Below are 57,671 nucleotides of genomic sequence, written 5' to 3' on the forward strand. Positions count from 1 at the left end.
GGTATGATCGAGATGAGTAGAGTTTGAGCAGTAATGCAGGTCGTGGGAGAAATCTCCGACCACAATTTAATGTTCAACCAGATAGAGATGTTCCCAGGCTGCCTGTTTTCAGGCAGCCTTTTTTTGTGGGAGCGAAAGGACGTCTGATTCCTCGATTTCCGAATCTTCGTCCAGTGAGTTGACCGCGATTCGCTCTGAGAGCAGAGTCATTTCGGCTCGAATTGCTTCCACTTCATGCTCTTTTTCGATGAGCAGTTCTTCCAGACGGGCGATCCGTTTTTCCGGGTTGCGATGCAGGAACCGGTTCACGATTTCCAGTATCAGCAGGGCCCGGTAGAGTTTTATCACCAGGCTTTTCAGGCGGAAGATCCGTGCAGAGCGTGCGAGTTGCTGAAGTCGCAGCAGTTTACTGGTGGTCGTGAAAAATCGCAGAAACGCGACCATGGGCAGGCAGATGACTGCCAGATCGATCCAGTGTTTACGGCAATAATCCAGTCTTTTCTGCTCGATGGAAATCATGATAATGAATTCGAGTGTGAAGGCGAACCAGATGAATCCGGTTGCGATCGCGGTCAGGTCGGCCAGCATGGGGCTGGCCTGAATCTGTTCCGACCAGTAGTGTTCGGCGGCAAACAGAGGTAAGACGAGCAGCGCGATCAACAGCATGGGGGCGGAAAAAGTTTTGCGAACTCGTTTACAGAACTGTTTATCAACTTCTCTCCAGGCGAGTAGCGGAAACCAGATCGCACGACCGCTCATCTGGTCGCGGGCTGTAATGCGGAGAGGAGGAACCAGGCAGTAGAGCAGATTCAGTTTCCAGCGGGGACTTCCCAGTGCGAGGTGCACCATGGCTTCAATTACGAAGCAGGGATAGAGCAGGAACAGACTCCACTCGCAGATTAAGAGTGGGATTCCCTCTGACTCCAGATTCTTCAGGTGCAGAAAGCCGGCGAAAAAGGCCAGGAACAGAATTGAAACCGTAAACATGGGGGCGGTTGCAAACTGATCGACTTTTTTGGTGTACCGGTTCATCGTTTAAATCGCTCTGACAGATAGAACAATGGCTGGTGAATTTCGTGAGGGGAAGCGGCTTTATATTGGATATCGGCAGAAGCGCCTATTCAGAATAATCCGAACAGGCCTCATCCTGATTTGAAGTGCAAAATCAAAATGATAACATTCGATTCAAGTTTCGGTTCGAATATATACTGGTCAGGTAGATTAGATTGCATCTGATGCCGTTAAAGTTTGCGCAGTTGAAGAATGGATCTGGTGTGTCAGTCTGATTTGTAGTTATTGTATCGTAATTGTTACATTTCAGGACGGCTCTGTGATGCGTAAATGATACTTCCCTTTTGTGGGTAAATGTTGTAAGTGTCTGTTATTATTGTTGATATATGTTGTTGTGTCTGTTGGTGTAGGGGGAATGGCACGGCGAATGCATTAGTGGAAAGTTACCACGAGGTGGTTTAAATGACATCAGTTTAATGACTTTCACGAATGTGGAGAAATCGCAATGAAACGTTTATTTCCAACGCTTGCAGTTTGCCTGGCAGCCATGGTTATGGTCTCTGAAAAATCTGAAGCAGCCGAGTTCAGCAACACCAGTCTGATTCAGCCGGTACAGACCGCTTACAATCCTTCTCAGCCAGGCAGTGGTGTGGTCGATGTTCTGACTTTTCCGTTCCGAGCTCTGTCAGCACCATTTCAGTCACAGCCACGCCGGGTAGCTTACCAGCCTTACTACGGTTCGGCTAACTACGGTAGCACCAACTGCGCCAACGGCCGATGCTACACAGGCTCAGGTTACAGCAGCTCTTGTACGACCGGTAACTGTCCGACCGGAAGTTGTGCGACCGGGAATTGTGGAACTGGTTTTAACAACTGCCCTGGTGGTAACTGTGGGATTTCACAGTATCGTTACCCTGTGCAGAGTTACCCCAGCTATAACGCTCCCAGCTATAACACTCCCAACTGGAATAGCCGTCCCCAGTACCAGACCTACCGTCCGGTAGCTCAGCCCGTCTATCGTAGTGCGGTACCTGTGTCGACCAATTCAATCCGAAATGATCCGTTTTTCCCTTAAGCGGCTGGCGTGATTGATACAAACCAGGTTCCTAACTACAGGATAGACAATGTGGTTAAGTAAAAACTGAGCTGCGGGGTACTCCCGCAGCTCAGTTCTCTTTTGTGAAACAGGTTCCACTGAAAATATTCTGGGGAAACCTGTTTTGACTGTTAAAATGACTGCAACTGACAAACAATTTATATGTAAACTGAGTATTAATGGAACAGGAGATAAAACTTCTGTTATTTCGAAGTTAATCTGAAGATGTGATGGATTCCCCGGTTCACAGCAGGAATTGCAAAAAGGGATGATCATTCTCCTGGATGACGTCGAAAGTATATTAAGTGAAGATATTCTGGTTAGGTATTTCAGCAGGGACTCGTATTCACAATCTGGTTTCTGCTGTTAAGATAGAGACAAATAACTGTGTTGGACTGAGAGCAATGATTGCTGTTCTGGCACTCGGGAGAGCAATTCAAAGCTTTCAGACATCGGAATCAACACAGTGCAAGTGAGGATCAGATAATAAATGGGTCGCGAATTGGTACACTCACTCAGTTCCCCGATACATTCGATGCATACGTTTTCCTACGGAGCGATTCCGCAGGATAATGGGGTTCTGTTTTCTGTCTATAGCCGTTCAGCCACTGCCATGTGGCTGCTGTTGTACAACCATGTCGATGACACGGAGCCCTCCGAAGTCATCCGCTTCAATCAGGAATATGGGCGACTGGGAGATATCTGGACTGCGTTCATTTCCGGAATCGGTCCGGGTCAGCTGTATCACTTCCAGGCCGACGGTCCCTATCAGCCGGAAATCGGACAGCGCTTTGATAAGCGGGCTCGTCTGATTGATCCTTATGCCAAGGCGCTGGCCGGTAATTTCCAGCCTTCACCCGATGGCATTGTGCGGCCTCCGAAATGTGTGGTCGTCGATGATCAGTTCGACTGGCAGGGAGACCGTCATGTACGGCACCATCTGGCGGACACGGTCGTATATGAAATGCACGTCCGCGGCTTCACTAATTCCGAGACCAGTGAAGTGGATCATCCTGGTTCTTACCTGGGTGTGATTGAGAAAATTCCTTATCTGATTGATCTTGGTGTGACGGCCGTCGAACTGATGCCGATCCACGAATTCCCGATGAATGAAGCCGACGGCACTTTCACCGATCATCAGAACTACTGGGGCTACGAGACGCTGGCCTTCTTTGCACCGCATCGCGGGTACGCCACCAGTCGAGAACCGGGCGCGCAGGTCCGTGAGTTCAAGGAGATGGTACGGGCACTGCATGAGGCGGGGATCGAGGTTATTCTGGACGTGGTATTCAACCATACTGCGGAAGGAAATGAGAACGGCCCGACTCTGTCTTTCCGCGGACTGGAAAACCAGGTGTATTACCATCTGGAGCAGGGCGGGAAGTACTACTCTAACTACTCTGGTTGTGGAAACGCGATCAACGGGAATCATCCCGTGGTCCGCGAGATGATCTTCCACTGCCTGCGTTACTGGACCTGTAATTATCACATCGATGGATTCCGGTTCGACCTCGCTTCCATTCTAAGCCGGGACCGCAGCGGTCATCTGGTTCCGAATCCCCCGTTGGTTGAGGCGATCGCCGAAGATCCATTGCTGGCAGATACCAAGCTGATCGCGGAAGCCTGGGACGCCGCTGGCGCTTACCAAGTCGGTTCATTCTCGCATATCCGCTGGGCGGAGTGGAATGGCCGTTATCGTGATGACATCCGACGCTTCTGGCGGGGCGATGTGCCTTCACTGGGCGACTATGCAACCCGTATTTCCGGATCGAGCGATCTGTATCAGAAAACAGGACGCGAGCCGTTTCATGGCGTGAATTTCATCACAGCGCACGACGGTTTCACGCTGAATGATTTGGTGAGCTACGAGCATAAGCACAACTATGCGAACCGCGAAGATAATCGTGATGGTGAAAACAACAACATCAGCATGAACTTCGGCGTGGAAGGTCCGACGGATGATCCTGCGATCAACGCGATGCGGGAACGCCAGATCAAGAACTTCCTCGCGACTCTCTTTCTGAGTCAGGGCGTGCCCATGCTGCTTTCCGGCGATGAATGTCGTCGAACACAGCGGGGGAATAACAACACTTACTGTCAGGATAACGAAATTTCCTGGTTCGACTGGACACTGGTCGATAAGCATAGTGGCCTGTATCGTTTCTGTAAGGAGTTGATCCACTTCCGCCTGAATGAGCCTACGCTCCGCCAGCGGAACTTCCTGACCGGTCAATCCGATGGTGTCGAGAAGTTGCCGGATGTCAGCTGGTACAACGTAATGGGAGAGCCAGTCAAATGGGAGCACGACAAGAATTGCCTGATGTGTATTCTGGGGGCGAAGCACTCCTCACGGCGTATCAAGGATGGCTCGGATCTGATGATCATGGTCAATACATCGCCCGATCCTCAGGCCTTTGAGCTTCCGGATGGCATCAAGCCGAAGGCCTGGAGCCTGGTCATCGACACTTCGGCCCGGTCTCCACTGGATATCTTCCCGAAGCGGGATGGAACGACGCTCTTCCCGCGCGTGGCCGTACTGCCGCCTCGCTCGCTGAAGTGCTATACGCGTAAAGTGGGACGCAGGTAAGATTCTCGTACTTCTCCTGACTACTGTTGCATGAGCTGGATAATCACAATGATAATTCCCAGCGGGATGCACCAGTAGGCGAAGTAGTGCAGCTTGCCTTTCTCCAGCCAGCGTACGAGCAGCCAGAGCGCGACGATTCCAACCACTGCTGAAATGACGGCCCCTGCAGCCAGCAGGCTCAGGGGAGTGGTCAGGTCCTTGTTGGAGATAATCTCCGCAGTTTCCAGGATGGTCGCTCCCGAAATAGCCGGGATCGCCAGCAGGAAAGAAAAGGTTGCCGCCGACTGTCGCGACAGTCCCATCAGCAGCCCTGCCACAATGGTGCTGCCGCTGCGTGAGATCCCGGGAAGTATCGCAAATGCCTGTGCGAAACCGATCAGCAGCGCCTGTTTGTAGGTGATCTCGGTGTAGCTCTTATCGGTCTGTGGGATGCGGGGAATCATCAATAGAAACAGGCCAGTGATGGGCAGCATGCAGCCCGCCAGCAGTGAGCTTTCCAGGTAATGCTCGGCGAATTTTTTCGCAGCCAGGCCAATTACAACGACCGGCAGCGTGCCAACGATCAGCAGAGGGATGACGCGCATGTCCTGGCTGAGCAGTCGAAAGATCGTCCGTCGGTAGAAAATCAGGATCGATAGTAGCGTGCCTGCATGCAGGACGATGTTTACGTCAGTCTGGTCTGACTGGATTTCCAGAAAGCTTTCAACGATGACCAGGTGTCCAGAGGAGCTGACGGGCAGGAATTCGGTGATTCCCTGAATGATCGACAGCAGGAACATTTTCAACCAGGTCATGAGTGTGTCTTTTCAATCGAGTAAGAGGCTGGAGTAGTGCAGGCAGCGTATTGGAACCGATTTACGTTGTTTTATCCAAGACCAATCTATGGCGAGAAATCGTCTGTTTGGTCGGGTGTGTAAGTTATTTATCTGTTGAGTCTTAGGGTGTTGTGCTGGAAGGCAGCGTAAGTAGGGATCTCTATAAAGAGTCAAAAAAACTCTATAACCGGGAATCGGAATCTTGTCAATTTGAGTCGACTTTAACGGTTGAACCGGTTAGTTCGACCCGCTATTGTGGTCGGCTATTGTTAATGACGTTTCGAAATGACTCTTTTCAAATTGTAACGGATCACAATGAATACGCTTATTCCAGCAACTATGGTGCTGTCGCTTTCTCTGGCACCAATGCAGGCCGTGGAAGTGCCTGCCATTCCTGAAAACGTAGTCAAGTTATTTCAAGTAGAAGAAGATGTTTCCAATCATCAGATTCTTCTGTTTACTGCCAGCTGGTGTCCAGCCTGTGTGCAGATGAAGAATAACGAATTTCCCGCGCTGCGAGACAAGAACTGGGAAATCGGCGAAGGTCAATCCAGCCACATTCGTGTGATTGACGTGGATCAACATCCGGGACTCACAGATAAGTACAATGTGCAGTCCCTGCCCACACTCATTCTGGTTGTCGATGGCAAAGAAGTCAGCCGCTCCGGTTCACTGAATGCCTACAGCATCGCTGAGATGTTCTACAATCGCAAATAAGCTCACTGTGAGCTGAGATGTGACGCTCCCGAGCCGGCTTTTCCGGTCGGCTCATTCACTTTCCAGGCACCCAGGATCCGGGAAGAAGCGATTTCCGTCCGCAGGTGATGGACCTCCCCCCCCATGCGTACCAGGGAGTGTTGCAGGCTGTGAACCTGGCGGCATTCCTGCTCGAGATGCGGAAACAGTCCGTGTGACAGTTTCGCCTGGGCAAGTTCATCCGAAAGCTGGTTGATCTCCTGTTCCAGCCCGCGTTTGAGTTTGCGCGTGAACATCATCACCAGGAAGCCGGTCCAGATCAGGAAAATGACGCCAGCGGTCACGTAGAAATCAATGGGCAGAATCCGGGATTCATTGAAAAAGGAATCCATGAAGAAGTTTCTGCCGATGCGGACCAGGGCATAAATCACGAATGTCAGAAACAGGCTTTCGTAAACCAGACGCGTGAACCATCCCGAATTCTTGCGCGCCAGTTTACCAATGATACCATCAATTTTCGTGCCGGCGTCACTGAGAAATTCTTCTTCGACGTGGGCGGCTTCGGTCTGCAGTCGTTCCAGCGAGTCGGTCAACTGCGGCTGGTTCTCCAGGCCGGCTGCCTGGGTGTAGCCATCAATCAGCAGCTGAGATTCGCGTAAGGTATTGTCATCCAGACCAAAGGAGCCGATGCGTTTCAGTCGATCTTCGGCGGCCTGTTCTTTGTGACGGTCCCCGAGCCAGCGTGCTCCCTGCAGGGCACCAATCAGCGCGACCTGAGCTGAGTTACGGGCGCGGAACAGGCTGGCGGATGCGATCAGATTTCCCAGGCCGTTATAAAGCCGGAGCATCATCGCAAAGGGGCTCGCCCCCCAGGAATCAGAAATGCTGGAGAGCAGTCTGCGTTCCCACAGATTGCGGCTGATCAGGAGTTCCGAACGAAGTTCCTGCGACATCCGGGTTGTGAGCGTCACGTGCTGCTGTTTTAAAAACGATTCCAGTTCGCGAAGTTCCGGGAGGTTTTGCTCAAACTTCTGCGCACAGTGATCGATGGCATGTTGAATCAGTTCCAGCAGATTGGCTCGACGAACCTGCAGGCGTTCGGACTTGCCGAGTTGCGTACTGAGAATATTCTGCAGGCTGGCAAATTCCGGATCGACGGGACGGTCTGCGAGCTGGTCTTCCAGGGCACGAACCGAATCAACAAAGTAGATTTCGGGAACTTCAAACTGTTGCGAGAGCTGTTCGCGCCAGTCGTCACGTATATCCTCATCCAGGCCAGCGTGGGTCTGGACGAAAATCAGGCGACGTCCAACAGCTGCCTCGCGTAACTCTTCCGAAACGCGTGCAGAACGGTATTTCTGCTGCGTCGAGGCATATAGCAGAATGTCACAGAGCGGAATGATGTGCTGCAACCGGGTGAGATTGTTTTCTCCCTCGCTCTCTTCTGAGGTGTCCGGGTCCGGGCAATCGATCAGAATGATGTTTCGCAATTGATCCAGGGGTTTCTGCTCCACCTGAAACTGACTTAGATCAAGTCCCAGGCGGTCCAGGTCGGTGTCGGGGTGTGCGATCAGAACCGGTTGAGTGGTGGTCGGACGCTGACGACCAGAAGTTGTGCAGTAAGAGCCGACCAGGGCGTTGACCAGGCTGCTTTTTCCGGTTCCGGTCCCACCAAATGTGGCAATCACCAGCGGGGATTCCAGTCGGACCCGGAGCATGTCCAGTCGGGGAAGCAGCTGTTGGATAACGGCCTGGCACTGCTGTGCGGTCCTCCAGCCGGTGGGCTTCCGGCTCCAGTTCGTGAGTTGCTGGATCAATCCATCCACGGCTGCCAGCATTTCAATCTGTGCAATTTCCGACGTAGGCATAAGTCACGAAGTCCTGTGTCAAATTCACTTTCACGAGGTCAGGGTCAGAGGGAGGCCTGCAGTTGTTTCAGTTCCGTTTCCAGTTGGGCTGTCAGTTTCTGGACCGCCTGGTAAGCTTCACTCTCAGGCAGCGAGACAGCCGATTTTAACTCTTCAGGTAATGTCTTCAGCAAGTGTTCGCGAATCGCGGTCGCCAGCCATTCCGTCCGTTTCTGAGCAAAGACTGCATGGAATCTGCGAAACTTGGCTTCCAGGTAGCCCATGCCTGTCGCTGCGGTACTGCTGACTGCGGTCTCTCCGAACGTGGTCGTTGCTGCACCGCCGGCAACATCGCCGGTGACGTTGACCACGGATTGAATCATGGTATCAGTCACAAGTTGTGTGCCCACATCACCCACTGCGCCGAAACCGACAAAGAACAGACCGACGCTTAGAGCGGGACGACCAACGGCCGCCACGCGATCCAGTTGCTTGAGGAATGTGTAGTACTGGGGGCTCTCGTCTTTGAAGAACGTCATTTCCCGGTCGACGAGTTCCTCGAGCTGACCATTGAAATCAAAGGCCGCGTGTTCCTGGTGTAGAATTTTGAGCAGCTCTTCACGGGAGGTTCCTCGGAGCAGCGACTTCAGGCGGCTGGTGAGTAGTTCATTTCCCAGCTCACTGACCAGGGTCAGTCGGTCGTAAATGCCCTCCACTGTCTGCAGGACCACCGACCACTCCTGCTCGCGGTACAGTTCCATGGGAGGACGTTTCTCCTCGGTGGTCAACGAATGCAGGTAGCGGACAGGCCAGAGAACCCCTTTGCCAATCGCGTTGTAGAAGCCGTGCACATGAGCGGACCAGCCTTCCCGCTGTTCCTGCCACCACTTGCGAATGGAATGCACGATGACGGTGTTGGGAACCAGCGGCCAGTTGTCTATCTCGGCCAGTTCATGTTCTGAGAGCAACTGGGAAGCCGCGAGAAATTCCTGACTCCGCGTTTTGATTTCCCGCAGATATGCAGGCACGCCGGTCTCCTGGTTACTCAGGTAATACAGAGCCCCCTTGAGAGTGCGGACTTTGATTTCATCGAAATGCAGTTCTGAGAGGACCTGCATCAGGTTGAGGGCGGAATCGGTATCAGGCGTTTCCGCTGTTAATGAGTCGCCGCTGTTTTCTGGTGTCGGCTCGAACACGCGGCGATAGAAGGGGAGCTGCAGATTGTTGGCAGCCTGTCGGTCATTGGGGGCGATGAAGACCAGCTCAGGATTCACGCCTGTTTCCTGGCAGAAGGTGTTCAACCAGAGCGGCCAGTATTCCTCGTCTTCGGGTAGCTGGCATTGGTTGAATACCGTAATGATGACTTTCTCTTCCCGCGCGGCTTCGCGGAAGAACTGTTTGACGGCAGCGTCATTGTATTTCTGTTGCGTGAGGACAGCGACCAGAACGTCGGCTGACTGGCGGATCCGTTCGGCCCGTTCCCAGTTGACTTCGGCGTCGCTGTCGATGTCCGGCGTGTCCAGCACCAGCAGATTGGGGGCCAGGCTCCCGCATTCCTGCCAGAATAGAAGGTGCTGTTCATCAGTTCTCAGCGGGTCCTCTGCTGACGACCATGGGATCAGCTCAAACCCCTGAAAGACTTTTGACAGATTATGCCGGTCTTCAAACCCAGTGGGGACCAGGCAGACCGGGTGTTTCGTCTGAGAGGCCAGGGGGCTGATGGCACTGGACTGCTGGTTCACCAGATGGTTGAAGATCACACTTTTACCGATATTGGTGCCGCCAACAACAGCCGCTACCAGGTAAATCTGGTCAGACAGCTGGGGAATCAGTTTCCGCTCCAGGATTTCAAACCATTCACGACCTTCCAGGCCGGGGAGCTCCAGTTGAGCGGACTGCTGTTCCAGGGCGCGTAAAGAGTCCCTGAGTTCCTGGGTTGTGGTGGAAAATGTATGCAGGGTAGATGACATGTTTGCTTTTCAATCGAGTCGCTGTGGAATGCCTGAATCCTGTATCGAGATACATTCGCAACAGTTGACAGATTCTTAACTTAAACCGGCTTTTCTGGAGTATATCGACTCGAGGCATTCAGGATGAGCCCAACTTCTTAGAACGCCAGCTTCAAATTCGATTCAATTCACTGAATTAACGGTCGCATGGTTTGACGGGCGCGAATAACTCAGATAGGATCCATCCATTCGCACTCAGCGGTGTTGTCAGCTCAGAGTGCGCTTAATGATCTGGAATGCCATGACAGACGCCTTCATTAGATAAGTCTAATGATTGTATTCATTTAAGAACGTGACCCCTGGCAGGTCATGTGCCCTTTACATTAGGAGTTCAAAGATGTCGGAATTAGTCGTTAAAGATATTCTCGAAGCGGGTGTTCACTATGGTCACAAGACCAGCCGGTGGAACCCCAAAATGCGTCCTTACATTTACGGACGTCGTAACCAGATTCACATCATCGACCTGAAAGAGACTGTCCGCGGCATTCTGCGTGGTAAAAAGTATCTGGAACGGGTCGCTTCACAGGGCAGCCTGATTCTGTTCGTCGGAACCAAGAAGCAGGCGCAGGGCCCGATTCGCGATGCAGCCAACGCTTGTGGCATGCCTTATGTGACCGAACGCTGGCTGGGTGGTGCTCTGACCAACTTCCGCACCGTTCGTAATCGTCTGAAGCGTCTGGAAGAACTGGAATCACTGGAAGAAACCGGTGAAATTAATTCCTACTCCAAGAAGATGCAGTCGACCCTGATGCGGGAAAAACGCAAGGTTTACCGTAACCTGAATGGTATCCGTACCATGAACCGCCTTCCCGAAGCACTGGTGGTTGTCGACCCAACCAAGGAAAAGAATGCCGTTCACGAAGCCCACATCCTGGGAATCAAAGTTGTTGGCCTGATTGACACCGATTCCGATCCGGATGAAGTCGATCTGCCGATTCCAGGTAATGACGACAGCATTCGTTCCATCCGTCTGGTCATGAATCAGCTGGCTGCAGCCGTGGTTTCTGGTAAAGGCAATCTGCCGGATACCGGAAAAAAAGATGAAGATGAAGGCGGCGAAGAAGAACTGAAGCCGGTACCTTCTCTGTAATTTCGTGTCATTAAGAGACAGTAAGCGTGACTGCTGCTGTTCCGGTTGGTTGACCGGTCGGCAGCAGCACAGTGAATATCAACAATTACATCGGATTAGTATTAAGAGCAATTTCCCAGTGAATTGCTTTCGAAGGAGATGACTGACAATGGCTGAAATTACAGCTGCAGCCGTGAAAGCCTTACGCGAAATGACCGACCTGCCAATGATGGCATGCAAAAAAGCACTGCAGGAAGCTGGTGGCGATCAGGATAAAGCCATCGAAATTCTGCGTGAAGAAGCCGGTAAAATTCAGCTGAAGCGAAGTGATAATGCCACCAGTGAAGGCCGGATTACAGTCCTCTCCAGCGATGATGGTTCTAACACTGTCATGCTGGAAATCGTCTGTGAATCAGCGCCGGTTGCCGGTGGAGAAGACCTGACCAACTTCGCCAACGCCTGTGCCGCACAGCTGCTGGCTAACCCGGAAGTCAACACCGTTGAAGACCTGCTGAAACTCGACTCCGAAAAGACAGCTGGCAAAACTCTCAACGACGACTTCATGGATATGCTGAATAAGATCCGCGAAAAGATCGTCGTTTCTAAAATCGCACGAGCTAAAGCTCCCAGCGGCAGCTATGTGCACCATGATGGTAAGACCGGCGTTCTGTTCCAGGCTGCTGGTGAGACTGCAGACGCAGATCTGCTGCGTGGCGTTGCAATGCACATCGCCGCTTTGAAGCCGACAGTTGTTAAAGAAGACGAACTGGATTCTGCTGTTGTTGCAGAAGAGCGGACCCGTCTGGTCGACGAAGCAAAAGCGACAGGCAAGCCGGATAACATCATCGAGAAAATCGTTGATGGCCGGATGAAGACTTTCTTTGTTGAACAGGGCGTTCTGGTTTATCAGCCGTTTGCCGTTGATGATTCCAAGACCGTCAGCCAGGCTCTGGCAGAAAAAGGACTGGAAGCTGTTTCATTCACCCGTTGGGCGATTGGCGGCTAATAACATAAACTGAAAGACGCATGCGTGCCCCGGGCGCGCGTGCGTCTTTTTCTACACTGACTGAACTCAATACCCACTTTCTGCAACCTCTCTGACATCGAGGAATCCAAGGATGAACGATTCTCCTGCTCCCCTGTTGAAACCTGCCTACCAGCGTGTTCTGCTTAAATTGAGCGGTGAAGTTTTCTGCCGCGATGGAGAAGGGGGCATCAGCATGTCGGAGCTGGAATCCATTTCCGCTCAGATCAAACGGCTGGTTGACTCTGGAGTGCAGCTGGCGATCGTCTGTGGTGGGGGAAACATTCTGCGGGGTAAGCAGTTCTCCTCTTCCAGCGGTTCGATCAACCCGGCCACTGCTCATTACATGGGGATGCTGGCAACCGTTATCAACGGTCTGGCACTGCAGGATGCTTTGGAGATGGCTGGAGTGGCAACTCGCCTGCAGACCGCCATCCGCATGGAAGGGGTTGCCGAACCGTTCATCCGAAGACGCTGCATCCGTCACCTGGAAAAAGGGCGCGTCGTAATTCTGGCTGCTGGAACAGGAAGTCCCTTTGTGACGACCGACACGGCTGCTGCACTGCGTTCGCGTGAAATTGACGCTGATATCCTGCTCAAAGCCACCAAGGTTGATGGTATCTATTCGGACGATCCTGAAAAGAACCCGCATGCTGTTCGCTTCTCGGAAATCAGTTACCAGGACGTGTTGCACAAAAACCTGCAGGTCATGGATGCCCAGGCTCTGCATCACTGCATGGAACACGGCATTCCAATTCTGGTATTCAACTTCCGTAAGACCGGGAACATCGAGAAGGCTGTCGCGGGTGAGAATATCGGTACCCGCGTCATTCCGAACGCAGAAGCCAGCGAAGGTTAATCGCTGCTTGAGCTGAGTTGTGAATGTCGACTATTTCTTTCTCAGAATAAAAACGACATCTTCGGTACGAGCATCGATTTCGATGGTGAAATCCATCTCATACATGAAGTCGTAGAGCTCGACCACTTCCAGCTCCGGAACTTTGGACAGCAGCTTTTTGAACTGCGGTGCGGTGTAGGTGCGGTAGTCCATCGTATCAAACAACTGAAACTGGCGCGACGGCGTGTAAACGTCGAACGTCATTTCGAGGTGTTCGTTCCGCTTTTTCAGATCCGTCCAGATCGACTGCATATGTGAGTTGATCTGCAGATTGCCTCTCCGCGCTGACCAGCTCTCGCTCTGCATGGGTTCCCCTTTGGTGGGGGTCAGATGCAGTCCCAGGATATACAGGCCTCCGGGTTTCAGGGCCTCGGTCACGCATTTCAGATGATTTTCAGCTGTGGCTTCACTGGGCAGATGACGGAAGCTGTTAATCGTGTTGAATGCAGCGTCCACGGGGCGTTTGAGTTTGAAGTCAGACATGTCCCCCAGTTCTGCAGAACGGGGAAAACCGCCGCGTTCCAGACGATCATTGCAGTATTTGATCGCATGCTGGTTGAGATCATTGCCGGCGACTTTGTAACCAGCCTGGGCCAGTTTAATCAACAGTCGCCCGGTCCCGCAGGCAGGCTCGAACAGGCTTTTGACTTTGCGTGTGGCATGTTTTTTAAAACAGTTCTGCAGAAAGTCAAATTCCGCTTTCCAGTCATCACCAAAGATCAGATCGTAGTATTTCGGATAGTCATAGAGATGGCCTTCGATGCGTTCCATGATTCTTTCTTGCTGTTCTGAGTCGTAGCCGATGTGTGAGCAATCGCAGTGTCTGCATAATTTGATCAATAAAAAAAGCCTTGAGCAGTCGTTATAGTCTGCTCAAGGCTGATGTTCAACCAGTGCCGGTTTAAATCAGATTTTTAATTTTCTAATCTGAGGAGCACGTGGTCTCTTTTTCGCTTCGACCACGTCGCCGGGGCCATGCACGAAGTCGATCGATGGGTTTTCACCCAGACCAACATAGAGCGACAGAGTGTAGGTTTTGAAGAACCCGTTCCAGGTATATTGCTTCATTTCCTTGCACATGTGAGTGTAGCGGTCAGCAGGCAGAGTGCTGATGCTGGGAGAACCTGAAATGAACGGAGTGATATCAGACATTCTCAGGTCTTTGTTGAGATCGAGCTTAGCAGCCTGGGCTTTCTGCAAAGCAATCTCGGTCTCATGTGCGTAAGTCTGGGCATAAAAATCAAACATCGCCAGACAGAATAAAATCACACCAGCAGACCAGATAATGGTTTTAAAAATCGACTGAAATTGTGTCTGGTGGTGAGCAGTTGTGGATGGATACAGTGGGCGCGCTTCAGGCGCATCAATAGTGATTGTAGACATTTTCGTGAGCCTTTCTAACTGTCCTACATAAGGTGGGTGTAGGTTAAAGGTGGGAAATCAAAGGCATTTCTCAAGTGGTTTTAGGCGGGAACGTGTAACAAAGCTGGGCGGATAGTACCTCCTGAATGTTAATGAGACATAGTCGATGCGTTAAATTCTCAAGAAACTTTCCAGTTTACTGATCAGTTGCGCCTGATCATGCGATAAGTACAGCTTCGATATGATTATATTAGGTAATCAGGCTGGTCTTTGACAAGTGATAATCAGAAAACCGGGCAAATATATGGTCTGATGTTTACAGGTTTTTGTTCAGGTCGAGATCATCAAATTTCTTGTCTTTGACCATGAACTGTTTCAAATCGAATTTCCCTTTGAGCTCTGCGTCGATCAGTTGCAGACGCATTTCAATTTTGTGCAGCCTTGCTTCTAAGGCGGGATGAAATACAGGTTTATCCGGTTTGGCCAGGCTGCGGGGAACCTTGGGGTAGCCCAGTTGGCGCTGCAAAGCCGCGAACATATACAGGGGATCACGGTTGCGGTTTGCCTTGGCAATCCGTCCGTCCTGCACACTGAACAGAATTGGGTACGAAGGCTCAAAGTCTGCGTTCCCCGGGATGCGTTTCTGTTCATCGACAAAATGCTGGGATCTTAAATAGAGTAGATCTGCAAAATCGACCGAGCCCAGCTGGATCTTGAGTTTGCGAATCCATTCCGCCCAGTCGGCGTTGTACTGTGTGTCCTGTGAGATTGCTTCCAGGCCGAGATGATAGCCCAGCCGGTTTCGCGAGATGCATTCAAACTGGTAGATAAACAGTCCGGCACTGCTGGAGTTTTCTGAGCGATACTCGGCCTCACGTTCCAGAACCATCAGTGCCGTCTTCTGATCAAACTTGGATTTCTCTTCTTCGGCACTTTTGAGAATGAACGCCTGAAAAGGAGTGAAGTAATGCGAAAGCTTCTGCATTCCGTCGGAGATACGACCGGTGAGCAGCAATTCCCCTTTCAGAAAATCAATCGCCATCGGCAATTTCGTCGTTGCCAGAATCTCTTCGTAGATCGTCGCCAGGATTACTTGTGAAGGGACCGCGTCTTCCAGCCGCTCACGATAGTTACGGAAGAAGTAGACCTGTTCGATGTATTCTTCACGATCCAGGGGCTGGTGTTTCATTAATGACCGTTCGTGTTTCTGATCTGACATGCTTCTGTACCCAAAGAGGTTTCGTCCATTATAGGGAAACAGCGTCGGTGGGAGTCAAAAAGATTCCGGTTTTTGATCGCGATTCGGACTGTCTAGAAACGACTGCAGGATGATCTGAGCGGCCAGTTTATCGAGGTAGGCTTTTCGTTTGTTCCGACTGATGTTCATATTCATCAGGAATTCCTCGGCAGTGGCGGATGAATAACGCTCATCCCAGTAGCGTACCGGAATCCCGGCAAACTGACTGATCCAGTCGCCAAATCGGCGGGCCTCTTTGGCTTTCTGGCCCTCATCTCCGCTCATGTGCACGGGCAGCCCGACTACCAGTCCCTTGCACTGGTACTCCGAAATGATTTTCTGCAGGTGCTTCTGGTCCTGCTCGACAGACTGCCGCGTATAATTATCCAGCGGGCTCGAAATATTCTGTTCTGCCGTCGAGATCGCAATGCCAACCCGTTTGGTACCGTAGTCCAGGCCCAGCAATCGGCCCTTCGTGGGGAACTCCGATTCGCCCGTTCCCTCTGTCTCAGAGGTATTGTTCATAACCTCGCTCCTTCAAGGCGTTCACCAGATCTTTGATAGCTGCTTCATCATCTCGCGGGGCGATTAGTGTCGCGTCAGGCGTATGCACAATCAGGGAATTGCTCACACCGAAAGTCGCCACCAGATGATCGTCTGTCGTGCGAATGATGCAGTTCGATGTTTCAATGCCGCAGTGCAGACCCACTACCGTATTTCCCTGCTCATCTGAGGGGAAATACTTCTGCAGCGTACTCCAGTTGCCGACATCGTCCCATTCAAATTCAGCCGGCACGACTGCCAGCGTTGTTTTCGAGTGTTCCAGAACTGCATAGTCGATTGATATGGAGTTCATCGCACTAAACTCTGCTGTGAGAACCGATTCATATTCAGCAGAACCAATGGCGTCGGCAATACGATTCAATGCCTCGTACATTTCCGGTTCCCGATGTTTCAGGGATTCCAGAATCGTCTGTGCTTTCCAGACGAAGATACCACAGTTCCAGAGATATTCACCACTGTCGAGATACTGCTGTGCGGTTTCCAGATCTGGTTTTTCTTTGAAAGCGGCGACCTGCATCGCCGGTCCTGCTTCCTCTTTGATTCTCGTACCCGTCTGAATATATCCGTACCCGGTTGCAGGTGCATTCGGGGGGACTCCAATCAGAACCAGACGCTCAGGCTCCGCATTTACCAGATTGACTGCATGCTGGACTGTCTGTTGAAAGCCGGACGCGGGCTGAATCACATGATCCGAGGAAACCACCAGCATGATCGCTTCGGGATCCTGTTTCAGTAGATGAATGGCAGCCAGCCCGATACAGGGTGCTGTGTTTCGAGGGGCTGGCTCGACCAGAATATGATCCGCCGTCAACTGGGGAAGCTGTTGCTGGATTTCCGGTGCCAGTGTCGCATTGGTGGCGATCCAGGTCTGCTCAGCTTCCGACAGCGGACGACAGCGACCGACGGTCTCCTGGATCATCGTCTCCTCGCCTATCAGTCTGAGCAGTTGCTTGGGCATCGCTTTGCGACTCTGAGGCCAGAAACGCGTACCGCTTCCCCCCGCCATGACCACCGTATGCAGCATTTTCGTTTCTCCAGATGCGAGTCCCTGCCAGCTCAGGCTGGCTCCGGGCTGTTATTCTCCGAGGTAGAGGGGGCCATTGATCATCAGGTCCGCGGAAACTTTTGATTTGAGATCATCTTCATCGAGGGCGAGCAGTGGGCTGATTTCAACCGGACAGTCCCCGGGAACCTCAACTCCGCAGGCAGTGAGCCATTCCCTGGCGATCCGATTCAGGGCGGCATGGACCGTTGCGGGCGAATCCTGGCCTTCGGCGTTTTTCAGAGGATTGAATTCTCGTTCTCGATCGATTTCATAGACCAGAACGGTATCCGCGACCGGCAGTACATCGAAAATGAATCGTTCAAATTTGATAGCATTCGGCTCCTCAGGTGTAATCTGTGAACCGGAAACATCAATATGCGGAACTTTCTTATTGGCCCGGTGGAACGGGAACTGATCGTCGTTGTCCGCTATCTGTTCCAGGAAATCACGATTGAAGACATGGATCGCAGTGCTCCCGGCCCAGTGCAGTAACTGTCCCGCTTCATCCGTTCGCTCCGCGATGTGGGATGGCAGGTCACTGTATTCAATGATCTGTGTCTTCTGATCCACATCACAGACCACGCCCATTTTCTCATCAGCAGAGCGTTTCGAAACCACTTTCACCGAGACTTCCGCATTCCGCTGGAGATGATAACCCAGAAACGCGGGGTCGCAGACGATGGCGGTCGGGTTATCCACCTGATGGTAGTACAGGGTATCGATTCCCTGCTCACGCATCACATCAAACATGCCGGAGTTCTTGAGCGCGGCCAGCATCCCACCATGTCCGTCCGGACTGACGGCGATGTGGTGTTTACTTTCCAGCAGAATTTTGCCGGTCTCTGCATCAACGGCTGGCATTGTGCCCTGCTTGAAGAAATACAGGTTCTCATCTGCAAGTCCAAAATTCTGATTCTGCTGAAAGTAGGCAACGGTATCGTCGTGGGTCGCATCGCTGGTCATGATGAAATAGCTGATTGGCTGACCTGCCTGCTTCGCACGGGTCCGTAACTGTTCGACCAGAATCTGAAACAGCGATGTCTGTCGGACGGGACCAACCGGATACATACCTTTGGGATGGGGGAAGCCGAGACGAGAGCCCTGACCGCCAGCCACCAGGATGGCTCCCACTTTTCCCTCAGACAGACACTGTTTACCTGTCGCAGTGGCCTTTGACAATTCCGCTGAATCTGATTCGCGGTCTGCCAGCCGGACCACCGTGGCAGGACGAGTGGCCCGTTCGGCTTTCTCTGCAGGAGACTCTTCTGAACTGGCGCTGCTCGGAGAATAGAGTCGCTGGATTTGCGCGAAATTGATTTCACGAATCTGTTTCACCAGTTCCGCCTGTTGTGCGGGCTCAAGTTCGCTCCACCAGGTCAGCAGATGTGTCTGTTGGTATTCTTCCAGTGTCTGGAGCAGGTCCTCAGGGAAAGCTGCGGAATTATTCATACTGTTAGGTTTTCCTCCTGTTATGATTTCGTCTCAGAGTTCCGTTCATTCGCAGTCGGGGAGCAGCGCCTTGCTCACGCAACCGTGGTGTGCCTGAGAAGTAGTGGCTGAAAAATCGGCCAGATAACCTCGGGTATGCTGAACTGGTTTGATGGTTAAAGCAGCTTCTCGCTTTTGAAATTCTTCATCACTGATTCCCAGCTGAATCGTTCCTGCCAGCAGATCAAACGAGATTTCATCGCCATCCTGTACCAGACCGATTGGACCGCCGACAGCAGCTTCGGGGGAACAGTGTACGCCGATCGCGCCATGCGAGACTCCCGAGACACGCGTGTCTGAGATGAAGGCAACTTTTCCATCAAGTTCAGGGACGGTCAGAGCGGCAGTCGCAACCAGCACTTCAGGCATCCCCGAGGCAACCGGACCCAGGTTGCGGAGTACGATCACGCTCCCTGGTTTAATCTGACCGGCTTCGACGGCATCAACAACGCCTTTGGCTTCATCAAAACAGCAGGCAACGCCGGTAAAATGCGATTCCTGCATGCTGGAAACCTTAAACACGATTCCCCCCGGTGCCAGATTGCCGAAGCAGATCTGCATGTCGGCGTACTCTTTATAAGGCTGATCGAGGGGGGCAATCAGATCCTGATCTGCGGGGACATCGCCGATCTCTGCCAGGTTTTCGGCCAGTGTTTTACCGGTAACGGTCAGGCAATTGCCATCGATGATGCCTGCCTTTAAAAGGTGTTTGAGCAGTAGCGGAGTCCCACCCAGGTGATGCAGGTCTACCATCGTTTTTTTGCCGCGGGGGGCGAAGCTGCAGTACACGGGGGTCTTTTTGAGGATCTGCTGAATGTCCTGCAGCTGGAAGTCCACTCCCGCTTCACGGGCCAGCGCCAGCAGGTGGAGAATACCGTTGGTTGAGCCACCAATGGCCGCAATGGTAGCGGCAGCGTTCTCAAAAGCTTTACGAGTCAGAATATCACGCGGCCGAATATTTTCTGCCAGCAGGTGTTTGACAGCAGCTGCCACATTCAGGCATTCGTCTTTTTTGGCGTTGTCGATGGCGGGAGTCGAACTGCTGAAGGGGAGCATGAGTCCGATGGCTTCCAACGCAATTCCCCAGGTATTGAAAGAGGCAGCGATACCACAGCCTCCCGGTCCGGGGCAGGCCGTCCGCAGGATTTCGTCTGCTTCCGATTTCTCGATGGCCCCAACGGAAGCAGCTGCCTGAGAGTCATAGACGTCGAGAATGGAAATATCCTGTCCTTTGTGGCAGCCCGGCATAATACTTCCGCCACTGACGATCAGGCCGGGGTAGTTCATCCGGGCGAGAGCCATCGCAAAACCAGGCCCGTTTTTATCGCAGTTATGCAGGCCGATCAGGGCGTCATAGGAGTGGGCACTGACAACGCATTCGGCTGCATTGGCAATCATATTCCGCGAAGGCAGACTCGCATTGCCCCCTTCCTGTCCCTGAGTGATGTTGTCACTGACAGCCGGCGTTCCGAAAGGAAGGCCGATCATATCTGCGGACTGACATCCTTCGGCGATCGTTTTTGCCAGTGAATAAGCGTGAACATTACAGAGGTTGCCATCCAGCAGGGGAACACCAATCCCGATCTGCGCCTTGTCAAAATCTGCATCAGAGAAGCCAAGTCCGTAGTAGAATGCGGTGACGCCCCGCTGCCAGCCGTGTGTCAGATTCTGACTGTTCCAGTTCAACGCCTGTGTCATCTTTGGTGTTCCTGCAGGAGAAATGAGAAAGAGGAGCTATCGCTCAAAAACTTCCTTAACTCTAAACGCTCAGCTGCAGCAGGCCAAGTTACTTAACATTTGAATTTCAAAACAGATAGAGAGTTATCTCACTTCAGGAATCCCTCGTGAACAGAATTGAACAGCCAGGATATGCTGAGAGGTGATTGAACGTGCTGGGTTAACTGCTTATCAGGCGAATCTCGACTCATTGGTTAAAAATCTGAAAAAATGACCGGAATCAGTCGAGAATTACCGGTTGGATATGATGTAACATTATGTTATGTAACAGATTATGTGAATTTGGCTGATGGGGCCTTTGCGCTTGCTCATTAGACTGGCGGAACGTAAACTGTGTTGTTTCGTAAAGCGAGAATTCTATAAGCCGTTTTGTTTCCAGATTTTAGGAATCCGAGTCTGCAGACGTGAAGTCTACTGGAACAGACTTGTGAAACAGAACGAGGTCTTGTCCGGTCCTGATGAAGGAGTAGACAGGCCGGGACAGTTGTGGATTCAAAGTGCCCCCACGTCGGATTGTCAGCAGTCAGTCCGTAAGATTGAACAGGTTATTAGGTAACAAAGAAACTGAGAAAATGAAAAAAGACATTCATCCCGATTATCATCCGGTCGTATTTAAGGATACTTCGACTGGTGATGCATTTATGATTCAGTCTACCGCGACCTCAAAGTCCACCATCGAATGGGAAGATGGCAATACTTACCCGGTCGTTGCAGTTGAAATCAGCTCCAAGTCGCACCCTTTCTACACCGGTAAGATGAAGTTCGTCGACAGTGCCGGTCGGGTTGAAAAGTTCCAGAAAAAATACAACTGGGACAAGCGCAACGCATCCGAAGGGGAAGACAAGAAAGAAGCCGAGTAGCGGCCTGACTCATCGATTTCAAACTGAGGCTCTGCGGATTGTCCGTATGAGCCTCGTTTAATACATGGTCGTCTCAAATACTTCTTTTAGTCTGATTCACTCGCGACTGTGGTCACATGGATGACCAGGTCACTCATAATCAGGCGGTCTTAATCGTGGATTCGGGGTCATGAAGTTTCCCACTCTGCAGGCCAAACTGGAACGTTTCGAAGAGCTGGAAAAACAGCTGCAGGATCCAGAGGTACTGACAAACACCACCAAGCTGGTCGAAGTTCAACGCGAGTATGGCGGTCTGGCCAAAGTCGCTCAGGAAGTCCGTGCGTTCAATACCCGTGAAGAGGATATTGAAGTCGCGCAGGAAATGCTCGAGGAAGAAACCGACCCGGACGCCAAAGCCTACGCACAGAAAGAACTGGATCAACTGTGCGAAGAACATGAAAAGCACACCAAAGATCTGGAAGACCTGGTTGTTGCCGGCGATTCGATTACGCGTGGCGGTCTGATTATGGAAATCCGCGCTGGTGCCGGCGGGGATGAAGCCGCGCTGTTTGCCAGTGAGCTGTTCCAGATGTACCAGCACTTCGTCGAAGCCCAGAAGGGCTGGAAGACAGAAGTACTGAACCTGAGTGCGACCGAACTTGGGGGCGTCAAGGAAGTCACATTCTCCATTTCCGGAGAGGGCGCTTACCACCGTCTGCAGTTTGAGAGTGGCGGTCATCGGGTGCAGCGTGTTCCGGAAACAGAAACACAGGGGCGTGTCCACACGAGTGCCGCGACTGTCGCTGTGCTGCCCGAAGCCAGTGAAGTGGAAGTGGAAATCAAACCGGACGATATCCGCCTGGATACTTTCCACGCCAGTGGCCCGGGGGGACAGAAAGTCAACAAGACTGAAAGTGCCGTCCGCATTACGCACTTGCCGACAGGCACGGTCGTGCAGTGTCAGGATGAAAAAAGCCAACACAAGAACAAAGCCAAAGCGATGCGCGTGCTCCGCAGTCGGGTGCTCGAACAGATGCAGCAGCAGGCCGCTGCAGAGCGTGCTGATCAGCGACGGACGTTGATTGGTTCAGGTGACCGCAGCCAGCGTATCCGGACTTACAACTTTCCGCAGGGACGAGTGACGGATCACCGGATCAACCTTTCTCTGTACAAGCTGGATCAGATCATGCAGGGTGATCTGGATGAGCTGATCAACGCACTGTTACAGTTTGACCGCGAAGAGCGTCTGCTGGGTGACAGCGCCAAAAAATAATTAAAGCGTGGCTGCTTCAGTTTCTGACTGACAGGCAGTTCGATGGATCGTGACGTGACAGATAACTCCCCATCTCAGGAAGTCGGTTCGAATGCATCTGCAGAACCGTGGACCGTGCGTCGCATCCTGGACTGGACCACAAGCCATCTGGCGAAGCATGGCAGTGATTCTCCCCGTCTGGATGCGGAGGTCCTGCTGGCGTTTGCACGTAATTGTGAGCGGATTCGGCTCTACACCAATTACGAAGATATCGTGACCGAAGAGCAGCGGGCAACAATGCGTTCGCTGGTTCAACGTCGCTCTCATGCCGAACCGGTGGCATACCTGGTAGGCAAGCGGGAATTCTTCGGGCTCGATTTTTATGTCGATCAGAATGTGCTGATCCCGCGTCCGGACACCGAAACCCTGGTCATGGAACTGGTCGAAGAAGCACAGAAACTGACTTCTCCCCGGATCCTCGATTTATGTACCGGAAGTGGATGTGTCGCGATCGCAGCTGCAGCAAACTGTCCTGCCGCTTCCTTTCTGGCGACGGACATCAGCGAGCCGGCTCTGGCTATCGCGCAGAAGAATGCTGAGAGTAATGGCCTGCTGGGGCAAATTCAGTTTCTGTTAAGCGACTGTTTCGAACAGCTTCCCGCTGAGGGGCAGTTTGATCTGATTGCCAGCAACCCCCCCTATATTCCCGATGCCGAAATCGAAACACTGGATGCCGATGTGCGTCAACACGAACCGCGACTGGCTCTCGCGGGGGGAGCGGACGGCCTCGACTTTTATCGGAAGATCATTCAATCAGCGATTCCTTATCTGAAAGAAGGGGGATTCCTGTTGCTGGAATTTTCGCCTGAGCAGGAAACCTCTTTGAGAGAAATACTTACGACATTCGGAAATTATCGGAATATCAGAGTGAAAGCAGATCTGGCAAATCGATCCCGGGTGATCGTTGCGCAAAAATGCCTATCTTAAAATAAAGGCTTTACCTATACTGTCCTGACCCCAATTTCATCCAGTCAACTCCAGGAGATCCAGGGATGGATATGTTTATCGTTCGCGGAGGCGAACGGCTTTCCGGCAGTGTTACAGTCAGCGGTGCGAAAAACTCAGCATTGCCATTAATGGCGGCTGCACTGGCCTGCGAGGGGGAAACGACTTTAAGCTCCATTCCCAATCTGGTTGATGTGACGACACAGTCCCGGGTATTAGGCTCTTTAGGGATGGACGTGCAGCGCGATGAGTCTGGTCTGCTGCATCTGAAGACCGTCGATGAAAGTGCCTGCATTGCCGACTATGATCTGGTCCGGCGTATGCGGGCCAGTGTCTGCGTGCTCGGCCCTTTACTCGCGAAACGACGGATGGCATGTGTCTCTCTGCCGGGCGGCTGTAACATCGGTGATCGCCCGATTGACTTGCATCTCAAAGGGCTGGCTGCTCTGGGAGCACAAATTCGTGTCGATCGCGGATACGTGATCGCTCGTGCCGACCGCTTACGTGGCGCCAATATTTTTCTGGGGGGAGCATTCGGAAGCACCGTTACCGGTACCTGTAACGTGATGATCGCCGCTACCCTGGCTGAGGGAACGACAACCATTGAGTCGGCTGCCTGTGAGCCGGAAGTTGTCGATGTGGGTAACTTCCTCAATGCTTGCGGGGCGCGTATCGAGGGGTTGGGTACTCCCTTCCTGAAGATCGAGGGAGTGGAGCGTCTGCAGGCAGTCGAGCACGAAGTCATACCGGACCGTATTGAAGCTGCCACGCTGATGATTGCAGCTGCGATGACCGGCGGTGATGTGCAGTTAAACGAAGTTCGCCCGGATCATATTACCGCAGTCATGGAAAAACTGCGTGAAATTGGAGTGACGATTCAACTGGAGTACCCCCAGCAGCCGGAACGCAGACAGTCCGTCTGGGTGAAGGTTACTCAACCCCTGAAATCGGTGGATTGTATCGCCTTGCCCTACCCGGGAATTCCCACGGACGTCCAGGCACAGCTGATGTCACTTTTGGCCTGTGTGCCGGGGATCAGTATTGTGACTGATAAAGTTTTTCCCGATCGTTTTATGCATGCTTCGGAGCTGGCCCGCATGGGAGCGAAAATCCGACGGGAGTCGGCCAGTGCGATTCTGAATGGTGTTTCCCGTCTGAGTGGTGCCTGTGTGATGGCATCCGATTTAAGAGCGAGTGCGGCCCTGGTCCTGGCAGGACTGGCGGCTGAAGGCGAGACCGTCATTCGCCGGATTTATCATCTCGATCGGGGCTATGAATGTCTCGAAGAGAAGCTGATAGCACTGGGCGCGAACGTGCAGCGGGTTAAAGACGAACCCGAAAACATGCCCGAGAGCCTGAAGCTGACCGACGGGGAAGAACGCCCCACCTATTCCGAGCTGTTGGATGCTCTGACAGGGCCGCATTGGAACCTGAATTCCAGTGAGAAACCAACCCCGTCCGCTGAAGGCTGATCTGAGCCTCTGAATCACCTGTGTTGTTGTCCGCGAGAGCTATTTTACTTTTTCGCAAAGTCCAGACAGATCAGGTGTGATTCACTTCTCAGGTAAAGTTTCTTGTGAGCCAGTACCGGTGCTGCCCACGCGGGGTAGGTGATCTGAGGGAACGAGGTCCGGCAGACTTCACTGAATTTTTCCGGGTCTACCTTTACGATGGCCAGAGTGCCGCGTTCACCCAGCACGATGAATTTATTATCAGCCAGGATTGCTGAACCACGTCCGTAAAAAGGCCAGGGGGCCGGCTTGCCGGTATCGATCCATTGAAATTTTCCGGTGATCTGATTCGGTTTGACCTTGTCTGCCACCGGTGAGGTCCCATCGGTTTCCCACATGACTTTTCCGTCAGAGAGCTTCACACACCGCATGGTCGCCCCGCGTTCGTGACGACCGCTGAAACCATAGAAATATCCGTCGTGAAAAATACTGGTCGACCAGTGCGTCATCATGTTGGTGGGATCACGCCACAGTTCTTTGTAGCTCTTCCCATTCGGATTCACTTCGAGCAGCGCCGATCCCACCTGGTAGGCTGCTGACAAAAAGATCTTGTCATCAACGACCACGGGCCGGGCAGCATTCACAGAGTCTCGCAGCAGCGAACGGAACCAGTATTTGAAATTGATGGAACCATCGTCGGGGTTGAGTGAAACCAGTCCCTGACGCATCAGGCACAGCAGGTGTCGCTTACCGTGAATCGTCGCTGCAATTGGTGAGGAGTAGCTGGAAAGCTTTTCATTTCCCCGCCACTTATATACGGGAAGTCGTTCCCAGCCGGTGGAAGTTCCATCCCACACATCCTTGCCGACGTTCTGCCAGAGTGTTTTTCCCGTTTCAGGATCGAAGGCGACCATTCCGGAATTCGGTTTTCCACCAACCATTACAATCAGTTTATCACCTTCCATGATGGGGGTGGCGCCAACGCCGAAGAAGCCGGGAGGCACGTCGAAATCTTTCAGGCAATCACGATGCCAGACTTCTTTGCCCTTGTCGAGTGTCAGGCAATACAGTTTGCCTTGTGCCCCAAATGTGTAGCAGTACTTCGATGTCAACAGGGGAGAGCAGCGAGGGCCGTTATTGTAACCATATGGATCACGGAAGTCAGAGGGGTACTCGTACTTCCAAAGCGGCTTTCCTGATTCGGCATCGACGCATTCGATGACTTCCTTGCCGGGCCCATCATCGTCTGGCCGATGATGAATCACGAGTCGATTTCCCAGAACCGAAGGAGCACTGTAACCCGTTCCGATTTTTTTCTCCCAGAGCAGGGGGGGGCCTTGTCGGGGGAATTCATCGATCAGGCCGGTTTCCGCAGAGATACCTGTTTGCTCTGGTCCAAGAAAATAGGGCCAGTCTCCCGTTTTAACCGACGGTGGCTGAGCCTGCAGCGATGAGTCAAATGGTTTTAGAGCGGTAGACAGGACGAACAACAGGACGGTTGAGCACAGTGTCATTTTCCAGGAGCGGCGTAGGACAGCGGGATCTTGTGTGTGCATGAGTGAAACCATTAAGTGGAAGGATTCAGGGAAGTTGATAGATCTTATAGGTTGGATTCTGATAAACAGGTTCGATGGTTTTAAATGGGCCGAGGCGTTTCACCAGCAAATGAGTGATTCCGGTCTCCCGTTTCAGCACCTGCAGGCCTTCATCGTCAAAGCCTTCATTATAGTAATTCTGTCCCCATTTTCGAAGGTATTTCAGCCTTCGATTCCATTCCACGATGCCTGGCGCGTCCTGGGGACAGTCTTTATAGGTTACATATTCGGGGCGTTGTGCGTACCACTTAAAATCAGACTGGTGGATTGGAGTCAGAAACAGGGCTGATTCGGGGGTATTTTCTTCGATCCAGTGGCAGGCATCCAGCCAGTCTGACCGTTGTTGCGCTGTCATCTTGTGGACCGGGGGTTTGGCCCATGCCGAATAGAAAACTCCTCCAAACAGAGCCAGGCTCAGCAGGCTGACTGTCACGACAGCAAGTCGGGAACTTCCCTGTTGACTTCCCGCAGCATTCTCTGTGGGAGCGAAACAACGCTGGTAGATCCCATTAATAACTGTAACCGTCACCGCCAGGGGGAGCAGTGAATCAAACAGGCGAAAGGGATAAAACTTCAATAGCGACATTCGGAAAGCGTAATACGGCATATCAGTCGCTGGGCGTGGTCCTGCTCCCAGTAGAAGTCCAACACAGGCCAGACCTAGAGTCCCCGCGATAAAATACTGGAAGAAACGAAACTGAAAGTCTGAGCTTTCCTTTCGACGTAATATAAACCAGACCACGAGCAGCAATCCATACAGAAGATAACTGAAGGTGTCGAAGTCCATGGGATCCAGGTGGTGTTTGAGCCGGTAAAAGACCTGGATGAAGTTCGCCGAAAATTCTTCCCGGGGAGTCCCCCCCTGAAGCAGACTCAATGCAGGGATCAATCCCGGCAGAGAACATAGAATGAGCCAGCCGATGGCCGGAATGGCCTGGCTGGTGGTCAGTCCCAGCGAAGTTCGATTGAGTGACTTTCGCTGTACGACCGCGTAGCATAATAACGCAAAGAGAGCACAAAGCAGCCCCCAGACTCCCACAATGGGATGCCAGCAGATCGTCAGCCCCAGATAAACTCCGGCACGATTCCAGTGCTGTTCACAGGCATTGGCCAGAGCTAAAAACAGAAAACCATAAGCGAACACCTTGGATTCAATGCCGCCAACAATCCATTCCCCTGAAAAGTTGCCGAAGGCGGCGATGCCAAGATAGAGCGCAGCGGCGATCAGGGGAGACCAGGTTCCTGGGGTCAATACGCGCAGCAGCCGAAACCAGCCGATCGCCAGCAGCAGACAACCCGTCAGTCGCGCAATGACGACTGTCTGTGTCAGTGTGAGCCACTGCGTGAAGAATCCAATCACCTGATAAAAGAACCGGTGTGCGTTGGAAGATTCAAGAAAGAAATCTCCTTCGCACCATTGGGGATTCCAGTAATGTTTCGCCTTGCAGAGGTAGTGCGGCTCATTAGTGCCGGGGATCGGAAACCGGAGAAAGGAATCGACGGCGAAGGAACCGGCAATCAACAGGATGAGCAGGATGGCTGGAGGTGATGTTTTAGTCGCTGTGGATTCAGAGGTCACTGAACTTGAGCACCTTATTAAGCCATCGGGTTTAACCGGTACAGGGACTGCGCAAGTCGCCTGACCGTGTTATTTCTTCTTTGCTTTTTTCTTCGCAGCTTTTTTAGCTGGAGTTTTTTTCGCGGTTACTTTTTTGGCCGGAGATTTCTTCGCTGGGGCTTTCTTTGTGCTGGCGACGGATTTGGAAGCTGTTTTTTTCTTGGCACTTCCTTTTTTCTTTGCTGCTTTCTTTTTGGTTCCCTTTTTGTCGGGTTCACCAAAGATTTTATCATAGTTTTCCCAGAACTTGGGAGTTGTACCGGTACGAACAATGGGGCCGCTCATGGTCTCATCTCTCCGTTTGGAATTCGAATTCACAAACTGGTAATATCAATCGAAACGTTAAAAACAGGTTGTATTATAACCTGTGACAATGTTCTTGTCTTTTCCGAGCGACGATTCTTTCGATCTGATCCCAAATTGTCAAGTCTGTTCACAATGATCGGTCTGGGGAGAAGCAGGAATGGTGTCCCTGAACTTTTCGACTTTTGTTTGAATCGAATTCAGCAGTTGTCTGAGGTGCGATTCCTTCGTGAGGGGATTCATCACGGTAATTCGAAACGCTGCCTGACCATCCAGTACGGAATGAACAATGTAGAATTCCCCGGATTCGATGATCTGGCGTCGCACTCGGAAGTGAATCATATTCTGCTGTTCCAGAGGCAGGGCTGCCAGCCAGTCAGGCAAATACCGAAAGACAACAATATTACACTGCGGATCATGCACCGCTTCAAAGTCCGGCATCTCTTTGAGCAGGTTGTGAAACGTACGTGCGGTCTCGAAGGTGACGTCAACCAGATCGGCAAAGAGCTGTTTTCCAAACAGGGCCCAGGTCCCCCAGAGTGCGTAGCTGTTGGCACGTTTGGTACACTCAATCGTTCGCAAACCCAGATCATAATCGGCGATTTCTGGGGCAGATGGATCGAACAAATAAGGGGCCTGCTGTTGAAACGCAGTGAACCGGTGCGCTTTGTTCTTAAAAAAGAGAAAGGCGCTTAATGCGGGGATGAACATCATTTTGTGAGCGTCAAATACGACACTGTCGGCCCGGTGCAGACCACGTGTCAGGTGTCGGTGACGCTTTGAAAAACAGGTGGGGCCCCCATGGGCAGCATCGACGTGCAGCCAGACCTTGTACTTTTCACACAGGTCAGCGATCTGTTCCAGTGGATCGAAAGCTCCTATAGGAGTCGCACAGGCACAGGCTACCACAGCGATGATCGTCCGCTGTTCCGATCTGCATTGCAGAATCAATTCTTCCAGAGCCTGAGGTTGGATTCGACGTTGTTCATCAAGGGGTATCTTGAGAATCTGCTCGGTTCCGATCCCCAGGATATTTGCTGAGCGGGTTACACTGTAGTGGGCATCCGCGGAAACAAGCAGGACGGGAGCAGCATCCAGTTGTGCCTGAGGGCCCAGAGTTCCGATTTCCGGGCAACTCTGATTGCGGGCTGCCAGGAGGCCTGTGAGGTTGGCCAGTGAGCCACCATGTGTTACCAGTCCGGTAAATTCACCAGGTGTGAATCCAATTTCGGTGCCAATCATCTCTATCAGGGCCAGTTCGACGGCGGTAGCCCAGGGACCCATTTCATAGACCGCCATGACCTGATTCGTCACAGCTGTGATTGCATCAAACAGTCCGGCCAGAGGGACGGAAGCCGGTACCTGATGACCAATATAGCGGGGGTTTTGCAGATTGTGCCCCCGATCCAGCATCGTCTTAGCCAGCAGGCGGAAATTCTGAATCCGATTTGTAATATCGGAGTCGACACTCTCTTCAGTCGGCGCCTGTAACAATTGCTCCAGTGCCTGTTTCAGATTTTCTGCTGGAGACTGCCAGTTTAACACTGGTGTGTCCGGTTCAGTCAGGGAACGAGCATGTGCCGTCAGTAGTTCCGCTAATGTCTGGCTAGCGGCGGAGAGTAATTCCGGGTCAAAGGCAGCTTCAATTCGGGATCGCGCAGAATTGAATTCTTGGTCTTCGGTCATTCTGGTTACAACTTTATCAGGCGCTGGAATCATTTCTCAACAGGCTTCTGTGTTGAGCTAATTCTCTATTGTATCCAACCTGAAATGGCCGGAAATGTGTACGGCTGGACAAAATGCGTGATTTTGAAATCTCAAGGCAGCGGATACTGAATTGAGTGCACCTCCGGGGAATGGGAGAGGCTTAGAACCGGAATGGTTCAGCGTGAATTTCGTAGCCGGGTCGCATGCAGATATTGATCAGCAATCCCAAGGCAAGACAGGTGCTGAGCATACTGGTCCCGCCGTAACTCATCAGAGGAAGCGTCATCCCGGTGATGGGCATCAGGCCGACGGTCATTCCCGTATTGATGATTGTCTGCGATGCCAGTAGGGTAACAATCCCCACCGCGACCAGTCGCCCAAAGGGCTCGCGGGTGGCTGTCGCGATCTGCAATCCCCGGATAAAGAGAAAGCTGAAGACCGCCAGCGCAAACAGGCAGCCCATAATGCCAAACCGTTCGCCAACCAGGCAGAAAATGAAGTCGGTACGACCCGCGGGCAGATGGTAGGCCGCAGGATCATCGACGGGCATTCCGGCAATCTCGCTTCCCCAGACTCCCCCCAGTGCCAACATCTGCTTTGACTGGTAGAGGTGGTAGCCGTCTCCACGCGGCATCTCGCCTCCATCACGCTGTGTGAACAGTGCCACGATACGAGATTTCTGCTCGGGATTCATCTGGAGCCAGAGGAGTGGCAGCATACAGATTCCCAGGAACACGATGGTAATCAGGTGCCGTGGGCGGGCTCCTGCGGAAAACAGCATGGCGAACAGGATCGGGAAGAACAGCAGGGAGGTTCCCAGGTCTGGTTCACGTAGAATCAGAATAACGGGGACACAGGTCAGTATGAACGGGACAATCAAACCCGGGATCCGTCGATAATTCTTGCGGTACATCAGATAATGGGCCAGAGCCAGGATGTACGTGATCTTCGCCAGTTCCGAGGGTTGAAATTTAAAGAAACCGAGCGGAATCCAGCGTCGGGAACCGTTCACGGCGGGAATGAAAAAGACGGCTATCAGCAGGATCAGCGTCATTAGAAACAGGGGGTAGCTGATGCTCCGCAGATTGCGGTAGGGAAACAGAATTGTGCCGGTCAGTGCCGCAAGTGAGATCAGGATCCAGACACACTGTTTCTGGAAATAATGTCCCTGTCCAGCCAGTTCATCGCCGCGCGCAATTCCTGCCAGACCACAACCCATCAGAATCAGGATGCAGCAGAGCAGGGACCAGGGAATGCGATTTAAGCCGGAGTAATGCATGTTGTTCAGGTTAAAATATCTCTTGATTTGGGTGACATTTTGTAGCGGAAATCGAGAATTGGGGGAAGAGCGATCTTTTTTATGAAGTTCCCGGGCTGAGATTTCTTTTCAGGTGTCAAATCAGCGAAAATCAGCTATTCTTGTGCAGAAGTGAACCAAGTTCCTGTCGGATTATTTATTAAGAGTCAATGTTGCATTCTCTCAAAAGTTTCTGTTCCCGCTTTCCTGTCACTGCAGCCTTTATCGCGATTGCAGTCGGGTTATTCATCGCCGTTCAGGTTTATCGCATCAACCACAATTCGGCTGGTCAGAGTGATTTTGATGATGCGCTCTGGAAACTGGGAGCCGTTCAGCCACTGGTCTTTGTACACGACCATCCGCTGATTGAAGAGAAGGATTATCCAACGGGGGGACCCTTCGATCTCTGGGCGGGAGAATGGTGGCGGATTCTGGTCAGCGGGTTCCATCATGGAGATTTGCTGCATCTGGTGATGAACTGCCTCGCGATCGGCTTTCTGGGACATCTGATTGAACCGGTAATACGTAACTGGATTTACGCGCTGTTTCTGATTGTCGCGACATTCGTATCCCTGCTGCCTGAGTACTACTGGGAGCACTATCCCGTGGGGTTGTCGGGAGCCGCGTTTGCGATGTTTGGTATGCTGATTCTGTTGCGTAAGACCGACGAGCACATTGCTGAAGTCTTTACCGATCGAGAAATTCACTGGGGCCTGGGCTGGCTCTTACTCTGTTTTGTACTGACCTATCTGGGAATCCTGAATATTGCGAATGCCGCCCATGTGACCGGGTTCCTGTATGGACTTCTGGCGGGAGTGGTGGTGGTCAATCACTCGCGTTGGAAGAGCCTGTTCCGGTTTGCGTTTGTCGCGTTACATCTGGCTTTAATCCCGGCGACCTGGCTGGTCTGTCATCCTTACTGGAATGGAAAGTATTACTGGTACCTGGCGCGTCATACCGAGGACCTGGGGCAGCGGATCACCTATTTACAACAAGGGGTCGATCTGTCACCGGGCGAACCAAAAATTGGCGCAGAACTCGCGTTGAGTCTGTATCGCACCGAGTCAGTCCCCTTTGGTTCCTGGGAGACCATTCTCAAGTCTCTCAAACGGAATCGAAGCTATGAGAAAGGTGTAGAGCTGGCGAGGTTGATCTGGAAACAGTTCCATTCCGAAGACCAGAAAGCACAGGCTCGGGCCATGGTGGACGAGATCTTTGGCGATGAGTCTGAGGCCTGGTCAGACCGTCTGCAACTGGCACAGGTGGAAATGGTGCAGACTGATCTCGCTCCCGAGCGAGGTGGTAAAGGTCCCGCGGAGGAACTGCTGTTCTTGAAAGAGCAGGGGCCGCAAACCAGAACTCTCAAGCCCCAGGACTTGACCGCGCCACCCGTAGATCCCGGTTCTCCCCAGAGTGCCGTCGAAGGCGTCACCCTTTGATTCAGTGCTGAAATCGTCAGAATCGCTTTATCCCCTATAAGCGTCAGAATCGACAGCAGCACATGTTGATTTTTCGCGACGGTCTCGATTCACCAAACTGATTTTTCCGTGGCAGGACTGTTTGAACTAGGCTATCAATACACATAATTCCTGTCATGCTGCGCTACAGGTTCTGTTAATGCGTTCCCCACGCTGGTTTGAGATGAATCAGGCAATTGACGGAACGACCTCGTCTGCTGAACCGGTGCCGCTTATGATGTAAATAGAAACCTCGTATCACGATCAATTGATTATGGCCACTGCTTTGAAAAATCAAAACGAGTCCACCAACGAGAATTCCCCTGAAGAGCTCGAAGAGGATGCCGTCCTCGTCGATCGCTTTCCGGAAGCAGTCCGCGTTTCCCGGTTCACGTTCTTCTCGGTCTGTGTACTTTCACTGGCCTTTGTCTTGTTCAGTTCGATGCCGCTCTGGCATACCGATATCTGGGGACACTTGGCCTATGGCAGATTGATCTGGGAGACAGGGAGTATTCCCGATTTCGCACCCTTTATGCCTCTGGCGTCGGGAATGTCATTCATCGATACCGCCTGGCTCAGCCAGATTACTGCTTTCAAAATGTTCGACATAGCGGGAGTCGCGGGAATTAAGTTTCTGTACGCAGCCGCCATTACGGCTTGTATGACGCTCCTGCTGTACCGTGTCCAGCAGCGAACCGGGAGCTTTTTCTGGAGCATGCTCTGTGTAGCAGGATTTCTGTTATGTGACTGGAAACAACTGGGGATCGTGCGCCCTCAACTGGCCGGATTACTCTGTTTTGTGACGCTGTTTTTCTGCATGACCTCGCGAGCCTGGAAAAAGGCGAACTGGGTTCTGATCCCGTTGCTGTTTGTTTTCTGGGCAAATCTACATGGCTCGTTCCCCGTCGGTCTGGGACTGATCGGCTGTTTTCTGGTCGGCCGTGCTGTCGATGTCAGTTGGAAAGCGCGGAACTGGAAGGCAATGCTGGGCGACAGTGGGACCCGACGCTACCTGATTTTGCTGGAAGTGTCTGCAATCGCGGTACTGCTCAACCCTTATGGATTGCAGTTATACAGCGAAGTCTTTTCGTTCTCGTCAAATCCGAATCTGGCCGATCTGATCGAATGGAATCCGCTGACGTTGCGGATGTATCAGGGCAAGACTGCGGCGCTCATTGCTTTACTTCTTGTTATCGCCAGCCGCTTTACACCTCGGCGTATTTCTACAACTGAAGTGCTACTCCTGGTTGGACTGGGTGTCTCCGCCATGTGGAGTTCCCGGATGATTATCTGGTGGGCTCCCGTAGCCGCTTATTACCTGGCGATTCACGGCGCTGCCATCTGCAGGTGGAAATTAAAACGACTCGCAGATCCCTCGGGGGACAAAGTCTTCTGTGCAGGGAAATGGACGATTGTGTCGATCGGTATGGTCTGGATCTGTTTTGCCATCACTCCCATGGGCTCTTTCATGCTGCATGGGAAACTGGTTGATTTCAAGCGGAGTGTCTCCGAGTATACGCCGATTGGGGCAGTCGAATATCTGAAAGAAAAGCAGATTCAGGGACAGCTCTTTAATTCCATGGAACTGGGAGACTACCTGCTCTGGGCGGGCCCCGAGAATCTAAACATATTTGCCAATTCACACGTGCATCTGCTGCCCCGTGAAGTCTGGAATCATTACCTCAGGATCAGTAATCGCGCTGGCGATACAGAAGAGCTGCTGGATCGTTACGGTGTGAACACAATCGTGCTGGACCTGCCACGTCGGGAATCGCTGATGAAAAGTCTGACTAAAGAAGGCGTCTGGCGCGTGGGGTATAAAGACGGTCGGTCGGTGGTTCTATTAAGAGCAGACCCCATTAAATAGCCTTCGATTACCGATCCGTTTCAGAAATTATTCCGTAGTTTAATCACCTATTTTGAGATCTATCATGAAGTCACGCAAGTTGTCCTCTAAAACTCTGATTGCTGTTCAGGTTGTGGTTGTAATCGCCTTTGGTGCTGCTTACTCCCTGGGATCACGCGAGTCACGTCAGTCATTCGATGAGGTGTTTCTGCAGGAAACCTTCTATCCGGAAGTGAAAATTGAACGCGAACTGCCACTTCGGGTAAAACCCTTCTACAACGATCCGACAGTGGTGACAGACGAGGAACTGGCGGCGGTATTGAAGCAGGTACGCCCTAAATTTCCACGCAAGCATATGAAACCCAACCATGTGGAACATGCCCTGCGCACCTGGAGTATTCAATCGACTTTTGAAGATCCAAGTATCGTCTCTGGAGTCGAAATGCGGGACTTCCTGATCGATCACGCCCGTTTCCTCGCGTCCTGGGGAGACGAAGCTGATCCCCTGCTCGTAGATCAACCTGCGGGGATTTCGATTCGCTGGGGAACAGAGATCGGCGGTTCGGTACATCACGATCACTGGCTGGCATCCTTGACCGAAGCGGGCATTCATCGTGACGAGCACGTGTTTGCACCAGCACAGCGTGATATGACCGTGAACGATGTCATTCAGCAGTCATTACGTGATTTTCATCTGGATGAACCCGAAGTAGAGTGGTCAGCGATGGCTTTTGGTCTCTGGATTCCGCCGGTAAAACAGTGGAAAACGAGCGAAGGCCGCACGATTTCGTTTGACCAGATTGTCCAGCGACTGATTCGCGGCGATAAGCGATTTGGTGTCTGCGTCGGTACACATCGCGTGTACTCTGTGATGTTACTGATTCGCCTGGATGACGAGTATGATATTCTTTCGGACTCGGCTCGCGCGGAAGGTTATGCTTACCTGGAAAAAGTGCGTGATCTGATCAGCGTCTGCCAGTTTGAGGATGGACACTGGCCCGCAAACTGGATGGAAGGTAAAACGGCTCTCACGCATCCCGAAGAGATTCCTGAGTATAAAAACGTGATTGCCACCGGACATCATTTGGAGTGGCTGGCGATCGCCCCCAAAGAGCTGCATCCACCTCATGAACAGATTGTGAAAGCGGCCAAGTGGATCATTCGGAATACCACATCACATTCAGAAGAGGAAATTCTGCAGAAATACACCTTCTACAGCCATGTGGGCAACGCCCTGGCGCTCTGGCGAAATACGCATGCCGCCCCATTCTGGAAAGAGTGGCAGAAAACGCATCCCTATGTCCCAGAGCAAAAAGCCGACAACGCACCGCTTGTCGCTCCCAAACCGACCTTATAGTGCAGAGCAGCCAGGGATGGTGCTATAGTCCTTCCTTTCAAACAGTGTGAAGTCGGTTTCACACTGCATTCGCCTGCTATTTCTGAATCTCTGCCAGACAGGCGTCTTAGCCATCTGGATTCGCCATACGCTCTACTATAAATCGAGATGTCTCTATAACTCTGGTCTCTCTGACAGCTACAAATCAGAACCTTTGAGCACCAGGTGTTTTTTATGATTCAAATCGATCGCGAATCGAATTTTGGGATATCGGACCGAATCCCGATTTTGTAGCATACGCATACCTATGTTATATAGAGCAAACGAGTTGTATAATGCAGGCTGACTGTTTGAGCATCAGTAGGATACCCGGGAGTAGTATGGATGAAGTTCAAGTTCGGTTCCGGCAAAGTGAAACTAAATCAATTCCGTATCGATTCGACTCAGAATACGCTTGAACCGCGAAAAGATGCATACTCTGCCGAGAGTGAAACGACCTGTATTAAATCAATACTCGAAAGTATTCCTTCGGGCGCCGTCTTACTGCAGACTGGCAGTCTGTATTTCAATGAACGTGCCAATGCCTTGTTAGGGAGCTCCGAAGATCACCCGGAAGTCTTCGAGGAAAACGTTACACGGTTACTGACACTGAAACCGAATCCATTACCAGAATCTGCCGTACACCCTGCTCAGGTAGAGTTCTGGTCCAGTTGTCATGACGGCAATCAGTGTTTGTGTGAAGTAACTTTACCTGCTCAAGAAAAATCCAGTCTCTGGTTGATCGATGAAATTACCTCCAGACGTCAGAACGAGCGGTTACACCACCTGCTGACCAGCGCAACCAGTGATGTTACTGGCGACGAGTTTTTCAAACGTTTCGTGAAGACTCTTGCAGAAGCTTTGAATCTGAAATGTGTACTGCTGGTCAAACATCAGTCATTTCATTTTGAACCGGGAAACCAGCGAATAGGCAAGTGTCAGACAGTGGGGGCCTGTTTCGACGGAGAACTGGTTCCCGATTTTGAGTACGAGGTCAAAGGGACTCCCTGTGCTGATGCGATCGGCACGGAACCTTACAGTGTCTGTCAGAATGTAGCACGACATTATCCGGAAGATCTGTTCCTGCAGGAACATGAGATTGAATCCTATTTCAGCCTGCCTATGGTCGACAAACATGGTGCAGTGCAGGGGCATCTCGTGATGTTGGGGGACCGGCCTATCTATGAAGACCTCTGTGAAATCCCGGCCATTAAAAGTTACACCTATCGGGCGGCAGCAGAACTGAGTCGTGAGTATGCAGAGCGCAAACTGAAAGAGAGTGAGCTGCGAATCACCATGGCGGCCCGTGGTTCGGAAATCGGCCTCTGGGACTATGATGTGATCACTAAACAGGCCCGGTTTGATGATAAATGGTATACCATGCTGGGCTACACACCAGGGGAATTTGCTGCCAGCTATGCCGCCTGGCAATCCCTGGTGCATCCGGAAGATCTCAAGCCAACGCTTGAGTTACTGGAAGATTATTTGGATGGAAAGAGCACTTCCTACGAAGCAGAAATCCGCATGCAGACGAAAGCGGGGGAGTGGAAATGGATCCTGACCCGTGGAAAAGTAGCAGCGTACAGCCCTCAACAGAAGCCGGTACAGGTCATTGGAACTCATATTGATATCGATGACTTGAAACGTTCCCAGCAGATTCGTTTGCAGAATGAAGCACGTCTGCGGATCATCATGGAGCAGATCCCTGCGATTCTGTGGACCACTGACAAGGAGAATCAATATACCTCAATTGTCGGCGCAGGATTGACTCAGTTAGGGCTGCAGCCGGATGAAGCAGTTGGAAAACCGATTTATGAATTTCATGAATCAGAAGAAGTGTCCCATTACATGACGGCCATGCATGAGCGAACTCTGAAAGGAGAGTCCGTTCGTTTTGAACAAAAGTTGCAGAACACGATTCTGGATATTCATATCGAGCCATTGCGAAACTCTCATGAGGACATCATTGGCTGTATCGGGCTGGCGATTGATGTTACCGTCCGCAAGAAGACGATCGAGCAGTTAAATCGACAGCGGATTCTGCTGCAGACCATTTTTCACTCAGTGACCGATGTAATGATTGTCACTGACCGCAGTCATAATATCGTCATGTGCAATGAATCAATTCAGCTGCATTTTCGGTGCAAAGAGGCGGATCTGCTGGGAAGACCGATCAGGGAACTCGTCAAGTCAGAGGCCGACTACCAGGCTCAGTTCAACCGGGTTTCTTATCCCAATTCACACGTGCTGAAACCTTTTATTCTGGAATACCTGAGGACCGATGACACTTCATTCCAGGGGGAGACAATCATCACTCCCCTGCGCCGCTCAGATAATCAAATCACCGGATATATTCAGGTGATTCGTGATATCACTGATCGGATTCAGATGGAAGAAGAGAAAGACCAGTTGCATGCCCAGATGCTGCATGCACAAAAACTGGAAAGCCTGGGAGTTCTTGCTGGAGGGGTGGCACATGATTTCAATAATCTGCTGCTGGCGATTCTCGGGAATACCAATCTCGCGCTCATGGAACTGCAGGAGACTTCTCCCATCAGCCAGAATGTGAAGAACATTGAAATTGCAGCCCGACATGCAACCAAAATCTGCGAACGGCTGCTGGCTTATTCTGGCCGTCGTACATTTCTAACGACAACATTTAACCTGAATCAGATCATTCGGGAAACGGTAGAGATTCTGAAAACAATCATTTCTCCCAATGCTCATATCGATCTGAACCTGTCAAAAGAGTCTCTGCTGATTCACGGTGATACCGGTCAGATAGAACAAGTCGTTTTAAACCTGCTGACCAATGCTTCCGAAGCCATTCAGAATCAGAAAGATGACGGGAAAATCAACGTTCGGACGGGATTACTCGAGCTGGGGCAGGATGACTTTGCTGACTACTATTTCTGCGAGAATGTCACCCCCGGACGATTCGTCTTCTTCGAAATCGAGGATAATGGAAGCGGAATGGATGCGGACTGTCAGTCGAAAATGTTCGATCCCTTTTTCACTACCAAATTCACCGGCAGAGGGCTCGGTCTGGCGGGGGTATCCGGAATCATTCGTGGTCACCATGGGGGACTGTTTGTTCAATCTGCAGTCGAGAGTGGTTCCTGTTTCAGAGTGATTCTTCCTGTTTCGACTGAAGCGGAAGAGGAAGTTAACTCGGATAGCACGATCGACCCTGTAGTGCCTGCCGATGTGGGTTATGTCCTGGTGATTGACGATGATAAAGCGGTCTGTAATGTGGTGACAAACGTGCTCAAACGCTTTGGATTTTCCGTACTGCTTGCCAACTCAGGCGCACAGGGGCTTGAGGTTTATGGACGCAATCGTGACTCCATCAGCGTGGTCCTGCTGGATATGACCATGCCCGGAATGAGTGGCGTCGAAACTCTCAGGCAGCTCCAGGAACTCCAGATCAATATTCCCGTCATCCTGACGAGTGGTCTCAGTGAAAACGACATCTCTGACCAGATGGAAGGCTCCGAGATAGTGCATTTCCTCAAGAAGCCGTACAAGCCTCAAAAGCTGGTCAATATCGTGAGTAAAGCGCTCCTGCGACACCAGATTAAAGATGATGCCACCGGAAAGTATTAGTGACTGAGTCTATTGCAGTAACAGTTGCTGGATCTGTTCGGCATACTGGTTGAGGGTCAGCGCCAGCATCAAAAAGAGGCCTGCTACGAAATCACTCTTTCCGAAATGATCGGCGCGGCCATGTGAGCGAACAAATTCAAAAATTGTCCCCGTGGGACATCCATAATGGCAGTAGGCCTGTGGAACAAAGATCGACGCCACCAGTCCAGATATAGCGATGAGAATCGATGCGATGCCTGCGGACGTCAGCAGATAGGCGTCGAAGGCCTCCAGTTCTGCCAGATCAACGGGAAGTTTGAGGAAGATAATGACCAGGATCAGGCCAAGCAGCAAGCCAGGGATCCAGCGCAGGGCCCGTTTTACATCAGGTCTGATTTTTAATTTCTTTTGATGAGGAATAATTTTACCCAGGAATTCCTGGGCTGTACCATGCGGGCATAAAGTCTGGCAGTAAATATTCCGCCGGGAACTCCAGGGGACCAGAATTGCAGCTCCGGCCAGTAAGACCAGACCGGAAAGCTGTCGCCAGGGTACCGAATATTTGGCCCAGCCGGCGAATAGAGATTCCGCCAGCAGATCTCCTGTGACGAACCCCAGATAGATGAACGCAGCGACTTTGAACAGTTTTCGCAGCCAGTGAAATCGCTTCAGTCGTGTGAACGTCAGCAGGCAGGCCCCAATAATGAATGAGATCAAAAATGCATCTTTCGCTGCAAAACGAAAGGGAGTGACAGACTGCTCCTGCTGCTTTGAGTATCGGATGCGATTTCGGATGGCGTATGCCAGTCCCATACTGGTCATCGTCGCTCCGGACACCCCTTCAATTTCACCTCGTTCCAGATCGAGCCCCGCGATCTGGTCCCAGGCATATTCTTTCCAGCGGTCCATGAAGTACTGGTTTGCGCGAACATCATTGACATGCGAGGTCGTATCGCCACTCGAGCGAATCGTCAGCCCTGCTACTTTTCCCGTTTTCTGTTCAAAGACGACCAGGGTATCGGAGGGACCACAATAACCTATGATCTCATCGGAAACGGGGGATGTGCGGATGACGTAGCCGATGGTTTGGTTGTTTTCATCAAGGACAAAGAGCCCCATACGGTCTGAATGATCGACACTCAGTGAATCTGCCTCGGGCAGGATAGCTTTCACTTCATGCAGTTCTACGGGAGCCTTACCTTGAACACGAATCCGGATGTAGTAATCGCGAATCAGCCAGACAATCAGAATCAGGACCGTAAGACGATAGAGTTTCAATGAGAAAGATCTGAGACGACTGGCTGGCCGGGGGCGTGGCGCAGGCTGAGAGACTAGCGGTAACTCGGTCATCCTTCTCTCTTAGAATCCCACCAGTCAGACACTGGTGGGATTCACTTCTCTGTTGATGTTGCGTAAAGCGGCTTCTGTGTGCCCAGATTGTGCAAAGTCAGAGTGAATCAGTCTACTGGAAGGACCTGAATCGCATCAGCGTGCACATTACCATCGACACCCGTATTCGACATGATGACTTCGACAGGTTGCCCCTGTTTAAACTCGAAGGTACCCAGTGAGATAAAACCATGAGGCAGGGGAGGCTTGATCCGCTGGTTAATCTTTACGGTCTTGGTTTCATCGGCTGAGCGAACTGTCACAGGCGTGTTCGTCGCCCGGTTTTCATGGTGGCCATAAGCGAGGCGGACTTCGTATTTTCCGGTTTTAGCGACCTCAAATTTGAAGTGGATTTCCGCTTTTTTACCCTTCCCATGATAAACATAGTGGTTGCCGATATAACCCTTGAGTCCTTCACCCTTGGTCCACTTGCCTACGAACTGAACGTTTTCGTTTTCATCGTCGATGACCATCCCGGGGAGGGTTGCCGGATCAATGTAGGGATCAATTACTGGCGGTAATTCCTGAGAGTTTTCAGGTGTGTAAAACTTACCATCGACTGTGTCACGCCGTTCGATACCCTTGCGGGCCATCAGTTTTTCCAGGTCTTTGTAATAGTCGGTGTAAACAGCACGCGGCTGACAGTCTTTCTCAACACAGACTGCAGCTGCTTTCCCGACGACTTCTCCCATCATTCCACCGGTCTTCATCACACGTACTGTACCCAGCGCTTCATGCGTTACGCTGATGCAGCGTCCCGCCATGAACAGGTTAGGCACATTCCGTGAGTAGAAGCAGCGGTAAGGAATCGGATAGCCACGCTTACGATCGACGCTACGATCAAAGACGGCCTGTGAAATGAAAGGATCTTCTGGATACTTCTGCATATACTGCTTCTTGGGGTAATGCAGATCGATAGACCAGGTGCTGGGAACGCATCCATCGGGAAAATCAACTTTCGCGACGATATCTTTCCGACGCAGAATGACATCCCCTCGAAGCATACGGGATTCACGTGGACCGCCTATATAGGCCATCCAGGTCATCACGGCGTTCTCATGCTTGTCCTTGCCCCCTTTATTCTTCATCGCGTTCCAGGCACCATAGACTGCACGGAAATTCCAGTCCCGCATTGATTCCAGATCCTGAATGGGGTCTTTGTCAAAACCACTTTCCCAGAACCACTCGCCATGAAAGCGTTTCGGGTAGGGGAAATCGTCCATGTTCAGATTGAGTGCCCATTCCAGTTCAGGAAAAGATTGGGGCTGTTCTGCTTCTTTCCAGGTCCACATGTTACTCATTCCCATGTGGCCTTTTTCGTGCGTATAATAATCAGCGCCCGCGAGATAACCGATTTCCGCATGACCGGTGCAGTCAGCAAACAGTTTGCCGCGGAACTCAGTCCGTTTACTGGTTTTGGTATTGAAAGCAGTAACGCTCTGGATGGCGTCTCCCTCTTTTTTGACTGCGAAAGCATGCGTGTTCAGGAAGAGGTCAATATTTTTCTCAGCCCGCACGATGGCTTCTTTTTTCTTGTCTCCATACTCTTCATAGGTCCCTGGAGAGGCGGCGGCGGAATCAGCGAATTCGGCGATGATTTCACCAATATGTGGATATTTACCACGACGCACCAGGCCCTGTGCCCAGACGCGTACTTCAGAGCTTCCATTACCTCCCAGAACCGGACGATTCTGAATCAAGGCGACTTTACATCCCATACGCGCGGCTGAAATGGCAGCGCCCATCCCAGAGTATCCCCCACCGACGACAACCAGATCGTAAGGCTCAGTCACTTCAGGTTCCGCAGGCAGTCCCAGCATGCTTTTACGCCACTGATCCATGGGAGAAAGATCATTGGGGGGCTGGTAATTCAGATCTCTTGTAAACAGAATTGCATCGCAGCGTCCCTCAAAACCGGTCAGATCATGTAAGGTGAGTTTGACTTCCGGTTTCGTAATCTCAACGGTCCCGCCATCGTGCCAGAACCATTTGGCGCCTTTCGTACCGAATGTTTCTTTGAGTGGCTGTCCATCAATTTTCAACTGGAATCGGCCGGGAGATCCAGGCGCTTTCCAGGGAGCGACCCAGTCTTTGGTTCTGACCAGAACCCGATAGGTTCCCGTTTCCGGTAATTTCACCGTGGTCTCGGCATCAGCAACGGGCTGCCCTAACCCATGAGCGAGCAGATAAGGGGACCCCATGATGTGAATGAATTGCGTATCGAGTTTCCAGCCACCTTGCTGATTAAAACTTTCGGCTTCTACCAGCACGCCGTTGGTGGGTTTCGTTTCGGCACGACTGATGGCGGGAAGCAATGTGATTGCTAAACCGGTGAGGATCAGAAGTGATTGAGGTAATAAGCGCATACTGCCTGACTCCTGTCGTAAATTCACTGAGGGCTTGCTCAGAGCTATGTGAACGGACAAACTCCGTAAATTGATAGACCAAAGCAGATTATAAGCCCCAGACGGAATCAATTGCAAACCGACAGTGCGACGAATTCAGTCACCAGAGTGTTACATAACCTTATTTACTAAGGGCGTGATCTCCCAGGAACTGCAGGAGTTCTGCATCAGAAACAGCGCGGGGGTCGCTGAGTATTTTTCCGCTGAGTTCTGCAGGAATTTGAGGGCGTCGAAACTGGACATAGTCAAAACCCGCGACCAGATCGGGGCGCCCGTTCTTAATGACCTGTGTATTTTGCTGTAATGGCTGTAAGCGGGAAGCGGTACTGTAATCGGTGTAGACAGTCAGTCCCACCTGTAGTTCTGCGGGCATGTCAGTTCGACGATACCGCTGATGGATATTCCAGTTTCCATCAGGAGTCTTTTTCAGCAGTATGAAATCATCGCCGATCCGGGCAATCTGAATCTGAGCCATCGGTGTGCCTGCGTTCGTAACAGCGAGTTTCGAGCGACTGTTGACGGTCGTCTTGACTTCAAACTGAAAGCTTCCTGGACGATTAGCAGCACCTAAAGAAAGAAAGATGTAGTTTTCCCCACCCGGTTTCCAGGTTTGGGGAGTGACCTGTCGCGGGGTCCGAATCATGAGTCCTGCCAGTGAATAATTGCTGCGCGGTGCACCATCTCCCCCCCGCCGGGCGACGCGAATTTGGGATGTGACGACAAAGTCTCCCTTAATCTGTTTGTAGACCAGGATTCCCCGGTAATCCATATACCAGGTGCTGCTGTAAGGCATCATGACCATCCAGCCCTTACGGGTTTGCGAAATATCAAACCGTTCCAGTTGATCGGCTTTTGTCTGTTCGGTTTCAAAGATGCGCTTCCAGTCTTTGAGTGTGGAAGGATCATCAAAGTCATCGCTGAGCGGCTGTAGATCATTTTTAGTGTTGTTTCGGGACTGGGCCTGAGTGTTGGTAATGAAATATGTTGCCATCAGGAGGATGATGAGCATCCAGTAAAGCAGTCGGGTAATTCCAGTTTGCGATTTTCGCATGTTCATTCTCTCTGTCGAAGGGGACACGATATTCCGACTCAGAAAACATCTCTTTGTCGTTCAAGTCTCTGCAGGAGATTCGACAGCAAATATGAAGTTGCGACAAAATTTGTGAAAATACTTCTGTTTCACGGAAAAGCGGTCTAAGCTGTTGCACCGTCTCAGCATACGATATAATTCAGTGTTCCAAGACAGAGTTTCATTTTCAGGAAAACAGTCGCGAATGTCTTTAATCGAAGAGACAGTCACACAGTGGATTGATCAGTTAAAAACGGGCGATGCGCGCGCTGCGCAACGACTGTGGGAATCCTATTTTCTGGAAATGGTGGAAGTGGCCCGCAGAAAGCTGCAGGGGGCACCACGCGCCGTGGCTGATGAAGAAGATGTCGCGCTCAGCGCTTTTAAAAGTTTTTGTCTGGGAGCGCAGAATGGCCGCTTTTCACAGGTTACCGATCGAGAAAACCTGTGGCCGCTCCTGGTGGCAATTACCTCACATAAGTCCGTTGACCTGATACGTCATGAGAATCGGAAAAAACGGGGAGGCAGTGGTTCCAGCGGCACTGAATCAGAACGCAACAAACAAAGTTCTCCCGTTGATTTTGAGCAGATTATTCAGAGTCAACCTTCCCCTGAATTCACTGTCCAACTGGCCGAGGAGCTGGAACGCCTGCTCGATTTATTGGACAAAACCGGCGATTCGACCTTAAGACAGGTTGCGTTAGCCAAAATGGAAGGGGAAACTACAACTGAAATTGCCGAACAGCTGGGTTGTGCCCGTCGTACGATTGAACGGAAGCTTCAGCTGATTACCCGTCTTTGGCAAGAGGATTGCAATTTGTGAAGTCGCGAAATGGAACAGATTTCGAACAGCTCCCTTCAGATCTGATGCTCAAAATCAATCAGTTGTGTGACCAGTTCGAAACAGAGCTCAGGCAGGGAGATCTACCATCAATTACAGATTGGCTGGATCATGTTGCCGTCGAATATCGCGAAGTAATTCTAAAAGAACTGATACCACTGGAAATCGAGCACCGGATTCAGACTGGTGACATTCCGCAGGTCAGCGACTATCTGCAGCCGTTTCCCCTGCTGGACCAGGACTGGTTATCGGAAACGATTGGAACGGCCAGAGCTGAACTGAAACCTTCAAAAGCGAACGATCTGTCAGCAGGCTTTCAGGGGAATTCCATAGAGTCCTACAGGGAGCGGATTATTCAGTCCGGGGTCCTGGCTGCCTCTGAACTGACTGAAATTCTCGAAACGGTTGAATTACCTTCGTCTGCAGATGAAATGGCAGAGTTGCTGACTCAGTCCGGTCGTCTTACGACTTATCAGAGCCAGGTGCTGCTTGAACCGGAATGCCGTCCGTTGTTGATTGGCGAATATCTGATTCTGGAACCGATCGGTTCAGGGGGCATGGGGACGGTTTATAAAGCCATTCATCGGCGGATGAAACGGATTGTGGCGCTCAAAGTCATTCGTGCGGACTTGGATCAGAATCCGGAACGGCTGAAGCGATTCGAGCGAGAAGTGCAGACCGCCGCTCGCCTCTCTCATCCCCATATTGTAACCGCTTACGATGCAGGGGAATCACAGGGAATCCATTATCTGATCTGCGAATACATTGATGGTGAGAGCCTCACACAACTGGTGCGGGAATCAGGACCGCTTGATTTTGCAGACGCGTTACATTGTCTGCAGCAGATCGCGGAAGGCTTGAATTATGCCCATTCCCAGGGAGTGATTCATCGGGATATAAAGCCAGCGAATATTTTAGTCGATGATCAGGGAGACCTGAAAATCCTGGATATGGGGCTGGCCCGCCTGCAGGAATCATCAGAGGACATTCTCACCAACGGAGAGCAGACCGAACTCACCTCCAGTCAGATTTTCATGGGGACCATTGATTACATGGCCCCCGAACAGGCACGGAATACCAGGTTAGCCGATCATCGCTCTGATATTTACAGCCTTGGTTGCACATTTTATTTCCTGCTGACTGGGAAACCCGTTTACACCGGGGAGACGACAGTCGAGCGGATACTCGCGCACAAGGAACAGCCGATTCCTCGCTTGTCGAGCGTTTGCAGCCAGGTGCCAACGGACTTTGATGAGATCTTTTCAAAGATGCTGGCCAAGGAACCTGACGAGCGTTATTCGAGCGTGAGCGATTTATTGCAGGATCTGCAAAATTTCAATCTCAGCTTCGATGCAGAGCAGACAGCAATGCTCCCCGCTTCTAAGACTGCTGATTTCCAGACAGAGGCAACGACTGCAGCAGACGCCTGGGCCAGTCAGACGACCAGGGAGCAGCCCGCGGTATCCGATTATACGGTGATGGCTGGAACTACTGTGCAACACCAGGCACCTCCTGCAGGCAGACGGCGAGGATTGATCTGGGGGGGCGCTGCGGTCGCAGCAGCAATACTGCTTGTGTTGCTGTTCCGGAATCCGCAACGCCAGTTGACAGGAGACTCGACTACTGGCTCTCTAGGTACGACTCCAGGTCAGTCTGGTCAACTTGATGCTGGAACGATACAGGCAGAGTATGCAAAGCAGTATCAACTGCCTGCGAAGACCAGTGAGAAAATCTCTGACGATCCTGAGCCGGTGATGCTCAAGCTGACTTTAATTCCTCCCGGCGAGTTCGTCATGGGGACGGAAGAGACAGATCCCGTTGCCTATGATGCGCCAGCACATCCCGTGAAACTGACACGCCCTTTTTATATCGGGACGACTGAAGTGTCTAATCAGTTGTTTCAGAGTTTCGTTGATGAAACCGGCTATCGTACCGATGCAGAACGAGCTGGCGGATACGGAATGACTGGTGGCAGCTGGAATCGGTCGGGAAATTATTACTGGAATAATCTCGGCGAGCTAGCTGTGCAGAAAACTGCGCCAGCCGTCAATATCAGCTGGAATGATGCTGTCGCGTTTTGTGAATGGCTCTCTCGAAAGACGGGGGCTATTTATCGGCTTCCCACTGAGGCGGAATGGGAGTATGCCTGCCGGGCGGGAACACAAACCCCCTGGTTTTTTGGGGATAGCCCCGAGGATATGGCACAGTATGCGTGGTTTCAGGGGAATGCTGAAGGCAAAGTATATCCTGCAAAACAGAAGCAGCCCAACGCATTCGGACTCTATGACATCTATGGTAATGAGTGGGAGTGGTGCCAGGACTTCTATGCCGCCGAATATTACCGCAACTCTCCCTCCGAAAACCCAACCGGTCCCGCAGAAGGCAGCGAACGGGTACGTCGTGGGGGCGGCTTTCAACAGCCCGCTGGCCAGATGACTTCCTATATTCGCGGTCATGGACCACCAGAGACACCTTCGCGCGGTGCATTCAGAGTGATCCGGGAAATCCCCGTTGACTAAAGGTTTTAACTAGCGTGTTTCCGTCGGTTCAACAAAACCTTCCACGGGACGCTCACGATAGATTCGCTCGCGGAAGTTCCCCAGGAAACGCCAGAGCTTCGGCTGGGACAGATTCACCTCTGCCATCACCAGTGTGCCCCAGTCTTTGCCGATCGAGAGCATCTTGCCTTCCTTGTCGATGATCGTTGTTTTCATCCAGTCTCGGTCAGGATCGGTATAGGTGCTGGTGACGAGAAAGACCTGATTTTCAATGGCACGTGCCTTGGCGAGTGTCGGATTGCCGCCCCAGATCGGCATGGCAATGACTTCAGCGCCATTATTGGCCAGGTTCCGGGCCACTTCAGGGAAATGAACATCCCAGCAGATCATCATTCCCAGTTTCCCGAAGCGGGTGTCAAATACTGGATATTCTTTCCCTGGCGAGATACCGTGCTCAATTTCTTCACGGGGAAGACAGACTTTCCGATATTTACCCACCAGCTTCCCATCAGGGCCGATCAAAGCCGCTGTGTTATAAACGAGGTCTCCCGATTGCTCCAGCAGGCCAGCCACAATATACAGATTAAATTCCTTTGCGAGTTTGCCGAAATATTCGGTTGAAGGGCCGGGGACCGGTTCAGCCACATCTGCGTAATCCAGGCCTGTGCCGCACATGGTGAGACATTCCGGAAGACAGATCAGGTCAGCCTGTTTCTTACCTGCTTCTGCGATCAGTGGAGCGAACTGTTGGCAGTTCTCCATCGCTGACTTTCCATTGCGAGGACGCAAATGGGCGGATGCCAGTCGGATGATTCGCTGCGCGGGAGCAGCTTCAGGATTCAATTCCGGCAGACTCCACAGAACGCGTCCCTGACCGGCCCAGCGGAGATGCAGTTCTACTTTGGCTTGCGTCGCCTCTGTCGGGACCGGATACACGTCAGTTACTTCGGTCCAGCCTGCTTTGTTTGTATTTCCATCTGCGGGGAAAACGGGTCTCACTCTGTCATCGGCACCCTGGACGCGCGAAGGAATCAGATTCCCTTTTTCATCGAGCCATGTGATTTTGACGACTGCATTGCGGCGCGGAACAGCCAGTCCTTCGGTTTTTCTCCAGACATGAAAGCGATAGCCCTGTCCTCCCTTGACCGGGAATGTTTTTACCCACGCTCCATGCGATTCTGTCTGGTCGGGAGCAGCAGAGATTGCCAGCGCCCCTTTGCCATCGAAGGAATCCTGGGGGAGATAGCTGAACTCCGGCTTGACCGGTTCGCGCATCGCCATCTGTTGCCAGCCCTCAGGGACGGGCTCACCTGCTGAAATTGAAGTGCTCTGCAGCAATAGAGTGAGCAGAATTCCCAACAGTAAGGAGATAGACGGAGACTTAAGGGAATAATTCATGAGAAGACCTTTCGGTTTTACGTTGTAATAACCGCTTTACCGTAAAAATGATCAAGGTGCGTTTTGTAAGATTGTATCAGACCAGGAGCCTGCTCAGGTAACACTTTACCGGCTGCAACCAGGCATTCTGCGAGATCCTGTAACGTCTCTTCCTTGAGTGTTTCGGAGAAGACCAGCATTAAACGCCGTTCGACAAGGTCGCCTAAAGATTCTGCCCATTCATGCTCAATGGTCCAGATAACATACTGGCGAGGCAGTGAAGTCCCACGGATCAGTTCCGGAGAAAACTCGGGCAGAGAATCGAGTATTTCCTCCAGGTAGGTTCCCTGCAACGTCCAGAGAGCCTGAATGCTGTCTCTGGGCAGCGAGTATTTTTCCGCAAGACGATCCAGCTCCGCGTTGAAAATGGATTCTGTCTGCGGGTAGCCTTCTGCTCCAGGAACCAGGCGGGTTTTGGATTGTGAGATATAACCTTTCCCCAGTTTTCGCAGGATCCGATCGGAAACTTTTTCGGCAAAGGCCCGCCAGGAGGTCAGTTTGCCCCCGACCAGTGTGACAATCCAGCCAAAGGGACCTTCGTAATCTTTCAGTGAATGATCCCGAGAGATCGAGGCGGCTTTCCCCTGTGGCTGATAAGGCAGAGGGCGCACACCACTGTAATGCAGATTGATATCATCGAGGGTCAGTTCGACCTGGGGAAAAACCATGTTGACCATCTCTACCAGGTATTTTAGTTCCTCCGGACTCGCGGTGACATCCAGCGGATTACCCTCCACGCGAACATCGGTCGTGCCGATCAAGGTGGAGTCGCCAAAGGGGAGAATGAAAACCAGTCGACCATCGCTGGCTTCGGAATAGACGGCTTGTGTGCCTAGCGCCTCACGCAACCCAGGGTGAAACGAAACAATATGGCTGCCCTTGGTTCCCCCCATCAGACGGGGGGACGGTACATCCATCTGTTCCAGCGTCAGATCACCACAGGCACCCGAAGCGTTGACGATAACCGTCGGAACCAATTCACGCTCAGGTTGCCCGTTCGCATGCTGATTTCGTATTACCGCGGTTCGCTCTTTCAGTCTGACCTGGTGGTAGGTCAGCAGTTCGAATTCGATGCCTTTCTCACGGGCAATACGCTGACAATCATGCAGCAGCGCGACGACGAAGCGTTCGGGAAATCGCATTTGTGCATCAGAATAGCAGGCCATCCAGCGGAATTTGGACGCATTGATTTGAGGAAGTCCCGTTTCCCCGACATTATGAACTGAATGGCGAGGGAGATTTCCCTTTGATGCGAACCAGTCGTAGAGGGTCAGTCCGATGTTGACCAGGTACAGTCCGCGTTCTGAGGAGAAATTTAAATGCGAGGTCAGCCAGGGGACACCCGGCACACGGAAGCCACTCAGAAATCGTAGCCCGGAAGAGGGAATTCCCGATGCTCGATGAGACAGGGGAATTGCAAAACGCAGGGGCTGAACCAGGTGCGGAGCCAGATTCAAAAGGATGCCCCGCTCGTGAACCGATTCACTTACGAGTGAAAAATCACCGTATTCCAGATACCTGAGACCACCATGAATCAAGCGGGATGATTTCGACGTCGCCCCCTGTGAGAGATCTCCCTGATCGACGATCGTCACCGGCATATCGTTGAGCAGCAGTTCCCTGGCGATCGCAACGCCATTGATGCCGGCTCCGAGGATGAGTGCCTGCTCTGATTGATTCATTGAGGTTGTTCCTGCCTGAAGTTTAAGTGGTCGGTTGGAATTCCATGATCAGACGATGCTCATGAGGGCGATAGTAGCCCTCCACCTGGGTCCGGACATTGAATCCGAAGCTTTCGTAGAGTTTGATTGCGGGGGTGTTTTCCGGATTCACGGTCAGCAGAACGACGTCTTGTGCGTCTTGCAGTGCCTGCTGCATCAGGGCCGAGCCGATTCCCTTGCCGCGATAATCAGGGTGGACCATGATTTTGTGAAGAAAAATTTCACTGGTATTCGTGGGGAACATCAAGAGCGCTCCTGTCACGAGTTCTCTTTGATCGGGCTGCGACTCCAGAGCAATTAGAACCGTTGCATACTCACACCAGAGCCGCCAGGCATGCTCACCATCGGGAATATAGGTGTCCGGCTCTTCGGGCCAGGCGATACGATCCAGGGCTGCTACATCCAGAAAATGACCCGGTTGAGCCAGTTTAATCTTATACAATCCAAAAGCCTTTCATTGTCGCTTTTCATCAGTGAATCCGCGGCTGAGATACTGAAGCCTATTGTACGATCTCATATGAACTGTTTCGATCTTGATTGAATAGATTTCAGCGTTCCGGTAAAAGAATAAGTGGCTTTTGAATCCGTCTTGAAATATTCCGCTGACAACATCTGCTTGCTGATCACATGACTTCCTCATCCATTCCCCACGTGGCACTGCTGATTGAGACCTCCCGCTCCCATGGGCGCGGGCTGTTGAACGGCATTCGACAGTTTATCGCTGAGAATGAAGAGTGGTCTGTGTTTCTGATGCCCCGTTCTCTGGATTCTCAGATTCCGGACTGGATCTCCCGCTGGAAGGGGGATGGAATTCTCAGTCGAACGACCAGCCAGGAAATGGCCGACGCGATCACCGCATCCGGGATTCCCACCGTTGAATTAAGGTCGACGAAACTCAAGCATGCCTTTCCGTTTCTGGGGATCGATAACCGGGCCATGGGACGACTGGTCGCCGAGCATTTTCTCGAACGTGGGATTCGTCACTTCGGTGTCTATGAAATCGGTATCGAAGTCTATTTTGAAGAACGCAGGGACAATTACATTCAAACGATCCAGCAGGCGGGTTACGAAGTGAGTGTGTTTTCCGCGGCAGAAGATTCGGAGGCCCCTCGCGAATGGGAGAAGCACCAGGAACAGATGGCGGACTGGGTACGTGGTCTCCCCAAACCGGTGGGGATCATGGCATGTACCGATCAGCTCGGTTTCTGGTTGCTGGATGCCTGTGATCGGGCGGGAATCTCGGTCCCCGATGAGGTGGCCGTGGTGGGCGTCGAAAATGACGAGATCCTCTGCATGATGGCCCGGCCGCCACTTTCGAGCGTGGCCTTCAACTCAGCCCGGATCGGTTACGAGGCGGCAGCGTTGTTGAGTAGATTGATGCAGGGGGAACCAGCCCCGGCAGAACCGTTCATGATTGATCCCCTGGGAATTGTAACACGGCAGTCTTCTGATGTCGTCGCCGTGGATGATCCGGAATTGGCAATGGCGCTGCGGTTCATTCGCGAAAATGCCTGTCGTGGAATTCAGGTGGGGGATATTCTCAAACAGGTTCCGCTGTCTCGAACCGCGTTGGAACGACAAATGAAAGCAGCTATCGGACGTTCTCCCAAAGCAGAGATTCTCCGCAATCAACTGGAACGGGCCAAAGAGCTGCTCGTATCGACCGAATTGTCTCTGGCACAGATCTCCGAGCGCGTCGGATTTCGTCACGCGCAGCATTTCAGCACGATTTTCAAAGAGAAACTGGGCGAAACGCCGGGATCCTATCGTGCTAAAATGCACTGAGATAACGCTTTAATGACGGGATTCTGGAGCATTTCCAGGTCACAATAGTGAATTGATACGCAAAACCTGATAATGTTTATGGAAATCCGTAATGACGGGGAGAGGATCCCTCGTAAAATTAATTCCGTTCGAAGTTCATATTTTACGTAGAAGGAAAGACTTGAATGAACAAGGTGCTGATCATCGTTGGTGATGCCACAGAAACTGTCGATACGCTGTATCCCTACTATCGCCTGATTGAGGGAGGCTATGAACCTGTCGTCGCAGCTCCCGAAAAACGGCGGTACCAGATGGTATTGCATGAAGTCAAACCGGGCTGGACCATCACCAAAGAGTGGGAAGGGTATTCGATCGAAGCAGACATCGCTTTCAAAGATATCAAAGAAGAAGAATACCTGGGTATCTTTTTCAGTGGGGGGCGTGCGCCAGAGTACATTCGCGACGATGAGGATCTGATCCGCATCACCCAGCATTTCTTCGAAACCGGAAAGCCGATCGCTTCCGTCTGCCACGGAGTGGAAATTCCAGCGCGGGCCGGGTGCGTCAAAGGACGTCGGATGGCCACTGTGCCTAAGTGCCAGTTTGATCTGGAAGTCTGTGGCGGCATTTTTGTCAATGAGCCCTGTGTGATTGACGGGAATCTCGTCAGCGGCCGCACCTACCATGACCACGGACACTATATGGGACCCTGGATGAAAATGCTGGATGAAGCCCAGAGCCAGTTCTGATTTGAATTCAATAACCAATCTTGCCAGCGCAACAGGAGAGTGTAATGACCTCACGGAAACTGACACGTCGATCATTTCTGAAAACTTCTGCAGCCGGTCTGCCGCTTGCCTGCCTGGCACCGGGTGTCTTCGTCAATACGGCACGCTCTGCTCAAAAGTCTCGAAATCCGAACGAGCGGCTGAAGATTGGTTCCATTGGTATGCGTTACCAGGGATCGGTTATCGCAGATAAGGCTCAGGAATATGGCGATATCGTGGCGATAGCCGACGTGGATCGTGATATCGCCCAGAAGGCCCGTAAGCAGTTTGGCGGTAAAGCGACACTGTTTGAAGATTATCGCGAGATGCTTGAAAAGGCCGACATTGATGTCGTGACCATCGGCGCACCCGATCACTGGCATACTAAAATGCTGATCGATGCCTGCCGGGCCGGAAAAGACGTCTATTGTGAAAAGCCACTCACACTGACCGTGGATGAAGGTAAGATCCTGAACCGGGTTGTCAAAGATACCAACGCGGTCGTACAGGTCGGAACCTGGCAGCGAAGCGATCATCGTTTCCGTCAGGCTGTCGAAATGGTACATGATGGACGCATCGGCAACCTGAAGAAGGTGACTGTCACGCTCAGTAAAAACAAAACGGGTGGTCCCTTCAAGTCTGAGCCTGTCCCTTCAGTCTTAAACTGGGATTTGTGGCAGGGGCAGACTCCTGATGTGCCTTACATTAAGGAACGTTGTCACTATACGTTCCGCTGGTGGTATGAGTATTCGGGGGGCCAGATGACCGACTGGGGCGCGCATCACATTGATATCGCCCAGTGGGGAGCTGGAATGCAGGATACCGGTCCTGTCGATATCGAAGGGACCGCCACATTTCCGAACGTCGAAAACGGCTACAATGTTGCCCTCGACTACCATTTGAAGGCCCGCTATGCCAACGGGGTAATTCTGGAAGTCAATGACACCGGTCGAACCGGCGTCATGTTTGAAGGTGACGAGGGACGAATGTTTGTAAACCGGGGGACGATTGCCGGTAAACCCGTCGAGGATCTGAAGCAGAATCCACTGCCCCGTGAAAAGTTTAATGTCTATGCTCACGACAATCTCTCCCGACCTCCCCGGATGGGCAAACTGGATGCGATTGTCAATCACATGGGCAATTTCTTCGACTGCATCGAATCTCGCGAAACACCGATCTCGAGTGTGCAGAATCAGCACCGTTCGGTTTCAGTCTGTCATATCGGCAATATCTCTCAACGCCTGGGACGTAAGCTGACTTGGGATCCCGAACAGGAACTGTTTGTGGGAGATGACGAAGCCAATACGTGGCTCAAACGGGAGCAGAGAAAAGGCTACGAAATCACTGATTCCTGAACCGTTGTCAGTTGAGCTTCCAATGAGTTTCGCCTTTCCCGTTTTTCTACAACCAGGAGCAATCATGTCGGTTTCCACAGGGATCATCACGGAAGAGCATAAACGTCAGTTTAAGGAAGAGGGATATTTTATTCTGGAGAAGGTCATCCCCGAAGAGGATCTACAGATCATTCGGGATTCCTGTGCTCATCTGATCGATTTGATGCATCAGGAAATGGATCGGCTGGGAACAGACCATATTCATATCAGCCATCGAGGCAAACGTTACCACATCGCGAAAAAATACGATCAGGCGCCTCGTCTGACTGAGTATGTATTTGGCGATCTGATGGCGGAAATCTGCAAGGCCACCATCGGAGACACAGCGTATCTGTTTTACGATCAGTACGTTGTCAAAGCGGCGGAGAAGGGGATCAAGTTTTCCTGGCACCAGGATTCTGGATACCTGGGGTTCAATCATCGTCCCTATGTGACGGTCTGGGCGGCCGTAGATGATATGACCGTGGAAAACGGGACCGTTGATGTCTTGCCCTTTTCGACGGTTGGTATCCGTTCCTTAGTGGAGCACATTCGGGATCCTGAGACCGGCGACAAAACCGGCTACTTCGGTAAGGAACCGGGAGTCACAGCTGTCGTTCCCGCGGGGAGTCTGGCGGTGTTCAGTTCTCTCACCTTCCATCGCAGTGGCGCAAATACAACAGATAAAATGCGTCGGGCGTATGTTACCCAATATTCTCCGGAGCCTATTTATGATCCGGAAACCGGTCAGCCCAAGCATCTGGCGGTACCGTTCCTAAAAGGTGGAGACCGCGTGGTATCCTGATCAATTGGTGAAATAGAACTTTAGAAAGACAGACCAATGCACGAACAGATCACTCGTCGCAATTTTAATAAACAACTGCTGGGAACTGCCTGTGCAGCGACTTTGGCTGGCAACACTCTGGCTGCGGGGACCAAAACATCACAAAAGCCGTTTCAACTGAACTACATCGTTGCCTCCTGCATGTATGGGACACTCCCCCTGGAAACGATTCTGCAGGAAACTCCTAAAACGGGAGCGCAATATCTGGAGATCTGGGCGAAACGGCACGGGAACCAGCGCGAGCAGATTGACGAGTTGGGCGTCGAAAAGACAAAGCAGCTGTTTGATCAATACAACGTCAAACTGGGTAGTTTTACCTGTTTCAAGTACGGCTTGTTCAACATGCAGGGCGAGATGGACCTGGTGAAGCAGTTGGGCGGTGATATGGTGATCTGTAACAGCGGAGGTCCCAAAGGTCTGAAAGGGGCCGAACTGAAAGCTGCGATTAAAAAGTTTGCCGAAAAGCTGAAACCGCATGTCGATGCTGCTGCTGAGAAGGGCGTCATTGTTGGCCTGGAGAATCATGGAGGTGGATTAATCAATGATCCGGATACACAGCTCTGGCTGATGGAAATGCTGCCAGCGAAAAACTTCGGTATCGCGCTGGCTCCCTATCATCTGGAACAGGATCCGGAGATGATGGCCCGGCTGATTCAAGATCTGGATGAACGGCTCGTGCACTTCCAGGCCTGGCAACACGGCATGGGCTGTATTAAGAAACTGCCTAAGGAACAGGAACTCCTGCAACTGCCTGGCCGTGGTGACCTGAATTTTGTTCCTGTCCTCGCAGCACTTAAACAGATCAACTATCAGGGACGAACCGAAATCTTCATGCATCCCGTACCCCGCGGAATTCCGATTCTGCCTACCGCGGAACAGGTGACGGCTGAGATCAACCGCTCTCGCGCCTATCTGGAGAACTGTCTGAAACAGGCATGAACCGCAATCGCGACTCAACACCAAGACTGAGGCTGTTTTTCATGAAATTACGACGTTTCCTCCTGACTGCGGTTTTCGGTCTGATCTGTCTGATGTCTCTGGAATATGCCCAGGCACAGGAACCAACCAAACGGCCCAATATTCTGCTGATTATGGCTGATGACCAGGGATACTGGGACACTGAAGTTGCTGGCAATCCTCACATCGAAACGCCTGCTTTAAAACAGATGGCGGCGGAAGGGGTCACGTTCACACACTTCCATGCAAACATGGTTTGTGCTCCCACACGCGCCGGATTGATGACGGGGCGACATTATCTGCGGACCGGACTTTATAACACCCGCTTTGGTGGTGATACGCTGGGGCGGAATGAAACGACGATCGCACAGGTGCTGAAATCAGCCGGCTATCGGACGGCGTTGTTCGGAAAATGGCATCTCGGGCGTTATTCTCAATATCAGCCGCACCGACGGGGCTTCGATCATTTCTTCGGTCATTACCATGGTCATATCGAACGCTATTCGAATCCAGACCAGGTGGTGGTTAACGGGCAACCAGTCGAAACGCTCGGCTATGTTACCGATCTGTTTACTGAAGCGGCGATCGATTTTATCAAACGCGACCAGCAGCAACCCTTTTTCTGTTTTCTGGCCTTCAATGCACCGCATTCCCCCTTTCTCCTGGATACGACTCACTTCGGTCAACCGGAGGGGGACAAGCTGATTGAGAAATACCTCGCCAAGGGGCTTCCTCTCCGAGAAGCACGCATTTATGGAATGGTGGAGCGCATCGATCAAAATCTCAGTCGA

Annotated in this window: 45 protein-coding genes (2 of these 45 running past the window's edge); 23 read left to right on the forward strand and 22 right to left on the reverse strand. The window is 51.8% G+C overall.

What is annotated here, in order from left to right; translation table 11 throughout:
- A protein-coding gene (locus F1728_RS28645; RefSeq protein WP_155366864.1) for an alpha/beta hydrolase crosses the window boundary here: on the forward strand, window positions 1-20 show its 3' portion. It extends 946 nt beyond the left edge of the window; only the last 20 of its 966 coding nucleotides appear in the window; its start codon lies off the left edge, out of view; the stop codon is at window positions 18-20.
- Window positions 21-108: 88 nt separating this feature from the next.
- On the opposite strand, the gene F1728_RS28650 is transcribed toward F1728_RS28645, so the two are convergent.
- On the reverse strand, window positions 109-1,032 hold the full coding sequence (locus F1728_RS28650) for a hypothetical protein (protein WP_155366865.1): 924 nt from the start codon (window positions 1,030-1,032) through the stop codon (window positions 109-111).
- Between the two features lie 484 nt (window positions 1,033-1,516).
- Here F1728_RS28650 and F1728_RS28655 point away from each other — a divergent pair, with 484 nt between their 5' ends.
- Both F1728_RS28655 and glgX read left to right on the forward strand, forming a co-directional pair.
- A complete protein-coding gene (locus F1728_RS28655; protein ID WP_155366866.1) occupies window positions 1,517-2,086 on the forward strand; it encodes a hypothetical protein in 570 nt (189 codons plus the stop codon).
- 556 nt (window positions 2,087-2,642) lie between these two features.
- Window positions 2,643-4,694: a glycogen debranching protein GlgX gene (gene glgX, locus F1728_RS28660; protein WP_228030391.1), complete on the forward strand. Its 2,052-nt coding sequence runs from the start codon at window positions 2,643-2,645 to the stop codon at window positions 4,692-4,694.
- A gap of 20 nt (window positions 4,695-4,714) precedes the next feature.
- Here the strand turns inward: glgX and F1728_RS28665 are convergent, their stop codons facing one another.
- Window positions 4,715-5,488, reverse strand: a complete 774-nt coding sequence (locus F1728_RS28665) for an undecaprenyl-diphosphate phosphatase (protein WP_155366868.1) — start codon at window positions 5,486-5,488, stop codon at window positions 4,715-4,717.
- Window positions 5,489-5,824: 336 nt separating this feature from the next.
- On the opposite strand from F1728_RS28665, the gene F1728_RS28670 reads away from it, so the two are divergent.
- The gene (locus tag F1728_RS28670) at window positions 5,825-6,226 is read left to right on the forward strand and encodes a thioredoxin family protein (protein ID WP_155366869.1); all 402 of its coding nucleotides are present in this window, start codon (window positions 5,825-5,827) and stop codon (window positions 6,224-6,226) included.
- 2 nt (window positions 6,227-6,228) lie between these two features.
- Here F1728_RS28670 and F1728_RS28675 read toward each other — a convergent pair whose 3' ends face one another.
- Both F1728_RS28675 and F1728_RS28680 read right to left on the reverse strand, forming a co-directional pair.
- Window positions 6,229-8,073 (reverse strand): GTPase, encoded by a 1,845-nt coding sequence (locus tag F1728_RS28675; RefSeq protein ID WP_155366870.1) that lies wholly within the window; start codon window positions 8,071-8,073, stop codon window positions 6,229-6,231.
- A 44-nt stretch (window positions 8,074-8,117) separates the two neighbouring features.
- A complete protein-coding gene (locus tag F1728_RS28680) occupies window positions 8,118-10,022 on the reverse strand; it encodes a GTPase domain-containing protein (protein WP_155366871.1) in 1,905 nt (634 codons plus the stop codon).
- A gap of 376 nt (window positions 10,023-10,398) precedes the next feature.
- Between F1728_RS28680 and rpsB the strand changes: the two genes are divergently transcribed.
- From rpsB to pyrH, 3 genes are all read left to right on the forward strand, one after another.
- Window positions 10,399-11,151, forward strand: a complete 753-nt coding sequence (gene rpsB / locus F1728_RS28685) for a 30S ribosomal protein S2 (RefSeq protein WP_145041690.1) — start codon at window positions 10,399-10,401, stop codon at window positions 11,149-11,151.
- A gap of 148 nt (window positions 11,152-11,299) precedes the next feature.
- Complete coding sequence (tsf, locus tag F1728_RS28690; RefSeq protein ID WP_145041689.1) at window positions 11,300-12,136, forward strand: translation elongation factor Ts; 837 nt, start codon at window positions 11,300-11,302, stop codon at window positions 12,134-12,136.
- Window positions 12,137-12,248: 112 nt separating this feature from the next.
- Window positions 12,249-13,013, forward strand: a complete 765-nt coding sequence (gene pyrH / locus F1728_RS28695; RefSeq protein ID WP_145041688.1) for a UMP kinase — start codon at window positions 12,249-12,251, stop codon at window positions 13,011-13,013.
- A 30-nt stretch (window positions 13,014-13,043) separates the two neighbouring features.
- Here the strand turns inward: pyrH and F1728_RS28700 are convergent, their stop codons facing one another.
- From F1728_RS28700 to ilvD, 7 genes are all read right to left on the reverse strand, one after another.
- Window positions 13,044-13,823 carry a class I SAM-dependent methyltransferase gene (locus tag F1728_RS28700; protein WP_155366872.1) on the reverse strand — a complete coding sequence of 260 codons (780 nt, stop codon included), beginning with the start codon at window positions 13,821-13,823 and terminating at the stop codon, window positions 13,044-13,046.
- Window positions 13,824-13,958: 135 nt separating this feature from the next.
- Complete coding sequence (locus tag F1728_RS28705) at window positions 13,959-14,435, reverse strand: hypothetical protein (protein WP_155366873.1); 477 nt, start codon at window positions 14,433-14,435, stop codon at window positions 13,959-13,961.
- 295 nt (window positions 14,436-14,730) lie between these two features.
- A complete protein-coding gene (locus F1728_RS28710) occupies window positions 14,731-15,603 on the reverse strand; it encodes a hypothetical protein (RefSeq protein WP_155366874.1) in 873 nt (290 codons plus the stop codon).
- Between the two features lie 84 nt (window positions 15,604-15,687).
- Window positions 15,688-16,176: a Holliday junction resolvase RuvX gene (gene ruvX / locus F1728_RS28715; RefSeq protein WP_155366875.1), complete on the reverse strand. Its 489-nt coding sequence runs from the start codon at window positions 16,174-16,176 to the stop codon at window positions 15,688-15,690.
- Window positions 16,160-17,239: a mannose-1-phosphate guanylyltransferase gene (locus tag F1728_RS28720; RefSeq protein WP_155366876.1), complete on the reverse strand. Its 1,080-nt coding sequence runs from the start codon at window positions 17,237-17,239 to the stop codon at window positions 16,160-16,162. The genes ruvX and F1728_RS28720 overlap by 17 nt, the downstream gene beginning before the upstream one ends.
- Window positions 17,240-17,290: 51 nt before the next feature.
- On the reverse strand, window positions 17,291-18,709 hold the full coding sequence (locus F1728_RS28725; protein WP_155366877.1) for a UTP--glucose-1-phosphate uridylyltransferase: 1,419 nt from the start codon (window positions 18,707-18,709) through the stop codon (window positions 17,291-17,293).
- A gap of 45 nt (window positions 18,710-18,754) precedes the next feature.
- Window positions 18,755-20,446 (reverse strand): dihydroxy-acid dehydratase, encoded by a 1,692-nt coding sequence (gene ilvD / locus F1728_RS28730; RefSeq protein WP_155366878.1) that lies wholly within the window; start codon window positions 20,444-20,446, stop codon window positions 18,755-18,757.
- A gap of 611 nt (window positions 20,447-21,057) precedes the next feature.
- On the opposite strand from ilvD, the gene F1728_RS28735 reads away from it, so the two are divergent.
- From F1728_RS28735 to murA, 4 genes are all read left to right on the forward strand, one after another.
- A complete protein-coding gene (locus F1728_RS28735) occupies window positions 21,058-21,345 on the forward strand; it encodes a type B 50S ribosomal protein L31 (RefSeq protein WP_145041681.1) in 288 nt (95 codons plus the stop codon).
- A 169-nt stretch (window positions 21,346-21,514) separates the two neighbouring features.
- On the forward strand, window positions 21,515-22,597 hold the full coding sequence (prfA, locus tag F1728_RS28740) for a peptide chain release factor 1 (protein ID WP_145041680.1): 1,083 nt from the start codon (window positions 21,515-21,517) through the stop codon (window positions 22,595-22,597).
- Between the two features lie 42 nt (window positions 22,598-22,639).
- Window positions 22,640-23,563: a peptide chain release factor N(5)-glutamine methyltransferase gene (prmC, locus tag F1728_RS28745; RefSeq protein WP_155366879.1), complete on the forward strand. Its 924-nt coding sequence runs from the start codon at window positions 22,640-22,642 to the stop codon at window positions 23,561-23,563.
- A gap of 65 nt (window positions 23,564-23,628) precedes the next feature.
- Entirely contained in the window at window positions 23,629-25,053 is a 1,425-nt protein-coding gene (gene murA, locus F1728_RS28750) for a UDP-N-acetylglucosamine 1-carboxyvinyltransferase (protein WP_145441053.1), read from the forward strand.
- A gap of 44 nt (window positions 25,054-25,097) precedes the next feature.
- Here murA and F1728_RS28755 read toward each other — a convergent pair whose 3' ends face one another.
- The 5 genes from F1728_RS28755 to F1728_RS28775 form a co-directional block, all read right to left on the reverse strand.
- The gene (locus F1728_RS28755; protein WP_228030392.1) at window positions 25,098-26,588 is read right to left on the reverse strand and encodes an outer membrane protein assembly factor BamB family protein; all 1,491 of its coding nucleotides are present in this window, start codon (window positions 26,586-26,588) and stop codon (window positions 25,098-25,100) included.
- 25 nt (window positions 26,589-26,613) lie between these two features.
- On the reverse strand, window positions 26,614-28,206 hold the full coding sequence (locus F1728_RS28760) for a DUF6798 domain-containing protein (protein ID WP_155366880.1): 1,593 nt from the start codon (window positions 28,204-28,206) through the stop codon (window positions 26,614-26,616).
- A gap of 69 nt (window positions 28,207-28,275) precedes the next feature.
- Window positions 28,276-28,530 (reverse strand): RNA polymerase subunit sigma, encoded by a 255-nt coding sequence (locus F1728_RS28765; RefSeq protein WP_155366881.1) that lies wholly within the window; start codon window positions 28,528-28,530, stop codon window positions 28,276-28,278.
- A gap of 138 nt (window positions 28,531-28,668) precedes the next feature.
- The gene (locus tag F1728_RS28770) at window positions 28,669-30,234 is read right to left on the reverse strand and encodes a pyridoxal phosphate-dependent decarboxylase family protein (protein WP_194242576.1); all 1,566 of its coding nucleotides are present in this window, start codon (window positions 30,232-30,234) and stop codon (window positions 28,669-28,671) included.
- Window positions 30,235-30,415: 181 nt separating this feature from the next.
- On the reverse strand, window positions 30,416-31,534 hold the full coding sequence (locus F1728_RS28775; protein WP_145041674.1) for an FtsW/RodA/SpoVE family cell cycle protein: 1,119 nt from the start codon (window positions 31,532-31,534) through the stop codon (window positions 30,416-30,418).
- A gap of 188 nt (window positions 31,535-31,722) precedes the next feature.
- On the opposite strand from F1728_RS28775, the gene F1728_RS28780 reads away from it, so the two are divergent.
- The 4 genes from F1728_RS28780 (at window position 31,723) to F1728_RS28795 (ending at window position 39,836) form a co-directional block, all read left to right on the forward strand.
- On the forward strand, window positions 31,723-32,991 hold the full coding sequence (locus tag F1728_RS28780; RefSeq protein WP_155366883.1) for a rhomboid family intramembrane serine protease: 1,269 nt from the start codon (window positions 31,723-31,725) through the stop codon (window positions 32,989-32,991).
- A 292-nt stretch (window positions 32,992-33,283) separates the two neighbouring features.
- Window positions 33,284-34,876 carry a hypothetical protein gene (locus tag F1728_RS28785; RefSeq protein ID WP_155366884.1) on the forward strand — a complete coding sequence of 531 codons (1,593 nt, stop codon included), beginning with the start codon at window positions 33,284-33,286 and terminating at the stop codon, window positions 34,874-34,876.
- Window positions 34,877-34,940: 64 nt separating this feature from the next.
- Window positions 34,941-36,212: a hypothetical protein gene (locus F1728_RS28790; protein WP_155366885.1), complete on the forward strand. Its 1,272-nt coding sequence runs from the start codon at window positions 34,941-34,943 to the stop codon at window positions 36,210-36,212.
- A gap of 363 nt (window positions 36,213-36,575) precedes the next feature.
- Window positions 36,576-39,836 carry a PAS domain-containing hybrid sensor histidine kinase/response regulator gene (locus F1728_RS28795; RefSeq protein WP_155366886.1) on the forward strand — a complete coding sequence of 1,087 codons (3,261 nt, stop codon included), beginning with the start codon at window positions 36,576-36,578 and terminating at the stop codon, window positions 39,834-39,836.
- Window positions 39,837-39,845: 9 nt separating this feature from the next.
- Here F1728_RS28795 and F1728_RS28800 read toward each other — a convergent pair whose 3' ends face one another.
- From F1728_RS28800 to F1728_RS28810, 3 genes are all read right to left on the reverse strand, one after another.
- Entirely contained in the window at window positions 39,846-41,165 is a 1,320-nt protein-coding gene (locus F1728_RS28800) for an FMN-binding protein (protein WP_155366887.1), read from the reverse strand.
- Window positions 41,166-41,272: 107 nt separating this feature from the next.
- Complete coding sequence (locus F1728_RS28805) at window positions 41,273-43,570, reverse strand: FAD-dependent oxidoreductase (RefSeq protein WP_155366888.1); 2,298 nt, start codon at window positions 43,568-43,570, stop codon at window positions 41,273-41,275.
- A gap of 160 nt (window positions 43,571-43,730) precedes the next feature.
- Window positions 43,731-44,660: a hypothetical protein gene (locus F1728_RS28810; RefSeq protein ID WP_155366889.1), complete on the reverse strand. Its 930-nt coding sequence runs from the start codon at window positions 44,658-44,660 to the stop codon at window positions 43,731-43,733.
- Between the two features lie 223 nt (window positions 44,661-44,883).
- On the opposite strand from F1728_RS28810, the gene F1728_RS28815 reads away from it, so the two are divergent.
- Together F1728_RS28815 and F1728_RS28820 are read left to right on the forward strand one after the other, a co-directional pair.
- Window positions 44,884-45,501 (forward strand): ECF-type sigma factor, encoded by a 618-nt coding sequence (locus F1728_RS28815; RefSeq protein WP_155366890.1) that lies wholly within the window; start codon window positions 44,884-44,886, stop codon window positions 45,499-45,501.
- A complete protein-coding gene (locus tag F1728_RS28820; RefSeq protein ID WP_155366891.1) occupies window positions 45,498-48,038 on the forward strand; it encodes a bifunctional serine/threonine-protein kinase/formylglycine-generating enzyme family protein in 2,541 nt (846 codons plus the stop codon). Before F1728_RS28815 ends, F1728_RS28820 begins: the two co-directional genes overlap by 4 nt.
- A 9-nt stretch (window positions 48,039-48,047) precedes the next feature.
- Here F1728_RS28820 and F1728_RS28825 read toward each other — a convergent pair whose 3' ends face one another.
- The 3 genes from F1728_RS28825 to F1728_RS28835 are packed head-to-tail and all read right to left on the reverse strand — an operon-like array spanning window position 48,048 to window position 51,617.
- Entirely contained in the window at window positions 48,048-49,415 is a 1,368-nt protein-coding gene (locus tag F1728_RS28825; RefSeq protein ID WP_155366892.1) for a carbon-nitrogen hydrolase family protein, read from the reverse strand.
- A gap of 17 nt (window positions 49,416-49,432) precedes the next feature.
- Window positions 49,433-51,136 (reverse strand): glycerol-3-phosphate dehydrogenase/oxidase, encoded by a 1,704-nt coding sequence (locus F1728_RS28830; RefSeq protein WP_155366893.1) that lies wholly within the window; start codon window positions 51,134-51,136, stop codon window positions 49,433-49,435.
- Window positions 51,137-51,158: 22 nt separating this feature from the next.
- Window positions 51,159-51,617 (reverse strand): GNAT family N-acetyltransferase, encoded by a 459-nt coding sequence (locus F1728_RS28835; protein ID WP_155366894.1) that lies wholly within the window; start codon window positions 51,615-51,617, stop codon window positions 51,159-51,161.
- Window positions 51,618-51,802: 185 nt separating this feature from the next.
- Here F1728_RS28835 and F1728_RS28840 point away from each other — a divergent pair, with 185 nt between their 5' ends.
- The 6 genes from F1728_RS28840 to F1728_RS28865 form a co-directional block, all read left to right on the forward strand.
- Window positions 51,803-52,960, forward strand: coding sequence for a XylR family transcriptional regulator (locus F1728_RS28840; RefSeq protein WP_155366895.1), 1,158 nt, complete (start codon window positions 51,803-51,805; stop codon window positions 52,958-52,960).
- 164 nt (window positions 52,961-53,124) lie between these two features.
- Window positions 53,125-53,688 carry a DJ-1/PfpI family protein gene (locus F1728_RS28845; protein WP_145041660.1) on the forward strand — a complete coding sequence of 188 codons (564 nt, stop codon included), beginning with the start codon at window positions 53,125-53,127 and terminating at the stop codon, window positions 53,686-53,688.
- 44 nt (window positions 53,689-53,732) lie between these two features.
- Complete coding sequence (locus tag F1728_RS28850; protein WP_155366896.1) at window positions 53,733-55,061, forward strand: Gfo/Idh/MocA family protein; 1,329 nt, start codon at window positions 53,733-53,735, stop codon at window positions 55,059-55,061.
- 64 nt (window positions 55,062-55,125) lie between these two features.
- On the forward strand, window positions 55,126-55,884 hold the full coding sequence (locus tag F1728_RS28855) for a phytanoyl-CoA dioxygenase family protein (protein WP_155366897.1): 759 nt from the start codon (window positions 55,126-55,128) through the stop codon (window positions 55,882-55,884).
- A 36-nt stretch (window positions 55,885-55,920) separates the two neighbouring features.
- Window positions 55,921-56,862 (forward strand): sugar phosphate isomerase/epimerase family protein, encoded by a 942-nt coding sequence (locus F1728_RS28860; protein ID WP_155366898.1) that lies wholly within the window; start codon window positions 55,921-55,923, stop codon window positions 56,860-56,862.
- Between the two features lie 41 nt (window positions 56,863-56,903).
- On the forward strand, window positions 56,904-57,671 hold the beginning of the coding sequence (locus F1728_RS28865; protein ID WP_194242577.1) for an arylsulfatase. Its footprint extends 1,020 nt past the window's final position; only the first 768 of its 1,788 coding nucleotides appear in the window; it begins with the start codon at window positions 56,904-56,906; its stop codon lies beyond the right edge, outside the window.

Origin of the sequence: Gimesia benthica (assembly GCF_009720525.1) — a bacterium.
Taxonomy (GTDB): domain Bacteria; phylum Planctomycetota; class Planctomycetia; order Planctomycetales; family Planctomycetaceae; genus Gimesia; species Gimesia benthica.

Coding starts and splice junctions, on each gene's coding strand:
- F1728_RS28650 (WP_155366865.1), bottom strand. CDS start 1,032: ATGAACCGGTACACCAAAAAAGTCGATCAGTTTGCAACCGCCCCCATG.
- F1728_RS28655 (WP_155366866.1), top strand. CDS start 1,517: ATGAAACGTTTATTTCCAACGCTTGCAGTTTGCCTGGCAGCCATGGTT.
- glgX (WP_228030391.1), top strand. CDS start 2,643: ATGCATACGTTTTCCTACGGAGCGATTCCGCAGGATAATGGGGTTCTG.
- F1728_RS28665 (WP_155366868.1), bottom strand. CDS start 5,488: ATGACCTGGTTGAAAATGTTCCTGCTGTCGATCATTCAGGGAATCACC.
- F1728_RS28670 (WP_155366869.1), top strand. CDS start 5,825: ATGAATACGCTTATTCCAGCAACTATGGTGCTGTCGCTTTCTCTGGCA.
- F1728_RS28675 (WP_155366870.1), bottom strand. CDS start 8,073: ATGCCTACGTCGGAAATTGCACAGATTGAAATGCTGGCAGCCGTGGAT.
- F1728_RS28680 (WP_155366871.1), bottom strand. CDS start 10,022: ATGTCATCTACCCTGCATACATTTTCCACCACAACCCAGGAACTCAGG.
- rpsB (WP_145041690.1), top strand. CDS start 10,399: ATGTCGGAATTAGTCGTTAAAGATATTCTCGAAGCGGGTGTTCACTAT.
- tsf (WP_145041689.1), top strand. CDS start 11,300: ATGGCTGAAATTACAGCTGCAGCCGTGAAAGCCTTACGCGAAATGACC.
- pyrH (WP_145041688.1), top strand. CDS start 12,249: ATGAACGATTCTCCTGCTCCCCTGTTGAAACCTGCCTACCAGCGTGTT.
- F1728_RS28700 (WP_155366872.1), bottom strand. CDS start 13,823: ATGGAACGCATCGAAGGCCATCTCTATGACTATCCGAAATACTACGAT.
- F1728_RS28705 (WP_155366873.1), bottom strand. CDS start 14,435: ATGTCTACAATCACTATTGATGCGCCTGAAGCGCGCCCACTGTATCCA.
- F1728_RS28710 (WP_155366874.1), bottom strand. CDS start 15,603: ATGAAACACCAGCCCCTGGATCGTGAAGAATACATCGAACAGGTCTAC.
- ruvX (WP_155366875.1), bottom strand. CDS start 16,176: ATGAACAATACCTCTGAGACAGAGGGAACGGGCGAATCGGAGTTCCCC.
- F1728_RS28720 (WP_155366876.1), bottom strand. CDS start 17,239: ATGCTGCATACGGTGGTCATGGCGGGGGGAAGCGGTACGCGTTTCTGG.
- F1728_RS28725 (WP_155366877.1), bottom strand. CDS start 18,709: ATGAATAATTCCGCAGCTTTCCCTGAGGACCTGCTCCAGACACTGGAA.
- ilvD (WP_155366878.1), bottom strand. CDS start 20,446: ATGACACAGGCGTTGAACTGGAACAGTCAGAATCTGACACACGGCTGG.
- F1728_RS28735 (WP_145041681.1), top strand. CDS start 21,058: ATGAAAAAAGACATTCATCCCGATTATCATCCGGTCGTATTTAAGGAT.
- prfA (WP_145041680.1), top strand. CDS start 21,515: ATGAAGTTTCCCACTCTGCAGGCCAAACTGGAACGTTTCGAAGAGCTG.
- prmC (WP_155366879.1), top strand. CDS start 22,640: ATGGATCGTGACGTGACAGATAACTCCCCATCTCAGGAAGTCGGTTCG.
- murA (WP_145441053.1), top strand. CDS start 23,629: ATGGATATGTTTATCGTTCGCGGAGGCGAACGGCTTTCCGGCAGTGTT.
- F1728_RS28755 (WP_228030392.1), bottom strand. CDS start 26,588: ATGCACACACAAGATCCCGCTGTCCTACGCCGCTCCTGGAAAATGACA.
- F1728_RS28765 (WP_155366881.1), bottom strand. CDS start 28,530: ATGAGCGGCCCCATTGTTCGTACCGGTACAACTCCCAAGTTCTGGGAA.
- F1728_RS28770 (WP_194242576.1), bottom strand. CDS start 30,234: ATGACCGAAGACCAAGAATTCAATTCTGCGCGATCCCGAATTGAAGCT.
- F1728_RS28775 (WP_145041674.1), bottom strand. CDS start 31,534: ATGCATTACTCCGGCTTAAATCGCATTCCCTGGTCCCTGCTCTGCTGC.
- F1728_RS28780 (WP_155366883.1), top strand. CDS start 31,723: ATGTTGCATTCTCTCAAAAGTTTCTGTTCCCGCTTTCCTGTCACTGCA.
- F1728_RS28785 (WP_155366884.1), top strand. CDS start 33,284: ATGGCCACTGCTTTGAAAAATCAAAACGAGTCCACCAACGAGAATTCC.
- F1728_RS28790 (WP_155366885.1), top strand. CDS start 34,941: ATGAAGTCACGCAAGTTGTCCTCTAAAACTCTGATTGCTGTTCAGGTT.
- F1728_RS28795 (WP_155366886.1), top strand. CDS start 36,576: ATGAAGTTCAAGTTCGGTTCCGGCAAAGTGAAACTAAATCAATTCCGT.
- F1728_RS28800 (WP_155366887.1), bottom strand. CDS start 41,165: ATGACCGAGTTACCGCTAGTCTCTCAGCCTGCGCCACGCCCCCGGCCA.
- F1728_RS28805 (WP_155366888.1), bottom strand. CDS start 43,570: ATGCGCTTATTACCTCAATCACTTCTGATCCTCACCGGTTTAGCAATC.
- F1728_RS28810 (WP_155366889.1), bottom strand. CDS start 44,660: ATGCGAAAATCGCAAACTGGAATTACCCGACTGCTTTACTGGATGCTC.
- F1728_RS28815 (WP_155366890.1), top strand. CDS start 44,884: ATGTCTTTAATCGAAGAGACAGTCACACAGTGGATTGATCAGTTAAAA.
- F1728_RS28825 (WP_155366892.1), bottom strand. CDS start 49,415: ATGAATTATTCCCTTAAGTCTCCGTCTATCTCCTTACTGTTGGGAATT.
- F1728_RS28830 (WP_155366893.1), bottom strand. CDS start 51,136: ATGAATCAATCAGAGCAGGCACTCATCCTCGGAGCCGGCATCAATGGC.
- F1728_RS28840 (WP_155366895.1), top strand. CDS start 51,803: ATGACTTCCTCATCCATTCCCCACGTGGCACTGCTGATTGAGACCTCC.
- F1728_RS28845 (WP_145041660.1), top strand. CDS start 53,125: ATGAACAAGGTGCTGATCATCGTTGGTGATGCCACAGAAACTGTCGAT.
- F1728_RS28850 (WP_155366896.1), top strand. CDS start 53,733: ATGACCTCACGGAAACTGACACGTCGATCATTTCTGAAAACTTCTGCA.
- F1728_RS28855 (WP_155366897.1), top strand. CDS start 55,126: ATGTCGGTTTCCACAGGGATCATCACGGAAGAGCATAAACGTCAGTTT.
- F1728_RS28860 (WP_155366898.1), top strand. CDS start 55,921: ATGCACGAACAGATCACTCGTCGCAATTTTAATAAACAACTGCTGGGA.